Annotated in this window: 59 protein-coding genes and 1 tRNA gene (1 of these 60 only partly in view); 43 read left to right on the top strand and 17 right to left on the bottom strand. The window is 65.4% G+C overall.

The features are described 5' to 3' along the window. Positions 1–510: 510 nt before the first annotated feature. Entirely contained in the window at positions 511–888 is a 378-nt protein-coding gene (locus BGP02_RS10100) for a helix-turn-helix domain-containing protein (protein WP_017233235.1), read from the top strand. A 97-nt stretch (positions 889–985) separates the two neighbouring features. On the opposite strand, the gene BGP02_RS10095 is transcribed toward BGP02_RS10100, so the two are convergent. Further along, the gene (locus BGP02_RS10095; protein WP_017233236.1) at positions 986–1,822 is read right to left on the bottom strand and encodes an alpha/beta fold hydrolase; all 837 of its coding nucleotides are present in this window, start codon (positions 1,820–1,822) and stop codon (positions 986–988) included. Between the two features lie 141 nt (positions 1,823–1,963). On the opposite strand from BGP02_RS10095, the gene BGP02_RS10090 reads away from it, so the two are divergent. The 9 genes from BGP02_RS10090 to BGP02_RS10050 all read left to right on the top strand — a co-directional run bounded on the left by BGP02_RS10090 (position 1,964) and on the right by BGP02_RS10050 (position 8,703). Continuing rightward, positions 1,964–2,515, top strand: coding sequence for a YaeQ family protein (locus BGP02_RS10090; RefSeq protein ID WP_017233237.1), 552 nt, complete (start codon positions 1,964–1,966; stop codon positions 2,513–2,515). A 343-nt stretch (positions 2,516–2,858) separates the two neighbouring features. Then, positions 2,859–3,803 (top strand): 2-hydroxyacid dehydrogenase, encoded by a 945-nt coding sequence (locus BGP02_RS10085; protein WP_017233238.1) that lies wholly within the window; start codon positions 2,859–2,861, stop codon positions 3,801–3,803. A 49-nt stretch (positions 3,804–3,852) separates the two neighbouring features. Further along, positions 3,853–4,794: a hydroxymethylglutaryl-CoA lyase gene (locus BGP02_RS10080; protein ID WP_017233239.1), complete on the top strand. Its 942-nt coding sequence runs from the start codon at positions 3,853–3,855 to the stop codon at positions 4,792–4,794. 58 nt (positions 4,795–4,852) lie between these two features. Further along, on the top strand, positions 4,853–5,371 hold the full coding sequence (locus BGP02_RS10075; RefSeq protein ID WP_261939342.1) for a YbaK/EbsC family protein: 519 nt from the start codon (positions 4,853–4,855) through the stop codon (positions 5,369–5,371). A 33-nt stretch (positions 5,372–5,404) separates the two neighbouring features. Beyond that, on the top strand, positions 5,405–5,647 hold the full coding sequence (locus BGP02_RS10070; protein WP_083902257.1) for a DUF1289 domain-containing protein: 243 nt from the start codon (positions 5,405–5,407) through the stop codon (positions 5,645–5,647). Positions 5,648–5,681: 34 nt separating this feature from the next. Beyond that, entirely contained in the window at positions 5,682–6,113 is a 432-nt protein-coding gene (locus tag BGP02_RS10065) for a MaoC family dehydratase (protein ID WP_017233243.1), read from the top strand. Between the two features lie 43 nt (positions 6,114–6,156). After that, positions 6,157–7,080, top strand: a complete 924-nt coding sequence (locus BGP02_RS10060; RefSeq protein ID WP_017233244.1) for an MBL fold metallo-hydrolase — start codon at positions 6,157–6,159, stop codon at positions 7,078–7,080. Between the two features lie 370 nt (positions 7,081–7,450). Further along, entirely contained in the window at positions 7,451–8,398 is a 948-nt protein-coding gene (locus BGP02_RS10055) for an NAD(P)H-dependent flavin oxidoreductase (protein WP_017233245.1), read from the top strand. Positions 8,399–8,580: 182 nt separating this feature from the next. Further along, on the top strand, positions 8,581–8,703 hold the full coding sequence (locus BGP02_RS10050) for a hypothetical protein (RefSeq protein WP_261939344.1): 123 nt from the start codon (positions 8,581–8,583) through the stop codon (positions 8,701–8,703). A 33-nt stretch (positions 8,704–8,736) separates the two neighbouring features. On the opposite strand, the gene BGP02_RS10045 is transcribed toward BGP02_RS10050, so the two are convergent. The 4 genes from BGP02_RS10045 to BGP02_RS10030 form a co-directional block, all read right to left on the bottom strand. Beyond that, positions 8,737–9,585, bottom strand: a complete 849-nt coding sequence (locus BGP02_RS10045; protein WP_261939345.1) for a 3-hydroxybutyryl-CoA dehydrogenase — start codon at positions 9,583–9,585, stop codon at positions 8,737–8,739. Positions 9,586–9,871: 286 nt separating this feature from the next. Further along, a complete protein-coding gene (locus tag BGP02_RS10040; protein ID WP_017233247.1) occupies positions 9,872–10,912 on the bottom strand; it encodes a porin in 1,041 nt (346 codons plus the stop codon). A 463-nt stretch (positions 10,913–11,375) separates the two neighbouring features. After that, the gene (locus BGP02_RS10035) at positions 11,376–11,651 is read right to left on the bottom strand and encodes a hypothetical protein (RefSeq protein WP_017233248.1); all 276 of its coding nucleotides are present in this window, start codon (positions 11,649–11,651) and stop codon (positions 11,376–11,378) included. Positions 11,652–11,939: 288 nt separating this feature from the next. Continuing rightward, positions 11,940–12,449 (bottom strand): hypothetical protein, encoded by a 510-nt coding sequence (locus BGP02_RS10030; protein ID WP_150562185.1) that lies wholly within the window; start codon positions 12,447–12,449, stop codon positions 11,940–11,942. A 661-nt stretch (positions 12,450–13,110) separates the two neighbouring features. On the opposite strand from BGP02_RS10030, the gene BGP02_RS10025 reads away from it, so the two are divergent. Both BGP02_RS10025 and BGP02_RS10020 read left to right on the top strand, forming a co-directional pair. Further along, positions 13,111–13,572 carry a hypothetical protein gene (locus BGP02_RS10025; protein WP_150562184.1) on the top strand — a complete coding sequence of 154 codons (462 nt, stop codon included), beginning with the start codon at positions 13,111–13,113 and terminating at the stop codon, positions 13,570–13,572. 168 nt (positions 13,573–13,740) lie between these two features. Continuing rightward, complete coding sequence (locus BGP02_RS10020) at positions 13,741–14,145, top strand: hypothetical protein (protein WP_017233251.1); 405 nt, start codon at positions 13,741–13,743, stop codon at positions 14,143–14,145. 76 nt (positions 14,146–14,221) lie between these two features. On the opposite strand, the gene BGP02_RS10015 is transcribed toward BGP02_RS10020, so the two are convergent. Both BGP02_RS10015 and BGP02_RS10010 read right to left on the bottom strand, forming a co-directional pair. Then, a complete protein-coding gene (locus tag BGP02_RS10015; protein WP_286798428.1) occupies positions 14,222–14,803 on the bottom strand; it encodes an IMPACT family protein in 582 nt (193 codons plus the stop codon). Positions 14,804–14,825: 22 nt separating this feature from the next. Then, positions 14,826–15,695: a PhzF family phenazine biosynthesis protein gene (locus BGP02_RS10010; protein WP_017233253.1), complete on the bottom strand. Its 870-nt coding sequence runs from the start codon at positions 15,693–15,695 to the stop codon at positions 14,826–14,828. A gap of 376 nt (positions 15,696–16,071) precedes the next feature. Here BGP02_RS10010 and BGP02_RS10005 point away from each other — a divergent pair, with 376 nt between their 5' ends. The 10 genes from BGP02_RS10005 to BGP02_RS09960 all read left to right on the top strand — a co-directional run bounded on the left by BGP02_RS10005 (position 16,072) and on the right by BGP02_RS09960 (position 23,597). Beyond that, positions 16,072–16,791, top strand: coding sequence for a pirin family protein (locus tag BGP02_RS10005; protein ID WP_017233254.1), 720 nt, complete (start codon positions 16,072–16,074; stop codon positions 16,789–16,791). 223 nt (positions 16,792–17,014) lie between these two features. Beyond that, on the top strand, positions 17,015–18,427 hold the full coding sequence (gene atpD, locus BGP02_RS10000; protein ID WP_083902258.1) for a F0F1 ATP synthase subunit beta: 1,413 nt from the start codon (positions 17,015–17,017) through the stop codon (positions 18,425–18,427). Positions 18,428–18,441: 14 nt separating this feature from the next. Next, positions 18,442–18,873 (top strand): F0F1 ATP synthase subunit epsilon, encoded by a 432-nt coding sequence (locus BGP02_RS09995; protein ID WP_017233256.1) that lies wholly within the window; start codon positions 18,442–18,444, stop codon positions 18,871–18,873. Continuing rightward, positions 18,870–19,193, top strand: coding sequence for an AtpZ/AtpI family protein (locus BGP02_RS09990; protein WP_017233257.1), 324 nt, complete (start codon positions 18,870–18,872; stop codon positions 19,191–19,193). Before BGP02_RS09995 ends, BGP02_RS09990 begins: the two co-directional genes overlap by 4 nt. After that, on the top strand, positions 19,186–19,479 hold the full coding sequence (locus BGP02_RS09985; protein WP_150562181.1) for an ATP synthase subunit I: 294 nt from the start codon (positions 19,186–19,188) through the stop codon (positions 19,477–19,479). Before BGP02_RS09990 ends, BGP02_RS09985 begins: the two co-directional genes overlap by 8 nt. Further along, positions 19,476–20,174, top strand: a complete 699-nt coding sequence (locus BGP02_RS09980; protein WP_150562180.1) for a F0F1 ATP synthase subunit A — start codon at positions 19,476–19,478, stop codon at positions 20,172–20,174. The genes BGP02_RS09985 and BGP02_RS09980 overlap by 4 nt, the downstream gene beginning before the upstream one ends. Then, the gene (locus BGP02_RS09975) at positions 20,171–20,416 is read left to right on the top strand and encodes a F0F1 ATP synthase subunit C (protein WP_150562179.1); all 246 of its coding nucleotides are present in this window, start codon (positions 20,171–20,173) and stop codon (positions 20,414–20,416) included. The genes BGP02_RS09980 and BGP02_RS09975 overlap by 4 nt, the downstream gene beginning before the upstream one ends. An 8-nt stretch (positions 20,417–20,424) precedes the next feature. Continuing rightward, complete coding sequence (locus BGP02_RS09970) at positions 20,425–21,171, top strand: F0F1 ATP synthase subunit B family protein (protein ID WP_150562178.1); 747 nt, start codon at positions 20,425–20,427, stop codon at positions 21,169–21,171. Beyond that, positions 21,134–22,711 (top strand): F0F1 ATP synthase subunit alpha, encoded by a 1,578-nt coding sequence (locus tag BGP02_RS09965; RefSeq protein ID WP_502688475.1) that lies wholly within the window; start codon positions 21,134–21,136, stop codon positions 22,709–22,711. The genes BGP02_RS09970 and BGP02_RS09965 overlap by 38 nt, the downstream gene beginning before the upstream one ends. Positions 22,712–22,718: 7 nt before the next feature. Then, positions 22,719–23,597 (top strand): F0F1 ATP synthase subunit gamma, encoded by an 879-nt coding sequence (locus tag BGP02_RS09960; RefSeq protein WP_286798427.1) that lies wholly within the window; start codon positions 22,719–22,721, stop codon positions 23,595–23,597. A 117-nt stretch (positions 23,598–23,714) separates the two neighbouring features. Here the strand turns inward: BGP02_RS09960 and BGP02_RS09955 are convergent, their stop codons facing one another. Next, positions 23,715–24,965 carry a GTP-binding protein gene (locus tag BGP02_RS09955; RefSeq protein ID WP_286798426.1) on the bottom strand — a complete coding sequence of 417 codons (1,251 nt, stop codon included), beginning with the start codon at positions 24,963–24,965 and terminating at the stop codon, positions 23,715–23,717. Positions 24,966–25,398: 433 nt separating this feature from the next. On the opposite strand from BGP02_RS09955, the gene BGP02_RS09950 reads away from it, so the two are divergent. The 5 genes from BGP02_RS09950 to alkB all read left to right on the top strand — a co-directional run bounded on the left by BGP02_RS09950 (position 25,399) and on the right by alkB (position 29,476). Beyond that, positions 25,399–25,809, top strand: a complete 411-nt coding sequence (locus BGP02_RS09950) for a copper resistance protein CopC (RefSeq protein ID WP_286798425.1) — start codon at positions 25,399–25,401, stop codon at positions 25,807–25,809. Then, complete coding sequence (locus BGP02_RS09945; RefSeq protein ID WP_286798424.1) at positions 25,809–26,798, top strand: CopD family protein; 990 nt, start codon at positions 25,809–25,811, stop codon at positions 26,796–26,798. The genes BGP02_RS09950 and BGP02_RS09945 overlap by 1 nt, the downstream gene beginning before the upstream one ends. An 88-nt stretch (positions 26,799–26,886) precedes the next feature. Next, positions 26,887–28,092 carry a bifunctional DNA-binding transcriptional regulator/O6-methylguanine-DNA methyltransferase Ada gene (ada, locus tag BGP02_RS09940; RefSeq protein WP_286798423.1) on the top strand — a complete coding sequence of 402 codons (1,206 nt, stop codon included), beginning with the start codon at positions 26,887–26,889 and terminating at the stop codon, positions 28,090–28,092. Beyond that, the gene (locus BGP02_RS09935) at positions 28,089–28,820 is read left to right on the top strand and encodes a 2OG-Fe(II) oxygenase (RefSeq protein ID WP_286798422.1); all 732 of its coding nucleotides are present in this window, start codon (positions 28,089–28,091) and stop codon (positions 28,818–28,820) included. The genes ada and BGP02_RS09935 overlap by 4 nt, the downstream gene beginning before the upstream one ends. After that, positions 28,817–29,476 (top strand): DNA oxidative demethylase AlkB, encoded by a 660-nt coding sequence (gene alkB, locus BGP02_RS09930; RefSeq protein ID WP_286798421.1) that lies wholly within the window; start codon positions 28,817–28,819, stop codon positions 29,474–29,476. The genes BGP02_RS09935 and alkB overlap by 4 nt, the downstream gene beginning before the upstream one ends. Positions 29,477–29,515: 39 nt before the next feature. Here alkB and BGP02_RS09925 read toward each other — a convergent pair whose 3' ends face one another. Both BGP02_RS09925 and BGP02_RS09920 read right to left on the bottom strand, forming a co-directional pair. Further along, positions 29,516–30,136, bottom strand: a complete 621-nt coding sequence (locus BGP02_RS09925) for an NAD(P)-dependent oxidoreductase (RefSeq protein ID WP_286798420.1) — start codon at positions 30,134–30,136, stop codon at positions 29,516–29,518. Between the two features lie 49 nt (positions 30,137–30,185). Continuing rightward, entirely contained in the window at positions 30,186–30,902 is a 717-nt protein-coding gene (locus BGP02_RS09920) for a DsbA family protein (RefSeq protein WP_286798419.1), read from the bottom strand. Positions 30,903–31,027: 125 nt separating this feature from the next. On the opposite strand from BGP02_RS09920, the gene BGP02_RS09915 reads away from it, so the two are divergent. Together BGP02_RS09915 and BGP02_RS09910 are read left to right on the top strand one after the other, a co-directional pair. Next, a complete protein-coding gene (locus BGP02_RS09915; protein ID WP_286798418.1) occupies positions 31,028–31,957 on the top strand; it encodes a LysR family transcriptional regulator in 930 nt (309 codons plus the stop codon). Positions 31,958–32,195: 238 nt separating this feature from the next. Further along, on the top strand, positions 32,196–33,914 hold the full coding sequence (locus BGP02_RS09910; protein WP_286798417.1) for an acid phosphatase: 1,719 nt from the start codon (positions 32,196–32,198) through the stop codon (positions 33,912–33,914). Positions 33,915–34,107: 193 nt separating this feature from the next. On the opposite strand, the gene BGP02_RS09905 is transcribed toward BGP02_RS09910, so the two are convergent. Then, a complete protein-coding gene (locus BGP02_RS09905; protein ID WP_017235705.1) occupies positions 34,108–34,563 on the bottom strand; it encodes a MarR family winged helix-turn-helix transcriptional regulator in 456 nt (151 codons plus the stop codon). 191 nt (positions 34,564–34,754) lie between these two features. Here BGP02_RS09905 and BGP02_RS09900 point away from each other — a divergent pair, with 191 nt between their 5' ends. The 6 genes from BGP02_RS09900 (at position 34,755) to BGP02_RS09875 (ending at position 39,803) form a co-directional block, all read left to right on the top strand. Next, complete coding sequence (locus BGP02_RS09900) at positions 34,755–36,443, top strand: FAD-dependent monooxygenase (protein WP_286798416.1); 1,689 nt, start codon at positions 34,755–34,757, stop codon at positions 36,441–36,443. Between the two features lie 29 nt (positions 36,444–36,472). Beyond that, the gene (locus tag BGP02_RS09895; protein ID WP_150562167.1) at positions 36,473–36,667 is read left to right on the top strand and encodes a DUF2783 domain-containing protein; all 195 of its coding nucleotides are present in this window, start codon (positions 36,473–36,475) and stop codon (positions 36,665–36,667) included. Positions 36,668–36,765: 98 nt separating this feature from the next. Continuing rightward, on the top strand, positions 36,766–38,175 hold the full coding sequence (locus BGP02_RS09890) for an MFS transporter (protein WP_017235709.1): 1,410 nt from the start codon (positions 36,766–36,768) through the stop codon (positions 38,173–38,175). Positions 38,176–38,247: 72 nt separating this feature from the next. Beyond that, positions 38,248–39,036: an NYN domain-containing protein gene (locus BGP02_RS09885; RefSeq protein ID WP_051060351.1), complete on the top strand. Its 789-nt coding sequence runs from the start codon at positions 38,248–38,250 to the stop codon at positions 39,034–39,036. An 81-nt stretch (positions 39,037–39,117) separates the two neighbouring features. Beyond that, positions 39,118–39,194, top strand: a tRNA-Val gene (locus BGP02_RS09880). Positions 39,195–39,500: 306 nt separating this feature from the next. Then, on the top strand, positions 39,501–39,803 hold the full coding sequence (locus BGP02_RS09875) for a hypothetical protein (RefSeq protein ID WP_017235711.1): 303 nt from the start codon (positions 39,501–39,503) through the stop codon (positions 39,801–39,803). 87 nt (positions 39,804–39,890) lie between these two features. Here the strand turns inward: BGP02_RS09875 and BGP02_RS09870 are convergent, their stop codons facing one another. After that, positions 39,891–40,784, bottom strand: coding sequence for a LysR family transcriptional regulator (locus tag BGP02_RS09870; protein ID WP_017235712.1), 894 nt, complete (start codon positions 40,782–40,784; stop codon positions 39,891–39,893). A gap of 146 nt (positions 40,785–40,930) precedes the next feature. Between BGP02_RS09870 and BGP02_RS09865 the strand changes: the two genes are divergently transcribed. The 7 genes from BGP02_RS09865 (at position 40,931) to BGP02_RS09835 (ending at position 49,389) form a co-directional block, all read left to right on the top strand. After that, the gene (locus BGP02_RS09865) at positions 40,931–41,620 is read left to right on the top strand and encodes a glutathione S-transferase family protein (RefSeq protein WP_017235713.1); all 690 of its coding nucleotides are present in this window, start codon (positions 40,931–40,933) and stop codon (positions 41,618–41,620) included. 16 nt (positions 41,621–41,636) lie between these two features. Continuing rightward, on the top strand, positions 41,637–42,611 hold the full coding sequence (locus BGP02_RS09860) for a pyridoxamine 5'-phosphate oxidase family protein (RefSeq protein ID WP_261939356.1): 975 nt from the start codon (positions 41,637–41,639) through the stop codon (positions 42,609–42,611). A 539-nt stretch (positions 42,612–43,150) separates the two neighbouring features. Next, a complete protein-coding gene (locus tag BGP02_RS09855) occupies positions 43,151–43,999 on the top strand; it encodes a DMT family transporter (RefSeq protein ID WP_261939357.1) in 849 nt (282 codons plus the stop codon). Between the two features lie 105 nt (positions 44,000–44,104). Continuing rightward, on the top strand, positions 44,105–45,001 hold the full coding sequence (locus BGP02_RS09850; protein ID WP_017235716.1) for a LysR family transcriptional regulator: 897 nt from the start codon (positions 44,105–44,107) through the stop codon (positions 44,999–45,001). A 112-nt stretch (positions 45,002–45,113) separates the two neighbouring features. Next, a complete protein-coding gene (argG, locus tag BGP02_RS09845) occupies positions 45,114–46,448 on the top strand; it encodes an argininosuccinate synthase (protein WP_017235717.1) in 1,335 nt (444 codons plus the stop codon). A gap of 216 nt (positions 46,449–46,664) precedes the next feature. Beyond that, complete coding sequence (locus tag BGP02_RS09840; protein WP_286798415.1) at positions 46,665–48,059, top strand: HdeD family acid-resistance protein; 1,395 nt, start codon at positions 46,665–46,667, stop codon at positions 48,057–48,059. A 157-nt stretch (positions 48,060–48,216) separates the two neighbouring features. Further along, positions 48,217–49,389, top strand: coding sequence for an alpha/beta fold hydrolase (locus tag BGP02_RS09835; protein ID WP_017235719.1), 1,173 nt, complete (start codon positions 48,217–48,219; stop codon positions 49,387–49,389). 280 nt (positions 49,390–49,669) lie between these two features. Here the strand turns inward: BGP02_RS09835 and BGP02_RS22410 are convergent, their stop codons facing one another. From BGP02_RS22410 to BGP02_RS09815, 4 genes are all read right to left on the bottom strand, one after another. Then, on the bottom strand, positions 49,670–49,840 hold the full coding sequence (locus tag BGP02_RS22410) for a DUF6726 family protein (protein ID WP_315973487.1): 171 nt from the start codon (positions 49,838–49,840) through the stop codon (positions 49,670–49,672). 218 nt (positions 49,841–50,058) lie between these two features. Beyond that, complete coding sequence (locus BGP02_RS09825; RefSeq protein WP_017235721.1) at positions 50,059–50,340, bottom strand: DUF1653 domain-containing protein; 282 nt, start codon at positions 50,338–50,340, stop codon at positions 50,059–50,061. Positions 50,341–50,406: 66 nt separating this feature from the next. Continuing rightward, positions 50,407–51,177: a bestrophin-like domain gene (locus tag BGP02_RS09820; protein WP_157211562.1), complete on the bottom strand. Its 771-nt coding sequence runs from the start codon at positions 51,175–51,177 to the stop codon at positions 50,407–50,409. A gap of 230 nt (positions 51,178–51,407) precedes the next feature. Next, positions 51,408–53,492, bottom strand: a complete 2,085-nt coding sequence (locus tag BGP02_RS09815; RefSeq protein ID WP_286798414.1) for an ATP-dependent helicase — start codon at positions 53,490–53,492, stop codon at positions 51,408–51,410. 166 nt (positions 53,493–53,658) lie between these two features. Here BGP02_RS09815 and BGP02_RS09810 point away from each other — a divergent pair, with 166 nt between their 5' ends. After that, positions 53,659–54,609: a DUF72 domain-containing protein gene (locus BGP02_RS09810; protein WP_017235723.1), complete on the top strand. Its 951-nt coding sequence runs from the start codon at positions 53,659–53,661 to the stop codon at positions 54,607–54,609. Here BGP02_RS09810 and BGP02_RS09805 read toward each other — a convergent pair. Continuing rightward, positions 54,606–55,263, bottom strand: partial view of a voltage-gated chloride channel family protein gene (locus BGP02_RS09805; RefSeq protein WP_286798412.1) — the final stretch only. 680 nt of this gene lie beyond the right edge of the window; 658 of the gene's 1,338 nt are visible here — the last part of the coding sequence; its start codon lies off the right edge, out of view — the gene reads right to left on this strand; the stop codon is at positions 54,606–54,608. The genes BGP02_RS09810 and BGP02_RS09805 overlap by 4 nt on opposite strands.

The raw sequence follows: 55,263 nt of genomic DNA, 5'->3' as shown, positions 1-55,263 counted from the left end.
GAGCGTTCGTCTTGTAAGCGTGACCTGGCCTTCCGTAAAAACGCTCGCTTCGTCGAGCGTCTTACATCCCCGCAATGGACGTATCACTGCGCCGTGCCTATTTCATGCACGCCAAGCCTATCAAGCATGACAGCCGGCCGATGACTGCCGACCATTCGCGCCGCTCGACACAACGTCCGGTTCGCCCCGTCAACATCGAGTGACATCCCAAGACGGAAACTTTCAGAATCGCGTGATGGCTTGCGCCGGCATGTCCGGTGTCACACTGCGCGGCTCCGGTTCACGGGAGTGCGACAAAGCGTATCGAAATGCCTGCAGAGCGGTACGCAAACTGGCGCCACCACTACCGTCTGAAAGCACGCACTCCTTGTGCCTTCTCCGAAAGTCCGCAAAAAATCCGCGTTGCGGACCCGGTAGTTCGTGCCTCGCAAACGGGGGATACCCGAGGCACCGTCCCCAATGCCGGCTTTTTGTTTCAATCTTCTTGTCCCTAACAAGGAAAACATTCTTATGGACACCAATTTATTCAGATTCGGCCGACACCTGGCCGGTTTGCGCAAGAAGTACAACTGGGCGCAAGACAAGCTTGCCCTGGAAAGCGGTCTGGCGCGCTCATACCTGAGCGGTGTCGAGCGAGGCAAGCGCAATATCTCGCTGCGCAACATTTGCATTCTCGCCGACACGTTGGGACTGCCACCGCATGAGTTGCTGGCGTTCGATTCGTCGAACGGCATGCTGGCTGACGCGGGGGTGGCGGTGCCCTGCGATCCGTATCCCTCGCTCAACCGGGCAATGCAGAAATTGTCGGACCGCGATCAGGCGTGGATGGCCGATCTGGTCCGCACGCTGAGCTTGCGTCTGGGCCACGGCGTGTTGCGCGACGAATGAGAACGGGGCGATTGATCGCGGGACGCGACGTCCGCGCAACGCGCGCGTGTCCGGCGCCGGGCGACGCCGGCTCGCGCGCCGGCGTCGCTCCTCGGGTTCAGTCGTTCCCGAGGAAGGCGTCCACCGCGCGGTGAAACGCAATCGGATTGGCCAGATTCATGCCGTGCGATGCGTCCTGGATCACCATGCGACGGGCTTCCGGCATGGCGCACGCGAGCGCGTTCAGCACATCGGGATAGGGTGCGGGACTTTGCGCGCCGCCCATTAGAAGCACCGGCGCATGCAACGCGCCAAGGGCGTCGATCGGCAACGGCGTACGCGGCTCGGCCACCTGACCGATCAGGGTGTGAGCGTTGTCGCGCACCATCTGCTTGAACCACGGCACCATGCGCCGCCACGTATCCGGGCCGCTCACGGTGTCGATAAAGATCGCCAGTCCGCCGTCGATATCCCCGGACTCGATGGCAGCAAGCGCCTGTTCGCGGAAGCTGCCCCGCTCGCGGTCGAGTGGCGTCTGCGCCGGGCCGCCGCTGATTTCCACGCCCGGGTCCGCCAGTATCAGCGAGCGTACGGTGTCGGGCGCGAGCAGTGCCGTGCGCAACGCGACATAGCCGCCGCGCGAATGGCCGAGCATATGGACCGGGCCGACGCCCAACGCCGTGACGAATGCGGCCAGGTCCTCGGCGTGCTGCTCCCCCGAGAACGTACCGTCATGGCCGCCCCAGGCTTCGGGCCAGTAGTGACGCAGACTCACCGAGATGACCCGCCGCCGCTGCCCCAACGGCGCCATGTTCGGCTTGAAGTAACGGCAATCGCAAAGCGAACCGTGAACCAGCAAGAGCGGCGCGCCACTGGCGTCGGCGGGGGCAGGGGTCTCGACGTACGCCATCGGATAACCGTTGACGTCGATCGTTTGCGGTACAGGAACCGGCATGGGAGACACATCAGGTAAGGCGGGGCCGCCAGTATACCGAGCTTGCCGCGGTGCGCCATCGGCATGCCATGGCGCCTTGGAGAGCGGGAACAACGCGCTAGTGTATGCTTGCGACTCCCTTCATTCCTGCGGTTTCCCGGTATGGCACTCAAAGCCACCATATACAAGGCCGAGGTGCAGATCACCAACCTCGACCGCCACTACTACGCCGCCCATAGCCTGACGCTCGCCCGACATCCGTCGGAAACCGACGAACGCATGATGGTGCGCCTGCTGGCCTTCATGCTGTATGCCGATGAACGGCTCGCGTTCGGCAAGGGCCTCTCCAACGCCGACGAGCCCGACCTGTGGGAACACGACTTCGGGGGCGACATCGTCCGCTGGATCGACGTCGGGCAACCCGACGCGCGGCGCCTTGTCAAAGCCGCGGGCCGTGCGACGCATGTCGACGTCGTGGCGTACGGTGGCAAACCCGCCGCCGTCTGGTGGCAGGCGACCGAGTCGCAGATCACCCGCTTGTCGAACCTCACGGTGCGCATGCTCGATGAGGCGTCCGCCGAGGCGCTCACGGCACTCGCCGCGCGCACGATGCGCCTCCAGTGCACGATTCAGGACGGTGAAGTCTGGATCGCCGACGACAGCCACAATTTCGCCGTCAACCTCGTGACGTTGCGCGCGGCCGCCAACGACTGACCGGCTTCGGTCATTCCCCGACGGCGGAGCGGCGCGCTGTGCCGCTGCGCCGCGTCACAACGTCACCGCCCCGCCCTCGCCTTCCTCGCCCACCGCACCCTCCTCGCGGCTCGTCGCCCTCCGCGACTCCGGCCTCGCCGCAGTACGCGCGACACCACAAGCTGCGTTACACTTGACGTTAACGTCAATCGAGTGAACGCGGCTGCGCCGTCGACGCCTGCCGGAAGGACCGGACATGTGTGCCATGCGCCCGCGCCGTTACCGTCAGTGCGGTAGGTGCGTGCCGCCTCCTCGCTGGCCCTATCGCCATGACTCATTCCTATACGCGTCTGCCCCGCAACTCATGGACATCCTGATCTTTTCTCCGGACGGCAAGACCGCCGCCTACGAAGCCGGCCTCGCCGAGCATCTGCCGCAGGCCGGCATTCGCGGCTGGCAGCCTGGCGATGCAGCACCCGCCGACTACCTGGTGCTCTGGAAGCCGAATGCCGAAGTGTTGCAACCGCGCGAGCGCCTGAAAGCGATTTTCAACCTGGGCGCCGGGGTGGACGGTGTGCTCGGCACGCACGGCGAAGACGCGCATCGCCTGCCGGCGGGCGTGCCGCTGGTCCGTCTCGAAGACGCCGGCATGGCCGACCAGATGGCGCAGTACGTGAGCGCCGCCGCATTGCGCTACTTCCGCCGTCTCGACGAATTCGATGCGCAGCAAACCCGAGGTCAGTGGAAGTTCCAGAAGCCGAACCGTCTCGCGGATTTCCCCGTCGCGGTGCTCGGTTACGGCACGCTCGGCGCGCACGTCGCCCAGGCACTGAAGGCGTTCGGCTTTCCGGTACGTGCATGGACCCGCAGCCAGCGCAGCGACGATAGCGGCATCGAATTGCACCACGGCGACGCCGGCTTCGATGCCTGCGTGTCCGGCGCCCGCATACTCGTCAACCTGCTGCCGCTCACGCCGCAAACGGTCGATGTGCTCAACGCCAAGCTGTTTGCGAAGTTGGCGCAAGGAGCGTTCCTGATCAACGTCGCGCGCGGCGCGCACCTGGTGGAAGACGACCTCCTTGCCGCGCTGGACAGCGGCCAGATCGCCGCAGCCACGCTCGACGTGTTTCGCACCGAGCCGTTGCCGGCAGACCATCCGTTCTGGCACGCACCTCGCCTGACGCTCACACCGCACATTTCCGCCCTGACGTTGCGCGACGAAACGGTCGCGCAGATCGCCGGGAAGATCGCCGCGCTCGAACGCGGTGAAGCCATCACCGGCATCGTCGACCCGGCGCGCGGCTACTGAGCCGTCGCCCACGCGCGTCATTGCCCGAACCCCTCCAAGGAGACACCGCATGTCCTTGTCCACGCCTAATCTGCCGAAGCACGTGAAAGTGGTCGAAGTCGGCCCGCGCGACGGTCTGCAAAACGAAAAACAGCCGGTACCGACCGATATCAAGATTGCGCTGATCGACCGACTGTCGGCCGCCGGCTTCGCCAATATCGAAGCCACCTCGTTCGTCTCGCCCAAATGGGTGCCGCAGATGGCCGACGGCGCCGAGGTGATGGCGGGCATTACGCGTCGTCCCGGCACGATCTACTCGGTGCTCACGCCGAACCTGCGCGGCTTCGAGGGCGCGGTGGCGGCCAAGGCCGACGAAGTGGTGATCTTCGGCGCCGCGAGCGAAGCGTTCTCGCAACGCAATATCAACTGCTCCATCGTGGAAAGCATCGCGCGCTTCGAACCCGTCGCGCGCGCGGCGAAGGACGCCGGCCTGCGCCTGCGCGGCAGCATCTCGTGCGCGCTCGGCTGCCCGTACCAAGGGGAAGTGTCCGTCGCGAGCGTGGTCGACGTCGTGCAACGACTCGCGGCGCTCGGCTGCGACGAAATCGACATTGCCGACACCATCGGCGTGGGCACGCCCTCGCGCACCCGCGAAGTCATGGAAGCCTGCGCGAAGGTGTTCCCGATCGAGCGTCTGTCCGGCCACTTCCACGACACCTATGGCCAGGCGACGGCCAACGTCTACGCCGCGCTGCTCTCGGGCATTTCGATTTTCCACTCGTCCGTCGCCGGCCTCGGCGGCTGCCCGTACGCCAAGGGCGCGACGGGGAACGTGGCGACGGAAGACGTGGTGTATCTGCTGCATGGTCTCGGCATCGAGACCGGCATCGATCTGGACGCCGTCGTACGCACGGGCGACTTCATTTCGCGCGCCATCGACCGGCCGAACGCGTCACGCGTCGGCCGCGCCATGCTCGCGAAACTGCAGGACGGCGCGCCCACCTGCGTGTGATACCGCGCGGGCCAATGTGCCCGCGTCGACCCTGTGATTCGAAGACACTGACACGACCATGAGCGAGACACCCCGGACTCCCGAACCCGCCCAACAGGACGCTCTTCCCGAAGGCGCACGTCACGTTGCACGGCTGCTTGCCGGCCTGGGCCACGACCAGCCGATCGTGCTGTTGCCGAGCACCGGCAAGACCTCGGCCGAGGCCGCTGCCGGCCTGGGGTGCGATGTGGCCCAGATCGCCAAGTCGATCCTCTTTCGCCGCGCCGCCGACGACACCCCGGTGCTGGTCATCGCGAGCGGCATCAATCGCGTCGACGAGAAGAAGGTGGCGGCACAGGTCGGCGACCTTGCCCGCGCCGATGCGCGTTTCGTCAAGGAGAAGACAGGCTATTCAATTGGTGGCGTCAGCCCGATCGGGCACGTCGTGTCGCCGCTCACGCTGATCGACGAAGACCTGCTCAAGCTCACCAGTCTGTGGGCCGCCGCCGGGCACCCGCATGCCGTGTTCAACCTCACGCCGATGCAGCTCGTGGCGATGACGGGCGCGCCCGTCGTCGACGTGGCGCTGCGCGACTGAGCGAACGCTTCCCTACGTCACCCCAAGGCCATCATGACCCTGCCCGCGTCCCCTGTGCCATCGCCCTGCACCAACATCTGCCGCATGAATCCAGCGACGGGGTGGTGCTCTGGCTGCTGGCGCACGCTCGACGAAATTGCCGCATGGTCGACGATGGCCGAGGACGACAAGCGCCACATCTGGTCGCTGTTGCCCGCACGACGTGTCGAACACGAACCGCCGCCGGTGCAGTATCGCCGCGTGATCGCCAACGACCCCGGCTCGGGCAACGCATGACGCGCCCCGACGCATAACGCTTTCAATACCGCATATGGGAAAAATCGTTGCCATTGGCGAGACCTTCGCCGCCACCCACCATTTTTCGCCTGACTCGATCCGCGAATTTTCCGCGCTCGCACACGACTTCAATCCACTGCACCACGACGCGGATTACGCGGCCGCGGACCTGCGCTTCGGCGGACTGATCTCGTCGGGCACGCAGCAGATGTCGTATCTGGCCGCCCTGCTCGCCACGCACTATTCGAAAACGGCCCAACCGCTCGGGCTTGAATTCGACATGAAGTTGCGCCGCGCCGTGCACGCGGGCGACGACATCACCGTGCGCTGGACCGTGACCGACAGCCTGTGGAAAGACAAACTCGCGGGCGACATCGTGTCGCTCGACGGCGAGGCCGTCAATCAACGCGGCGAGACAGTGATCGCCGCCACGGCCAAGATCCTCGTGAGCGCCAAGCCGGCGTGACACGCCGCCAGCGCCCTGTGTTCCCTCTTATGCCCCTACGTCCATGACCTCGCATGCCCTGCCCGCCGGGCTTCGCGTGTTCGAGCGCGGCTGGCTCTCCTCGAACAATGTCCTGTTCCTCGGCGACGCGCCAACACTCGTCGACAGCGGCTACGTCACGCATGCCGAGCAGACGCTCGCGCTCGTCGCGCACGCGCTGCCGCATGGCCAGTCGCTCGAACGGCTCGTCAACACGCATCTGCACTCCGATCATTGCGGCGGCAACGCGGCACTTCAAGCGCGCTACGGTTGCCGTACATGGGTCCCCGCCGCCGATGCCGACCCCGTGCGCCACTGGGATGCACGGCGTCTGTCGTTCGAAGCAACGGGCCAGCAGTGCGCGCGCTTCACCTTCGACGACACCCTCTCGCCCGGCGACGCGATGACGCTCGGCGAGCGCGAATGGCTCGTTCTCGGTGCCCCGGGCCACGATCCGCACGCGCTGATGCTCTACAACGCCACCGACGGCATCCTGATTTCCGGCGATGCGCTGTGGGAACGCGGCTTCGGCGTGATCTTTCCGGAGCTCGACGGCGAGTCCGGGTTCGCCGAACAGGCCGCCGTGCTCAATCTCATCGAGCAACTCGATGTGGCGCAGGTCATTCCCGGACACGGCAAACCGTTCGGCGATATCGACGGCGCACTCGCCACCGCGCGCGCACGCCTCGACTATCTGCAAAGCGATCCGGCACGCAATGCGCGCAACGCCCTCAAGGTGCTGATCGTCTTCCGTCTCATGGCCGAGACGGAGATGACGGGCACGGTGCTCAAGGCCACCCTCGACACCGCGCGAGCCTGGCGCAGTGCGGCCGCGATGCTTGCGCCGCCGTCGGCCTGGCCCGACCTGCTCGACCGCCTCGTCGCGGAACTCGCCAAAGCAGGCGCCGTGCGCTACGAGCGTGAGACGGATACGTTGTACGCCGTCTAGGCGCACCGGGCTTTCGAGATCTTTGAAAAAACAACGCCGCTTGCCAGTCACGGCAAGCGGCGTTTGAGGACGTGACGTGCCGGACGAACGTTGCGGTCGCTAACGCGGCGCCCGTCCTGTGGCGTCTTGATGCTGACGCCGCTTGGCACGCGCTTTCATCCTAGTCGCGACGCCCTAGTCCCCCAAGGGGACTTTCCCTGATACGCGCGCGAATTCCCTCCACGGAACCGAAGCTTTCTTCGAGTGCCCGCTCACCGGACGACGAACGATTCCCCCTATAATCGAACGATCGTTCGCGAAATTAACCCGCTGCGAATTGAGCGCCGACGCAATGATGTCGTTCGCCGAACGTCCTGCCCGAGGAGACTTCATGGCCCTTCCCAAGATTCTGCAAAACCTGGCGCTGCCTGTCGTGGCGTCGCCGATGTTCATCGTGAGCTACCCGGAACTGGTGCTCGCACAGTGCAAGGCCGGGATCGTCGGCTCGTTCCCCGCGCTGAACGCGCGTGAGCCGCAAATTCTCGAAGACTGGCTCTCTCGCATCACCGAAGAACTCGCCGCGTATCAGGCGGCGAATCCGGACGCCATCGTGGGCCCACTCGCCGTCAATCAGATCGTGCATCAGTCGAACCAGCGCCTCGAACACGACGTGCGGGTATGCGTGGAGCATCGCGTGCCGATCTTCATCACGAGCTTGCGCGCGCCGCCCAAGGAGGTGCTCGACGCAGTACACAGCTACGGCGGCATCGTACTGCACGACGTGATCAATCTGCGCCATGCGAACAAGGCGCTCGAAGCCGGTGTGGATGGGCTGATCCTCGTCGCCGCTGGGGCGGGCGGGCACGCGGGCATGCTCTCGCCGTTCGCTCTGGTGGGCGAGGTGCGCAAGATCTTCGACGGCCCGATCGTGCTCTCCGGCGCGATTGCCAACGGCGGCTCGGTCCTGGCTGCCCAGGCCATGGGCGCCGATCTCGCCTATATCGGCACGCGGTTCATCGCCTCGTCGGAAGCCAACGCCAGCGACACGTACAAGCAGGCGATCGTCGAGGCGAGTGCCAACGACATCATCTACACGAACCTGTTCACCGGTGTGTCCGGCAACTACATTCGACAGAGCATACTGAATGCCGGCCTCGATCCCGATGACTTGCCCACGGCCGACAAGAGCGCCATGAACTTCTCCAAGGCGAAGGCATGGAAGGACATATGGGGTGCGGGTCAAGGGGTGGGATTGATGGACGATATTCGTCCGACGGCCGAAATCATCGCGCGTCTGAAGCAGGAATACGAGGACACGCGCAAACGACTGGCCTGCTGAGAGCGCAGGCTCGCGCCAAGCGCCAAGCGCCTTATGGTCTCGGCGCGCCGCGGTCCGACGAGCCGGCTGAGCAACGCCTGAAGATCGACGATGCGCAGGCCGTCGACGCGGAATGGCTTGCCGCCGCTCACGGATTTCGCATCGAAGGCGAGCGCGCATATCTTCAGGGATACGAACAATCATTGCCGCCAGAGTCGATTCAGGGCGGACAGCAGCATCAGTGGATGACGGCCAACGGTCGCCAGTACCTCGGCGGTGAATCCGGCGATTACCACGTGACGCCCGGGCAACGCGCCGGCGCGTAACTCGCGCCGGCCTGCCGTCCGCTCGGCCGGCGGTCAATACGTATATACGCCGCGCCCGGTCTTGCGTCCGAGATACCCGGCGGCGACCATTTCCTTGAGCAACGGGCACGGACGGTACTTCGAGTCCGCAAATGATTCGTAGTAGACGTTCATCACGGACAGGCAAACATCGAGACCGATCATGTCGGCGAGCGCCAACGGTCCGATCGGATGATTGCAGCCGAGCTTCATGCCTTCGTCGATCTCTTCGGGCGACGCCAGATGCTCGGCCAGCACGAAGAAGGCCTCGTTGATCATCGGCACCAGGATCCGGTTGACGACGAAGCCCGGCGCGTTCTTCACCGTGATCGGCGACTTGCCGAGTCGGCGCGCGAGGGCATCGACACGCGCATGCGTCTCGTCGGTCGTCTGCAAGCCGCGAATGATCTCCACGAGCGCCATCAGCGGCACCGGGTTGAAGAAGTGCATGCCGATGAATTGGGCCGGCTTGGCGACCACGGCGGCAAGCTGAGTGATCGAGATCGACGACGTGTTGGACGCGAGAATCGCACTGTCCTTCGTCGCGCCCTCGAGCTGTTTGAGGATCTTGACCTTCAGATCGAAGTTCTCTGTGGCCGCCTCGATCACGATGTCGGCGTCGGCCAGCGAGGCATAGTCGGTTGAGGTTGTGATGCGCGCCAGTGCGGCTTGCTTGTCGGCGGCCGTGAGCTTGTCTTTTTTGATCAGGCGATCGAGGCTGCCGGCAATCGTCGCCACGCCTTTCTGTACGGCGGCATCGCTGATATCGACCATCGTCACCGGCAGCCCGGCCACCGCACAGGCCTGTGCAATGCCGTTGCCCATGGTGCCTGCGCCAATGATGCCTACGTGTTGAATCGTCATGTCGTCTCTACTCCGTTTGTGCTCGGGGGATGGCGGGAATACCGTCTTGCGCGGTGCACAAATCATAGCGCGGACCCGTGGATTCGGTGACACATGAAACCGCTCTGCGAAACGACGCTGACGCGGGCGTGTGATCTGCCGGGCGTGTCGGTGTCGGCATCCACATCCGCAAACAATGACATCGCGATCGACCTGACGAACGAAGGGGGCAGACGCGCCCAATCGGCGTCTGCCCCCTTCGATGATTCCTTCGGCACGCGCATAAAGTCCGCGTGCGCGGGGAATGTCAGAACTTCATGCGAACGCCGCCGCCGAAGGTATCGCCACCCGAGAGCGTGCTCACCTTGTCGTTCATGTACGCGGCGTAGACATCCGTGCGCTTCGAGAGTGGGTAGTCATAGCCGAGCGCCCACGTCTTGCGGTTGACGTTGCTCGCGCCAGAACTCTTCGTATAGGCATACGACGCGAGCACGCTGCCGTTGCCCAGCGGCACCGACACGCCGAGCTGGCCACCGTTCTCCGACACACCGCCGCCGGCGATGTTGTTGCGGATGTACTGATACTGACCGAACAACTTCACCACGTGCAGATCGTACGTCGCCCCCAGTTGCACGGCCTGCTGGCTGCGAAAGCCCGTCATGCCGGCGAGGTCGTCCGGTTGCGAATCGAACTTCACCTGCTGGTAAGCGACGGTCGCCGCAAACGGACCGTTGAAGTACAACGCCGACGCGCTCCACTTGTTCTGCCCCGTCTCACCGGCCTTGTTGCCGAACGCATACGAGACGCTGCCCGACAGCCCCTTGAAGTTCGGCGTCGTGTACATCACCGCGTTGTTCCAGCCGGAGTCGCCCACGATGCCCTGACCGGCCACGCCGATGTACGTGTGGAACACCATCGGACTGAAGGTGTACGAATCGACGAACGGGTTGAACAGGATGGTCGAGACGAAGTACGACGTGGTGAGACGGCCGAGAGTGACCGTGCCGGCGGTGTCCGACGACAGACCGACGTATGCGTTGCGCGAGAACATCGAGTCGCCCTGGAAGCGGCCGTATTGACCGTTCTGCGGACGGAAGAAGTCTTCCAACACGAACACGGCCTTCAGGCCGCCACCGAGATCTTCATTGCCCTTCATGCCCCAGTACGACGTCGACATGCCGCCGCCGCCCTGCGTCCAGGCGCGATCGCTTCCCGGGTTCTTGACTGCGCCCATCCAGGCGTCGACCTGACCGTACAGCGTGACGTTCGATTGTGCGAACGCCGGCGCGCTCATGCATGCGCCCAACACGAGTGCCCCGCCAATGCCCTTGGCCATGCTCCGCTTCATTCACTTCTCCTTGGTTTATGTCTTTTGTGTGCCCGTTCCCGGTGTGCACGGGAGCGGCCGGCGCCCGCTGGCGAAGCGCCTCCCTGATAAACGGCCGTGATTCTCGCACAGGCTCGCCATGCGCAGATAGGCCGAAACGTCGAGAAAAAACGCACCACACGAAGTGGCCGGGAAATGGTGGGGAGACAAAATTCAGCCGACCATCCGCGCCAAAGTTAGTCTCGGTATAACGAAATCGATATGTCCCTTACATCAGCAAGTTAGCGATTGCTCACATTCGCCGTAATGTCGGGAAATAATGGAGGCGTGGGACGCGTGATTGGCAGACGTTGCTGGGAATGGGCGAGCGTATCCGATGTTGCACATGTGCAACGCCTGGTTCGTCCGAGGACATCGGAGGGGAGGGGAAAAACGGGAAACGGGGACAGCAACGCCGGCGCGGAACCGCGCGCGGCAACAAGCGTCAGCGACCGCGACGGCCGCCACCGCCACCGCCACCGCCGCGCGACCCGCGTGGCTCGCCTTGCGGCGAGTATTGGCGCTCACGCGGCTCCGCCGGGGCCGCCCAGTTCGGATAGGCCGCCTGACCGCGACCGCGATCGGCGCTGAAGCGGCTGATGTCTTCCCGCAGCGATGCCTTGTTCAAATCCAGCATGTCGCGCCCGCGCCCGCCCCCTGCCCAGGCAGGATAGGCACACACAAGCAGCAACAGGAAACAGTAACGAAGTCGGGCACTCATTTGGGTTCAGCCATCGCACCCGGCCCTAAGGTGGGGCCGGTTGGCACGAGACGCGGACGGCACCGGTGGGTTGCCTGTGCGCCATACGCCTCAAGAATGACTGTACCGGGTCGGTCGAATGAGCGTCGACCGAAAAGATGTTAACGCGTGGCGCGGTCTGCAACCGTTTGTAACGGCAGCATCACGGTGGCGCCAGACGCATCGCCAGCCCCGTTCGGCGGGACTGGGCGCGCGGCCCAGCCGCCGATGGCGAGACGGTGTTCAACCTCGGCAACGGTAACGTACCGCTTACTTCTCGATCTGCTTTTCGACGGACAGCGAGATTTCTCGCAGGCGCTCGCCGCGCGACGTGATCAAGTCCTGTGCCGTGACGGTGAAGTTGACCGGATGCGCATACTTCCGGCTCGCGCTCTGCCATTCGGCGGGCAAACCGGCAGCGTTTGTCGTGGTCGTGCGCAGCGTGGTCACGCCCCGGGTGCAGCGCGAGACCTGCGTGGCGAATCCCTGCGCCTCGCGGCGCAGATCCGCCGGCGTGATCTTCTGGTAATCCCAGACACATTCGTAAGTCGGTGCGAGACCCTTTGCCCGGAATACCTTGCAGTCGCCGCCCGGTACCGAGTAGGTCGCCTGATAGCTTTCGCCGCGGTCGTTCTTGGCCGCAAGCGGGCCGGAGATGTTGTCAAAGCCGGTCTGCGCGCTCTTGGCCAGCATGAGGATACCCTCGCACTGGTCGGCGGCGATCGCCGACTGCGCCGCACAGAGGCAGGCAAGCAGGGTCCATCGTTGTAGAGAATTCATTGCCATCGTTGGAATGTTCGACTGGGGCCCGGCGTCGTATCGCGCGATGACGATGCGGAAAGCCGCATGCCTTGCGATTACGTCGTGAATGGTGACATTAGACCCCAAAGTCGGCGCGGACGAAACCGGGGGCATGAGGGAAATCCTGTGTCAATTCGGGCGCTTGCCTACCGAACGGTTCGCCCTTGGCGCCCCCCTCATCCGAAAAGTCGATTCGCTTACCCGCGCGCGACCTATACTCAAGGGGCAGTCAAACTGCATGGGCGCGGCCGGGAACTGGAAACGGTTCAGTGCATGACGGCAATGCCTTTCGGTGCCAAGTCTACTTGGCCCATACCATGCCGCGCCGGTACACGCGGCTGGCGACGCCCCGATGGGGCATCAACCGGCGGCTCAGTCCGCCGGTTTTCATTGGGTCGTCGCGCGCCACCTATTCCCTGCCGCCGTCCGGCGCGGGATCGTCGGCGCCTCATGCCGACGGATTAGGCGAAAGTGCGGATTTCGCCCGTTGCAGTCGTCTGCAACTATCAAATCACTAGACCAATATTCGCCGGGCACGCAACTTCGGGAAGTCAACGGAGTGTTTGTGGATACCTGTACGTTATCGGCAATACTTGGCTTGCCGCGCGCACGCATGGTCGTGCGTTACGCGGGGTGAACCATGGGACACCCGACCCTTCCCGGCCGTCTTCGCCCCGGCACGCCAGACCCTGACATTGCGCTGGCGCATGACCCGTCGTGCCTGATGGAGTGCGTTCGCGGTCACGGCGGCACGCTGGCCCACGTGCTCGGCGCCCTCGGCACGTTCCGCTCCCGGCACGGTCATTGGCCCCGCCGCCTCTATCTCTATCCCGAGACCCTCGCCGCGCTGGTGCAGGATCTCACGCCACTGGGCTTCTACCGATGTCAGCAACGGCTCGACATCCTGGCGGACCTGGAGCGCGACCTCTTCTGTGCCGACGAAAGTGGCAACGTGTCGATCTACCGCATACAAGCCACGGTGGACCCGGTAGGCATTGACGCGGCCGCCGTCTGGCTGGGCCTGGCGCCACCGATGGCCGGCAACGCGCACGGCCCGGACGACACGCCACGTTCGTTGGCCACACCGAAACCACCCCGCTGACGACGACTTCCAAACCGCGGACAGCTGTCACGGCGCTATCGCATTGCGTGGCTAGTCTGGCCTGCCGCCAAGTACCGGCACCTTCATCTGACTGTTGAACCGCAACCGGACCCCGTCGCCTTGCGCGGGGCGATCTCACCTCCGCACCTTTTTCGTCGGAGAGATGTCATGAACCGAACCGCGATTGTTCTGGATGGTTTGATGCTGCTTTATCTCGCTGCGGCAACGGTCGTCGGCGTGCAATCGAGCGCCGCCGACGGGCATGCACTGCTCGCCAGCGTGCTTGGCGTGCTCCTCGCGCTTTGCGTGCTGGCGCTGATCGCCGCACCGTTCTATGTCTCGCTGGTCGTGCTCGTGGCGCAATCCGAGCGGCATCTGCGGCTGGCGACGTGGCTGCATCGTGCGATGCTGGCGATCATGGTGGCGTTGACACTCGTCTCGCTGCTCGCGCGCGACACCATCGAAGTCTCCGCGCCCCTCTTCGCGCTGGTTGCGCTCGTGTGCATCGTCAATCTCGTGGCGCTCTCGCGACGGCGAAACCATTTCGAGGCCTTCCACCTCTTCGAGCATTGACGCCGCGCCTCGCCGCCCCGGCCCCCTGTCCTGCCACGGCGCGCCGTCTCACGCGACGACCGGCCGTCTCATCGCCTCAATCGCTCCGCTTGAGGCCGCCGCTGAGGGCTTGCGTCGCGTCGGCTTCGAACGCCGCCACGTCACGCACCTTCAGGCGTAACCGCAGCGTGACGGCGTCATCGTAGCCAGCGTCGAGCACCTCGGCGCCATGACGCTCCGCCAACCGGCGCAGCGTCGCTTCGTGGGCAAAGGTGCAGCGGTAGCGCGGCTCGGTCGTCGGCTCGACCGCCGTGAGCGTGGCGAGCTTGAGCGCTTCGCTCACCGCCTGCCCGTAGGCACGGGTCAGGCCGCCCGCGCCCAGTTTGATACCGCCGTAATAGCGCACGACGACCGCCAGCACATTCGTCAGGCTCTTGTGCATGAGCACGTTGTACATGGGCTTGGCCGCCGTGCCGCCCGGCTCGCCATCGTCGTCGAAACCCGACGCGCCCTCGCACAACAACACCCAGCAATAATGCGTGGCGTTGGGATAACGCACGCGCAGCGCGCCGAGTTCGCGCATGGCCGCCTCGCGCGACGTTACCGGCATGACGATGCCAATGAACCGGCTCTTTTTGATGTCCAGCTCGGTCTCGACCGGCGCTGCCAATGCATACATACGGCTATGGTCCCCGGGCGCCTTACAGGCGCACCTCGCCGCGCGCGAGTTCGATGACGTTGCCGCCCACCAGGATCCGACGATCCGCCGTGACTTCGAGCGTCAACCGGCACGGTCGCTCGATGGCGTCGCCCTGCGACACGCGCGCGCGCACCGGCAGCGGATACCCTTGTCCGATCAGCCAGCCGCCAAGGTTGGCGCAAGCGGATCCCGTGCCCGGGTCCTCGCTCACACCGCCGCCCTGCGTCGTGAAGAAGTAGCGGGCCGTGACCTGCAACTCGCCGCCCGTCTCCTCGTCGATGGAAAACACGTAACCCGTTTTACGCTCCAGACTCGAGAGCGGCCAGCGCTCCAGACGCGCGCTGTCGGGTTGCGCCCGCGCGACCGCGTCGGCGTCGCGCAGCGGAATCAGTAGTTGATCGGCCCCGGTGTCGACCCATTGGGGCGACTGTGCGAGATCGTCGCGCCCCAGCCGCACCAGCGCCGCGATGTCGGCGTCGGCCTCGCTCGCAGGCTTGATCTTCGGCTCGCCCGACGACGGGGCCGTGAGCGTCCAGTGATCGCCGCTCGCCTGAACCGGCACCAGGCCGGCGGCAAATTGCAGCGTCACGCGGTCACCCAGGGCGCGCATGGCACGCAGCACGTGCGCCGTCCCCAGCGTGGGATGCCCGGCAAAACGCATCTCGTAACCGGGCGTGAAAATTCGCACGTGCGCATCGGCCGTCTCGGAGGGCAGAATGAACGTCGTCTCGGACAGATTGAACTGTCGCGCCAACGCGCCCATCTCGTCGTCGCTCAGCCCGCGCGCGTCTTCGAAAACGCACAGCGGATTGCCTCCGAAGGTCGTCTCGGCGAAAACGTTGACGATACGAAATGCATAGGTGCGGCTCATGACGAATCTCCAGTGGGGGCGGGTCGGACGACTGCACGGCCCTCAAGCCATGCGCGCACAAGTGTCCGATAACAGCCTGCCGTGCCTGCTCGCGCATTGGCCGGCCAGCTTTGGGAAAGAAGGTCCGTAGTCTCGCACATCGCGCACCGGCACGCGCGCCAACGCCCGCGCTTTCGGTCGTTTGAACCCCACGCATTAAGAATCGTCCACCTCGCGCCCGGAAGATCGGCGATTGTCATCGGCCTCAATTGTCACCTATAACGCGACAATTATTCCACAATCAAGCGGATTGTGGTTTCTCGCCAGGACTCTAAAATGACATTCATCGAGGCCAACCCAGCCTCTCAATGAAACGACGAAGACACAGGAGCCCATCATGCTGGACATCAGAAAAGCTGCAGACCGAGGCGTTGCCAACCATGGCTGGCTCAACTCGCGCCACACGTTCTCGTTCGCGAATTTTTACGATCCCAAGCAAGTCGGCTTTTCCGACCTGCTGGTGATCAACGACGACCGCGTGGCGCCGGCGCAAGGCTTCGGCAAGCATCCGCACCGTGACATGGAGATCTTTTCGTACGTGCTCGAGGGCGCGCTCGAACACAAGGACACCATGGGCACGGGGTCGGTGATCGAGCCGGGCGACGTGCAGTTGATGAGCGCGGGACGCGGCGTGGCACACAGCGAGTTCAACCACTCGCCCACCTCGCCGGTGCACTTCCTGCAGATCTGGATCGTGCCGAATCAGGCAGGCATTGCGCCCGAGTATCAGCAACAGCGCTTCACGCCGGAAGAAAAGCGCGGCCGACTGCGCCTGATCATCTCGCCGGATGGCAGCGACAACTCGCTGCACATCCATCAGGATGCGCGTGTGTACGCCGGTCTGTTCGACGGCGACGAGTCAGCCACGCTCACGCTTGCGCCGAACCGCTACGCCTATGTGCATGTTGCACGCGGTGGCGTGAGCTTGAACGGCGTGGCGCTGGCGGAAGGCGATGGAGTGCGCGTGCGCAACGAAACCGCCCTCACGCTCTCGCACGGCAACGACGCGGAAGTGCTCGTGTTCGACCTGCGCCCGGTGGAAACGCCTGACTTCTAACGCGCGGCAGCGCAGACGCACCGTACGGCGGCTTTCTCGCCTTGCGGTGCGTCACGCGTTCAAGATGGGCAACGATGCCCGCAACGTTTGATCAGGATCAGCCCCCTTCTTCGGCGTGCCACTATTGTGAAGAGATTGCAGATCCGATCTTGGGGAACGCGCCGTGTCGATTCTCGCCAGTACCGCCAGTCAGGACACGACCACTCGCCCAACAACGGCGCAGATGTGTGGACGAGTGTGCGCGGTGCGTGGCGCGGTCGTTGACGTTGCGTTCGAGACGAGCGACCTCCCCGCGGTCGATAGTGCGCTATGGATCACCCTGCGAGGCGGCTCGCCGATCCTCGCGGAAGTCCAGTCACACACCGGCGAGCGCACGATACGCGCGCTTGCGTTGCACGCGAGCGCAGGTCTCGCGCGTGGCGCGGCGGTGCGGGCCACCGGAAAGCCCATCGACGTGCCCGTAGGAGACGCCGTGCTGGGCAGGTTGCTCGACGTCGCCGGCACGACGCGCGACGGCGGTGAGCCTTTGTCCGAAGCCATCGAGCGCCGACCCATCCATCGCGCGCCGCCGCCCCTGTCATCACAGCGCGGCACGACGCGCCTGTTCGAGACGGGAATCAAGATCGTCGATTTGCTGGCCCCGCTCGCGCATGGCGGCAAGGCGGCCATGTTCGGGGGCGCCGGCGTCGGCAAGACCGTGCTCGTGATGGAACTGATTCACGTGATGGCCGCGCAGTATGGCGGAATGTCCGTGTTCGCCGGCGTCGGAGAGCGCTCGCGCGAAGGGCACGAAATGCTGGCGGACATGCGCGGCTCCGGCGTGTTGCCGCGCGCGGTCCTCGTCTATGGGCAGATGAACGAGCCCCCCGGTGCCCGCTGGCGTGTGCCGCTCACCGCGGTCACGATCGCCGAGTATTTTCGTGACGATCGCGGCCAGAACGTACTGCTGCTGATGGACAACATCTTTCGCTTCGTGCAGGCGGGCGCCGAGGTCTCGGGGCTGCTCGGACGCATGCCTTCGAGAGTCGGCTATCAGCCGACCCTCGCGAGCGAAGTTGCGGCCTTACAGGAGCGGATTGTGTCGGTGGGCAATGCGGCAGTCACGGCGATTGAAGCGGTCTACGTCCCCGCCGACGACTTCACCGACCCTGCCGTGACGACGCTCGCATCGCACGTCGACAGCATGATCGTCTTGTCGCGCTCGCTCGCCGCCGAGGGCATGTACCCCGCGATCGATCCGATCGCGTCGTCGTCGATCCTGCTCGATCCGCTCGTCGTGGGTGAGACGCACGCGGCGGTCGCCAACGAGGTTCGGCGTGTGATCGAACATCAGCGCGAACTGCAGGACGTCGTGGCGTTGCTCGGCATCGAGGAACTCGGCATCGACGATCGTCGTGCCGTGCAACGCGCGCGCCGATTGCAACGATTTCTTACGCAGCCGTTCACGGTCACCGAAGCCTTCTCGGGCCAGCCCGGCCGATCGGTCGCGCTCGCGGACACGATCGCCGGCAGCAAGGCGATTCTGGCGGGCGAGTGTGACGACTGGCAGGAGAGTTCCTTATATATGGTCGGAACGCTGGACGAGGCACGCGCGAAGGAAGCGCGCAGCAAAACGGCGACGGCCGGCGCTACGTGAGAGGAGGCCTCGCCATGACAGCGCGTTGCTTCACGCTGACGATCACCACGCCATCGCAAATCGTCGTCGACCGACTGGCGGTCTCGTCCATACGTGCCGAGGACGACAGTGGGGCCTTTGGCGTCCACGCCGGACACGCGGATCTTGTCACGCTGTTGAGTGCCTCCGTCGTGCGCTGGCGTGGGGAAGATGGCAGCGAGCATTACTGCGCGATCGACGGCGGTGTGCTGGTCGTGTCGGGCGGCACCGACGTTTCGCTTGCGTGCCGTGAAGCCATTTCGGGGACTTCGCTCGATCAGCTCGAAGCGGAAGTGCGCCGCGCGCGCGCCGCGCAACTCGACGCGATGCGGCGCGCGCGCGTCGAGCAGACACGGCTGCATGCGCAGGCAGTACGTCAGATGCTGCGCTATCTCCGGCCTCCGCCCAAGCAGGGAGCCGCGCAATGACATCCTGGCCACCTACGGGAGACACCGAGGGGAAAGACGGCGATCGCGTCGCGCAAGCGGCGAAGCGCGCTGCGAGCCACGAGCAGATCGCGCGCGCAAACCCGGAGCCGTCGCTTGGCGTGCGGCTCGGACAGATTGGGATTCTCGGCTGGACGATCGTTCTACCGATACTGCTCTGCCTTGCGCTCGGGCATTGGCTGGACCGCATTGCCGGCACGCGGGTACTTTTTGCGGCACCTCTGGTGATGATCGGCGCGGCCATCGGCCTATGGTCCGCATGGCGCTGGATGCATCGGCAGCAGAGGAGAGATCATGATTGACCTGAACCTATGGCCGTGGGGCAACACCATCATGCTCGCGACCGCCGGGGTCGCGGTGGGGCGGCTGGCTGGCGCGCTGCATTTCACGTCGCTGCACTGGGCCGTGGAGGGCTTCGCGCGAGGCCGCGTGACGCATGCGCTGGGGATACAGTTGGCGCGCCTCGCACTCACCGGCGCGGTGTTCGTAGGGCTGTCGAGAATGGGAGCGCTCGCCCTGTTAGGCGGGACCGGCGGCTTTCTCTGGGCGCGTGGCGTCGCGCTGCGAAGCCGGGGGGTGGCACCGTGATTCACGCGCCATTCATCGCGGAGCCGCTGCTACGAGCGGGCCCTCTGATCGTCACGGCGCCCGTGGTGGTGACGTGGGCGATCATGGCCGCGATGGCGGGCGCCTCGCTGCTGCTGACCCGCAAGCTGTCCGTCATGCCGTCGCGCGTGCAAACCGCGCTCGAACTGCTGGTCGGCACGCTCGACACTGAGATTCGCGCGACGATGCAGACCGACCCCGCGCTGTACCGTTCGCTCATCGGCACCTTGTTCCTGTTCGTCTTGATCGCAAACTGGTCGTCGCTCATTCCGGGGGTTGAACCGCCGACCGCGCATCTGGAAACCGACGCCGCGCTCGCGCTGCTCGTGCTTGCCGCGACGCTCGTGTCCGGCGTGCGCACGCGTGGCATTCGCGGCTACCTTGCCACCTTCGCCGAACCGGCGTGGGTGATGATTCCGTTGAACGTCGTCGAGCAAGTCACCCGAACGTTCTCGCTCGTGGTTCGCCTGTTTGGCAACGTGATGAGCGGCGTTTTCGTGGTCGGCATCGTGCTGTCGCTCGCCGGGCTGCTCGTGCCCATTCCGCTCATGGCGCTCGACCTGCTGACCGGCGCGGTTCAGGCTTACATTTTCGCGGTGCTCGCGATGGTCTTCATCGGCGCGGCCGTCGGCAAGTCAGGCGTTTCCGTTCACGACAAGCCTAAAGGACAGACATGAGCCTCATTGAAATCTTCAGCATCGCCGCGGCGGCACTGGCCGTGTCGTTCGGCGCGATCGGTCCTGCGCTTGCCGAGGGCCGTGCGGTCGCAGCCGCAATGGATGCCATCGCCCGCCAGCCTGATGCGGCGGGCACGTTATCGCGCACACTGTTCGTCGGGCTTGCCATGATCGAGACCATGGCGATTTATTGCCTTGTCGTCGCCTTGCTGCTGTTGTTTGCGAACCCATTCGTGAAATAGAGCGCGCGATGAAACTCGACTGGTCGACGCTGGCACTGCAAACGATCAACGCGCTCATTCTGGTGTGGCTGCTCGCGCGCTTTTTGTTCCGTCCGGTCGCGAAGATCATGGCCGAGCGTCAGGCCAGTGCCAATGCATTGATGAGCGACGCGACGGCCGCAAAGCTCGCGGCGCAGGCCGAGCGCGATGCAGCGCAGGCCGAACGCGAGCAACTTGCCGCACAGCGAGCACAGACGCTCGCGCACGTCGAGAGCGAAGCGCAAGCGCAGCGCGCGGCGCTGCTCGCCGCGGCGCAGGAAGACGCGTCTCGGCTTCGCGCCCAGGCTGCGGCGGAAATCGCGCGCGAGCGGGCGTCGCAGGCCGACGCGGCGGCGTCGGAAAAGCTGCAGCTCGCCGTCGACATTGCCGCGAAGTTGCTTGATCAACTGCCCGATGGCATGCGCGTGACGGCGTTCATCGCCGGACTGGCGAATGGCGTTCACCTGCTGTCGCCGGCCGCGCGCGCAGAAATGGCCGAGGACGCGTCACTGCGGCTCATAGCGCCGCGCGCATTGACGATGGATGAACGTGCGGCGTGCGCCGCAGCGCTCGCCACCGCGCTAGGGCGCCGCGTCGAATTCACTACCGAGGTCGATCGAGCGCTGATCGCAGGACTTGAGTTGTCGGGCACGCACGGCGTAGTCCGCAATAGTTGGCGAGATCGGTTGGCACAGATTCATGACGGGTTGCTTCGCGATGACGGCCGCCAACGCTGATGTCAACGACGACCCGGCGGCCGACGGGTGGCTCGCCCGCCAGCGTGCCGCGCTCGAGCGCCTCACTCCCGAACCGAGTGCGGCCAGCATCGGGCGCATCGAGCTGATCGCCGACGGCATTGCGTTTCTCTCGGGCCTGCCCGACGCGGCGCTTGACGAGGTTGTCGAGATCGAGTGCGGCGCACGCGGATTCATTCATTCGCTCGACGACACCACCGCCAGCATTGTGCTACTCGACGGCGACACGCCAGTGCGGGCCGGGATGCATGTCGTTCGTACCGGACGCGTGCTTGACGTACCCGTTGGCGATGCGCTGCTCGGACGCGTCGTCGATCCGCTTGGCAGACCGCTGGACGCAGGCGAGCCGCCCAAATGCGAAGCGCGCCTGCCCGTGGAACGCCCGGCGCCCGCAATCATCGAGCGCGACGTCGTGCATGAGCCGCTCGAGACAGGTGTACTGGTCGTCGATGCGCTCTTTGCCATCGGACGCGGCCAACGTGAGCTGATCATCGGAGACCGCGCAACTGGCAAGACCTCCCTTGCCATCGATGCAATCGTCAATCAGAAGCATGGCGACGTAATTTGCGTGTATGTCGCGGTCGGGCAACGCTCCACGGCGGTGCAGCGCGCCATCGATGCCGTGCGCGAGCACGGCGCGCCCGAGCGCTGTATTTTCGTCGTGGCATCTGCGGCAACGCCGCCCGGGCTGCAATGGATCGCGCCGTTTGCGGGCTTTTCGATTGCCGAGTTCTTTCGCGATCGCGGCCAGGACGCGTTGATCGTGATCGACGATTTGACAAAGCACGCGGCAACGCATCGCGAGCTTGCGTTGCTCACGCGCGAGCCGCCCGGGCGCGAGGCGTATCCCGGCGATATTTTCTACCTGCACGCGCGCCTGCTCGAACGCGCGGCCAGGTTGTCGGCAGCGCTCGGCGGCGGCTCGCTGACCGCGCTGCCGATCGCCGAGACGCACGCTGGCAATCTGTCGGCGTATATCCCGACGAACCTGATTTCGATCACGGATGGACAAATCGTGCTTGACGCTGCGCTTTTCGCCGCGAATCAACGGCCCGCAGTGGATGTCGGATTGAGCGTGAGCCGCGTCGGTGGCAAGGCGCAGCGCGCGGCACTGCGCGATGTCGCGGGCCGTTTGCGGCTCGACTACGCGCAGTTTCTCGAACTCGAAATGTTCAGCCATTTCGGCGGTCTTGCTGACGCGCGCGTCAACGCGAAAATCGAGCGGGGCAGGCGGATCCGTGCGCTGATCACACAACCGCGCTTCAGCGCATTGCGCGTGACCGATCAGATTGCGTTGCTCGCGGCCCTGGATGAGGGTGTCTTCGACGGCATCTCGCGCGACGTCACCGCCTGGGTTCGCGACAAACTGAAGCGCGCGGACGAGGCGGCTCGCGATGCGGCCGCTGAGGCGTGGCCGTTGTCCGCGCTCGACGACGCACAGCGCAAGCATCAGGTCGAGCGGATCCGCACGCTTGTCGAACGGTCCGTGCATGAGCACGTCAATGGGAGTACCGGGCGGTGATATCGCGATGACCAGCAAGCTCAGTGAAATTGAGAGCCGCGCCGCGTCAGCGACGCAACTCGACGCGGTGATTGGTGCGATGCGTGGCATTGCGGCAGCGCGCGAGCGTGAGGCGCAGGCTCGGCTTGCCGGTATTCGCTCGAGCGCAGCCATCGTCGGCGATGCCATCGGCAGGGTGCTGGCGGCCGTGCCTTCAGACGACGCGACCGATCCCGGAACGGCGGAAACCGGCACCCGCATTCTGATCGTCGTGTGCACAGAGCAGGGTTTCGTTGGCGGCTTCAATGAGCATCTGCTCGCGAAGGTCGAGTGCCTGAAGGGGAACGCGCCAGCCGACCTCTTCGTGGTTGGTACGCGAGGCGCGATGCTGGCTCGAGAGCGTGCATTGCCGTACGCGCTGTCTGTGCCGATGGCGTCGCATGCGGACGACGCGATGCGGGTGGCCGGACAGATCGCCGATGCGGTGTTCTCGCGTTTTCGCCATCATGCATCGTCGGCGCTTTGGCTCGTCCATGCGACGCCCGGCCCTGCCCTCGACGAACGCATCGTGACTCGCCAGCTCGTGCCGTTCGAGTTCGCGCGATTCCGACTGTCATCGCACAGGCAGCCGCCGCTCGTCAATCTTCCACTCGACGTATTGCTGACTGGGCTCACCGAACGCTATGTGTACCTCGAGCTATGCGAAGGCCTGATGCAATCGTTCGCGTCGGAAAATGCAGCGCGCCTGGCGGCGATGCTCTCGGCGAGTCATCACGTGAGGGACCAGCTTTCGGCGCTCACGCGCGAGTCTCGTATCGTCCGGCAAGACGCGATTACCACTGAAATCGCCGAGTTGTCGGCGGCCAGGGCCTATGCGCAACCCTCGCCCCCCATGCAGCGTCGATAGCGCGGGATGGGGACACGCTGGATTCGGTGCCAATCCAGCAACTCGGCGATCTCGGCAAGCACTCCATTCGTGAACACCAGGAGCGCCCAACCGCGCGTCGGTGCCCGGCTCACCGGTTCACGCGTCCCCGTCCTCGATGGACAGCGGCAGCGCGTGCGCGTCCTCGCGCCAGGCGCCATCGCCGAGCGAGCGTTCCACCACGCTCAGACAGCACGCATCGAACGCCTTTTCAATAGCATCACGATCCATGCCGCGTCCGATGAACACCACTTCGTTGATGCGGTCACCCCAGGGCGCCTCCCAATTCGTCTCGATGGCGGCGCGCTGCGGATCGCCCTCGGGCGGCCATACGGCCTGATCCACGGCCGCCCACCACTGCCCCATCGGCTCCAGCGTCGCCGTATTGCCCGCGCGCGAGTACGCGAGCGCCCACGCCGGGTGACTTGCGGCCCAGACATAGCCCTTCGCACGGATCAGACCGTCGAATGGCTGCGACATGAACGATGCAAAGCGCGCCGGATGCAACGGCTCACGCCGACGCAGCACAAAGCTCGTCACCCCGTAGGTGTCGGCCTCTGACACAGGCTCGCCCTCGAGCGCCTGCGCCCAGCCGGCCATTCGCTCTGCCCGCTCGGGATCGAAAAGTCCCGTGCCCAGCACGTCGGCGAGCGGCACCTGCCCGTGCTCGCCCAGCACGATGCGGGCCGACGGATTGAGACCGGCGATCAGCGCCTTGACGGCGTCGAGCCGCGCCGCGTCCACGCGATCCCCCTTGCTCACGACCACCACATCCGCAAACTCGATCTGCTCGGTCAGCAGTTCGGCCAGACGTCGCTCATCCTCCTCACCGGCCACCTCGCCGCGCTGCGAGAGCGTGTCGACACTGTGGAAGTCTTCCAGCACATGGAGGGCGTCGACGACCGTTACCATCGTGTCGAGACGAGCGATGTCGGCGAGCGATTTGCCCGCCTCATCGCGAAATTCAAACGTCGCGGCCACCGGCATCGGCTCGGCAATACCCGTCGACTCGATGAGCAGGTAATCGAAGCGCCCCTCCTGCGCCAGATCGCGCACCGCGATGAGCAAATCCTCGCGCAACGTACAACAGATGCAGCCGTTGCTCATCTCGACGAGACGCTCCTGCGTTCGCGAGAGCGCCGCGCCCGCCTTGGCCGCACCGCGCTCCACGAACGACGCATCGATGTTCACCTCGCTCATGTCGTTGACGAGCACCGCCACACGCAGCCCGTCGCGATTGCGCAGCACATGGTTGAGTAGCGTGGTCTTGCCGGCGCCGAGAAAGCCGGACAGCACGGTGACGGGCAGGCGACGGTCGGCGTCGCCGAATGCCTCGGAAGGAAGCGTCATGGCAGCAAAGTCCTGTGATCTTGTGGGTTCGGCACGGCGCGCATGGCGCACACAGCACGCGTCACGTTCGCCCGTCCCCAACGCCGCACGATTTGCGGCTCGATTAATGCAACCAAGTTGCAATATGACGCGATGATACTGAGGCCGAGGGAATTTTGCAACTCAGTTGCAAATAACGAACATGCGTCGATGGCATCGGCACGACACATTGCCGCGCGAGACGCGGCCCCCTGGGAACCCGCAGATGGCTGCGTCGGTCTGCAAGGTCTGCGATACTGCGCGAGCGGCGTTGAGCGCGTCTGCGCGCAGGACAACGCGAGCGCCTCGGCGGCGTGTCCGAGCGCGTTCGGCCTACCGCTCGCCTGCGAACACCGCCACCCGAATGTCTTCGCGGCTTATTCAAATCATTACCCAACGCGTTAGCCCACTCGATATGCGCATTTCCAAGAACGCTTCCCATGCTCCTCGTGCCACCGGCTTCCTGCGTCGCGCGACGCACGGACTCACACTGGCGACCGTGGTCGGCTTGACCGGGTTCGCGCAGGGGGCATGGGCCCATGCGCACGTCGTCTCGAGCGATCCGGCCGCGCAGGCGAGTGTCGCGGCGCCGAAGGCCGTGCGCGTAACGTTCGACTCGACGCTCGAAGGCGCGCTCTCGAAACTTGGCGTCGTCGACGCCCAGGGCAGGCCGGTCACGCAGGCCAAGGCCGAACTCGACGCCTCGCGCAAAACGCTCACCCTGTCGCTTCCCGCGCTTGCCGCGGGTCGCTATCAAGCGAACTGGGTCGCCGTCGCGAGTGACGGCCATCGTACGCAGGGCAACATCAAGTTCTCCGTGAAGTGATGTCGGCCGATCTGGCCGCCGGCACCTGGCAGCCTGCCACCGCGGGGCTGCTAAACCTCGCGCTGGCACTGGCCCTCGGCGTGCTGCTGCTGCGCAGTCCGCACGCAGTGCGGCGCGGTCTCACCCTGCGCGTGCTGCCGGCCTTTGCGGCGGGCCTCGCCGTACTCGCGTGGATCGCCTACGTGTTCGCCAGCACCGATGCGATGACAGGCGGCGATTGGGAAAGCACGGCCGCCATGATGGGCGACGTATGGGTGGTGCTCACCCAAACCCACTTCGGCCGGATGCAATGGATCGCCGCGCTCGGCGTCGCACTGCTGTGCGCGGGCGTCTGGGCCTGGTACGACGCGCGACGCCGCCTGCGCGCGGCGCTGCCGATCGCCGACGATCCTCGCGACCGGCATCATCGTCGCGAGCATCGTCAGGAGCGCTATGCGCGCATGGTCTACGCCGCCGGCGCCGTGACGCTGGCGCTCGCCCGCGCCGGGACGGGGCACGCGGCCGATGCGGCCGTGCCGTGGCTCGCCGTTGGCATTCACACGCTGCATGTCGCCGCCGCAGCCTCATGGACCGGCGCGCTGCTCGTGGCCGGATGCGCGATCCCGGGCTGGCGTCATTGGCCAGTGGGCGCGCGGGCAGCGTATGGCGAACGGCTTTCCTCGGTCGCCGCGCTGGCCATGGTCGTCGCGCTGGTGACGGGGGCGTTCAACGCATGGCGCACCCTCGGTGAGACGCCCTCGCTGTGGTTCGCCCCCCAGAACGCGCCGTACTTCGCCTGGCTCGTCACGAAGCTCGTGCTCGTCGGCATTGCCGCATTGCTGGGTGCGTGGAACCGTTGGCATTTCTTGCCGCGTCTTGCGCTGGACACGGGCGAGACGCCGCTGGATACGACGACCTTCGCGCGCGTGGTCGCCATCGAGGCGCTCGTGCTCGTGATGGTGATGAGCCTTGCGGCCAAGCTTGGCACGACGATGCCGCCGGGCGGCTGACCGAATTCGACAGCAAGAAACGGAGCGCGGCATCGCGACCCGTTCCCTACACTGAAGGCAAGTCCTCAGTCGTCCGGAGCCCCCTGCGATGCCCACCTATCCAATGACCGCCAAACGTCCCCTTCAGCCCGGCGCCCCGACCGGCAGCCCGAGTCGTTCGCAGACCCGGACGCCGACTGTCCCGGCGAGCCAGCTTTCGGCCAAATCGCGCTACGCGACCGACGACGCCAAGTGGGCCGCGGTCGCGGCGCGCGACAAACAGGCGGATGGCGAATTCTTCTATGCCGTGCGTACGACCGGCGTGTATTGCCGCCCCTCGTGTGGCGCGCGGCTCGCGCGGCGCGAAAACGTGACGTTCCATGCCGATAGCGCCGCAGCCGAGCGCGCGGGCTTTCGTGCCTGCAAGCGTTGCCAGCCTGCGCTTGGCGCGTCCGGCGCGCGCCAAGCCCGTCACGCCGCGCTGGTGAGCGCCGCTTGCCGGCAGATCGAGGCGGCCGAGGTGCCACTGCGACTGGACGCACTCGCGGCCGAGGCCGGCCTAAGCCCGCACTATTTCCACCGACTCTTTCGCGCGATCACGGGCGTGACCCCACGCGCTTATGCCAACGCGCGTCGCGCCGAGCGTGTGCGCGACATACTGTCCGCCGCCGAGAGCGTCACGTCGGCGTACTACGACGCCGGCTTCAATTCCAACGGCCGCTTCTACGCGAGTGCCGACACCCTGCTCGGCATGAAGCCCGCGGCGTACCGCGCGGGCGGCAAGGCCGAATCGATCCGCTTCGCCGTGGCGCAGTGCTCGCTCGGCGCATTGCTGGTCGCCGCCACGCCGCGCGGACTCTGTGCCGTGTCGTTGGGCGACGACCCCGATACGCTGGTGAAGGCGTTGCAAGACCGCTTTCCGCACGCGGAACTGGTCGGGGCCGACCCCGAGTTCGAGCGATGGGTGGCCCAGGTGGTGGGGTTCGTGGAGTCGCCGCGCGTCGGTCTGTCGTTGCCGCTCGATGTGCGCGGCACGGCGTTCCAGCAACGCGTGTGGCAAGCGCTGCGCGAGGTGCCTGCCGGTGCGACCGCCAGCTACACGCAGATCGCCGAGCGCATTGGGGCCCCTCGTGCGGTGCGTGCGGTAGCACAGGCATGCGCATCGAACCCGTTGGCCGTCGTGATTCCGTGCCACCGCGTCGTGCGCCACGACGGCGCGCTGTCGGGCTATCGCTGGGGCGTCGAGCGCAAACGCGCCTTGCTCGCCCATGAAGGCGAGGAAAGTGGCGACGCGACGACCCAGGTGACGCAGTGAGCGCGCGCGTGCTGTCGCTCGATTGGGCCGCCCTCGAAGACGAACTCAATGGCTATGGTGCGGCGCGCATTCCACAACTGCTGAACGCGAGCGAGTGCGCCGCGCTTTGCGCGATGTACGGCGAGACCGGCGCGCCACTGAGCACTACGCCCACGTCGCCGCGTTTCCGCAGCCGTATCGTGATGGCGCGTCACGGGTTCGGGCAGGGCGAATATCAGTACTTCGCTTACCCGCTGCCGCCGCAGGTCGCCGCGTTGCGCGAAGCGTTCTACGCGCCGTTGCGCGATATCGCGCACCGCTGGCACGCGGCGATGGGCATCGACACGCAATATCCGCCCACACACCGCGACTATCTCGCGCAATGTCACCGCGCAGGTCAGCGCCGCCCCACGCCATTGCTGCTGCGCTATGCGGCCGGCGACTACAATTGCCTGCATCAAGACCTCTACGGAGAACACGTCTTCCCGTTGCAGGTGGCCATTCTCCTGTCTCAGCCCGGCGAGGATTTCACGGGCGGCGAGTTCGTCGTCACCGAACAGCGCCCGCGCATGCAGTCGCGCGCCGAGGTGGTGCCGCTCATGCGCGGCGATGCGGTCGTGTTCGCCGTGCATCACCGTCCGGTGAACGGTACGCGCGGGGTGTATCGCGTCAATCTGCGACACGGGGTGAGCCGGGTGCGCAGCGGCCATCGACACACGCTCGGCGTGATCCTGCACGACGCCACATGACACTCGACCTTTTCGGCTCAGCGCACGACGACACCGACCACGGCACGCCGCCATTCGACGCACTCGGTCCGGGAGCATTCGTGTTGCGAGGGTTCGCGCAATCACAACTGACGGCCTTGCAGGCCGATATCGACGCGGTGATCGCGCAAGCGCCGCTGCGTCACTGGCTGACGCCGGGCGGCAAGCGCATGTCAGTCGCCATGACGAATTGCGGGGACGTGGGATGGATCAGCGACCGACAGGGATACCGCTACGGCACGCACGATCCTCTCTCGCAACAACCGTGGCCGTCGATGCCGGCATCGTTTGTCGCGCTCGCGCGCCGCGCCGCCGGCGCTGCGGGGTATCGCGACTTCGCGCCAGACGCCTGTCTCGTCAATCGTTACTCGCTGGATGCGCGGCTCACGTTGCATCAGGATCACGATGAGCGCGATCTGGGCGCGCCCATCGTGTCGGTGTCGCTCGGACTTCCCGCAACGTTTCTGTGGGGCGGAGTACACCGTGGCGATCGCACCCGCCGCATTCGTCTGGCCCCGGGCGACGTGGTCGTCTGGGGTGGGCCGTCGCGACTCGTCTATCACGGCATTGCGGGCGTCGAAGGCAGTTTCGACGCGCAAGCCGTGCGTTACAACCTCACGTTCCGGCAGGCACGCTGATCGCGCCAACGATCGACACGCACCGCCGTCATCTCACGCTCAGTAGCCGACGGTAAAGCGCGCGCGCGGATGCGCGTTGCGCTCGAGTTCGTCGACCAGGGCGATGGCATAGTCTTCCATCGAGATCCAGCTCTTGCCGTTCGCATCGACGAGCAGACCTTCGCCACCGAGACGGAACTGGCCCGTGCGCTCGCCCGGCTCGAACAATGCCGACGGCGACAGGAACGTCCAGTTCAGCGGTGACGCCTTCGGCTCGGCGCGCAGCACTTGCAGGAACGCGCGGCCTGCGCTGGCTTCCGGCTTGTATGCCTCCGGGAATTCCGGCGTATCGATCAGCGCCTTGCCCGGCGCGACGTCCAGACTGCCCGCGCCGCCCACCACGAGCAGACGCGGCACCCCGGCCCGCTTGACGGCGTCGATCAGCTTGGCGGCGTCCATGGATGCGAAGCGACCCGCGCTGATCACGGCATCGTGTCCGGCGAGCAGCGGCGCGAGCGACGCCGGGTCAGCGGCGTCGCCCTTGGCGACGGTGAGTCCCTGTTCGGCTTCGACGCGTTCGGGATTGCGGGCGATCCCCGTCACAGTGTGATTGCGTTGCAGCAGTTCGGCGGCAACGCGCGTACCCACGCGGCCGGTAATACCAATCAAGGCGACTTTCATCGGGATTCTCCTGGAAGTGACGAGTGAATTCGGGATAGGTGGCAGACGCTCAGAGCGCGCAGCCGTCGGGACCGCACTGGGGCAACGTACTGGCGTCGCCGTCCGGGGAGGACGCCGCCTGCGCAGACAACAGACGCTCGCGCAACGCGTCGCGCCACACGTCGGGCTGCCCCAGATAATGTCCCACTTCGAGGCGCTCGATGTGACCGCCGATCGCCAGCGCGAACGTCGGGAAGCCGCTGCCGCCGACGCGGGCAAGCCACGCGCGGCTATCGCGGAAGTGCCGCATGAGGGCGTCGGCCGCCTGCGCATCGAGCGCTTGCGCGAAGGCCCCCCGGTCGAGACCGAGATTCGCCGCGACATCGATGAGCACATGGCGATCGGCAATGCGTTTGCCATCGGCATAATGGGCGTGCTGCAGCGCCGCGAACATGTCGAGCCCGCGGCCGGCCAACGCTTCGGCCGCCAGCGCGGCGGCCGTGGGCGGCGCGGAGTCGAACACGGCGGTGCCATCGCGCAGCAGACCGTCGAAATAGGCGTCGCCGAACGGCTGGCCGGTCAACGCCGCAATGCGACGGTCATGCGGCATGACGTAATCGCGCAGCTGCGGCGTAACCGGTTGCGCGTTCGGCCCGGCCATCATGCCGCCACCGTGAAACACGACATCGAGGCCGACCACGTCGCGCGCAGCGCGCACGAGCGGCGCCGCCGCGTAGCACCATCCGCACAGCGGGTCGGCGATGTAATGCAGAGTTGCCTGGGTCATCTCGATCTGTCCTTTGTCTTGCGACGCCGCCCTTCGACGCCTCTCATGTTTGCCATCGTAGTCGCGTCAGTCGCGCAAAAAAAGCCCATAATGGCGATCACTTTGTTGCATCGATCGAGCAAATCATGGATCGTCTGACGGCAATGCGGGTCTTTACCGAAGTGGCCGAACGCGGTTCGCTGACGGCGGCCGCGCAGCGGTTGGATATGTCGCGGGCGATGGTCTCGCGCTATCTGGCCGAACTCGAGGCGTGGCTCGGCACGCGGCTGCTGCATCGGACGACCCGTGCGGTCAGCCTCACCGACGCCGGGAGCGACGCGTTGCCGCGTTGTCGCGAGATGCTGGGTATCGCCGACGATCTGGCGTGTGCCTCGCACGCCGACAGTGCGCCGCGCGGCCTGTTGCGAGTGGCTTGCAGCACGTCGCTCGCTCAGGCATTCCTGGCGGCGGCGGTCACGCGGTTCATCCTGCGGTATCCCGGTGTCGCCATCGATCTCGTGGTGGCGGACCGCACCGTCGACCTGGTGGACGAGCGCATCGACCTGGCGATTCGCGTAACGTCCGAGCCGTCGCCCGGACTGATTGCCCGTCGTCTCGCCACGTGCCATTCGGTGGTCTGCGCGGCACCGTCATATCTCCGGCGCCATGGCACGCCGGAGCGCGCCGAAGACCTCGCCCTGCACAACTGCCTGACCTACACGTACTTCGGCAAAAGCCTCTGGCAATTCACGCACAACGGCACACCGCTGGGCGTGCCCGTCGGCGGCAATCTATCGGCCAATGAAGTCAATGTAGTCTTCGCCGCTACGCTCGCGGGCGCGGGTATCTCGATGCAACCGGTGTATTCGGCGCTGCCGCATCTGCGCGATGGCACCTTGCGTGCGCTGCTGCCCAATTACGTGCCACGCGAGATGACCGTCTACGGCGTCTACATGTCGCGCAAACAGATGCCCAGCGCATTGCGCGCCCTGCTCGACGATCTGGTCGAACAGTTCCGCACCGAGCTGTTCGAGGACACGGGCTACGCCGTGCCTCCCGTGACGCCCGCCGCTTGAGCCACCCGCGCCACACGCGTCGATTGCGTCGCGTGCGCCGCCCCACCGCGTTTTGTCTGTCGCGACGTCGCGACGGCGTCACCGAATTGTCACACTGCCCGCGTAAAAACGTCGTCTGCCCAGCCTGCCCCGGCAGGCCGACGACGCGGCTCCCGCTCGTCAGCCGTTGCCGACCGGACGCGGGTGTGCACGCCTGCCTCGCCGAACGCCTCTGCCCGACTCGCCCATCAAGGACATCATGACGCACGACGCCAAGCCCCAACCTCACGATCCCGCGCTCGACGCCGCCCCAGCGCACGACGACAACCCGGCCGATCCGTCGCGCCGCCGTCTGCTTCAAGGCCTGGCCGCCATCGGTGCGGCCAGCGCGGCGGGCGCCACGACGGCACTGAGCGGCTGCGCCGCCGAAGGCGGTGCCGGCGCACCCACGGCCGTCGCCGCAGGCGGCACGTTCGATGCCCAGCTCAAGGCCAACATCAAGACGGTGGTCGTGATCTATCTCGAGAACCGCAGCTTCAACAATCTGTTCGCCGATTTCCCCGGGTTGGAAAAGCCGCTCGCGAAAGTGCCGGCGTCGGTCTGCACCCAACTCGACCGCGACGGCAAAACGCCGATGCCGCTGCTGCCGCCGATCTTCGAGGGTCTCGTGCCGCGCGCTCAGACGATCGGCGGAAAGAAGTATCACATCGCCGAGAAGGACATCGCGCGGCAGCCGAACGCCCCATTCATGCTCAAGGACGCCGAGGGCCAGTTGCTGCCGACGTCGGTCATCACGCGCGATCTATGGCACCTGTTCTGGCAGAACCAGATGCAGATCAACGGCGGCACGAACAACCAGTTCGCCGCATGGGCCAACTCGGGCGGTCTGACGATGGGTTACTACGGCGAGACGGCCAAGACGCTCGACATGTACAAGATCGCGCAGCAGTACACAATGTGCGACAACTTCTTCATGGCGGCTTTCGGCGGTTCGTTCCTGAACCACCAGTTCCTGATCTCCGGACGCCCGCCGGTGTATCCGAACGCCGCGCAAAGTCCGGCCAAGGACAAGATCGCCGTGCTGGCCGACGGGCCGCAAGGTGTACGTCTGGCGGTGTCGCCGGCGTCGCCCGCGTCGGCGGCTGACGGTCCGCCGAAGTTCGTGCGCGACGGTGCCATCACGCCCGACAACTTTGCGGTGAATACGATGATGCCGGCTTATCAGCCGTCGCCGATCAAGCCCGCGGCCTCCGGCGACAAGCGTCTGGCCGATCCGTCGAACCCCGCCACGCTGCCCCCGCAAACGTTCCCCACCATTGGCGATGTGCTCTCGACGAAGGGCGTGTCGTGGGCGTGGTACGCGGGCGCGTGGCAGTCGGCGCTCGATCACAAGGGCGGTGCGGACAAACCGAACTTCCAGTATCACCATCAACCGTTCAACTACTTCGCCCAGTACGCGCCCGGCACGGCCGCACGCGAGATGCATCTGCGCGATGGTGGTGAAGGCGACAGCCCGATCGCGAACAAATTCATCGCCGACGCCATCGCCGGCAAGCTGCCCGCCGTCACGTTCTACAAGCCGCAGGGCAACCTGAACCAACACGCGGGGTATTCGGATGTGGAGTCCGGCGACCAACACGTGGCGAACGTGCTGGCCCATCTGATGAAGTCGCCGCAGTGGCAAAACATGATGGTCGTGATTACGTACGACGAGAATGGCGGCTGGTGGGATCACGTCGCGCCGCCGCAGGGCGACCGCTGGGGACCGGGCTCACGCGTTCCGGCGTTAGTGGTCTCGCCGTTCGCCAAACGCGGCAATGTCGATCACACGTTCTACGACACCACGTCGATCCTGCGCTTTATCACGCGCCTGTACGATCTGCCGACGCTCGAAGGCATCGCCCATCGCAACGCCGCCTTCGCGGCGCGCGGGGCCATGCCGCCGGGCGATCTGACGAAGACGCTGTCGTTCGCTTGAGGAAGGTGAAGGCCCGCGTCACGTGTGCAAAGCGAAGGCGTTGATGACGTCGACGTGCGCGTGGCGCAACTGAGCAAAAGGGCATCTGCGTGTCCGCACTCCGATCTTTGGGGAGCTGTTTCACGCGGGTGCGCTTTCCGTTTCCGTGGCACCGCGTAAGTGGCACGCGGCGCATGCCCCCGGGTGAGACCGATCAGCCTTGCCCGTCGAGTTCGTCCGAGCGCAGCAGCAGTTTGTCGAGCAGTTGCTCGTACACGCGCATCTCGTCGTCAGTCAGCGTGTCGAACAATCGGTCGTAGTGGGCGCGCGCCGCATCGATCACCACGCGCCATACGCGCTCGCCCTCCGGCGTGAGCGTGACCTTGACCGCTCGGCCGTCGTGTTCGTCCGGCGCACGACGCACCAGTCCGCGCGATACCAGCCCGTCTGCCCCCCGGCTCGCCTGACTCTTGTCGAGATTCGCGCGACGCGCCAGCTCCGAGTTCGACAACGCCCCCGCCGTGCCCACCGCCGCCAACACGCGCGACTCGGCCAGACTCAATTGCGCCGCGTCGGCATACGACTGCGCGATACGTTTGTCGTGCTGCTTCATCAGGCGGTGCATCTTGTACGTCAAGAACTGGTCGAGCGATGGGTGGACAGGCCGCATCTCAGTGTTTTTCCCTAGTCGAAAACGGTCGATATTTTGTTGCGAGCGCAACCTTAGCACACTAGAATGGTTGCGTTAGCAACTATATGCTCGTTGGCGCTTTTGCCATTCGCGCGCTGCGCTTGCGCCGTCTCCCCGCTGACACGAGACTCGCTGCGTACGTGCCGAGCCGAACTTTTGGGTGTCGCATCATGCATCGACCAGAGACCACCCCGCGCGCATCGCTTTATCACGCGTACCGCGTCCATCCGCACTTTGCGCCGCAGGGCGGGACAACCCCGGACGTCCCTGTCACCGTCGTGGGCGGCGGCCCCATCGGTATGGTCACCGCACTCGCGCTGGCACGCCATGGGGTGCGCTGTGTCGTGCTCCAGGCCGAACAGCAAGTCTCGGAAGGCAGCCGCGCCATCGTCTTCACGCGTCGCTCGCAGGAGATTCTGCAAGCCGTGGGCGTGGCCGACGCGGTGCTCGCCAAGGGCCTGCCATGGACCAGCGGGAATTCCTACTATCGCGGCCAGCGCGTCTTCCGCATGGAGTCGCCGGTGGACGAAGACGACCGATTCGCGCCGCTGATCAACTTGCAACAGAACGTGCTCGAGAGTTATCTGGTGGACGCCGTCGAGCGCCAGCCGCTCATCGAGATGCGATGGGGCAACAAGCTCGTTGCGCTGACGCAGGATGACCACGGCGTGGCACTGCAGATCGATACGCCCGAGGGCGAGTACACGCAACGCACGCGCTGGCTCGTCGCCGCCGACGGCGCGCGCTCGACGGTGCGCACCGCGCTGGGCCTGCGTTTCGAAGGGGCGAGCTACGAAGGCCGCTTCGTCATCGCCGACATCCGCATCGATCTCGATCTGCCCACCGAGCGCCTGGCGTACTTCGCCCCCGACTGGAATCCCGGCAACACGGTGCTCATGCATCGCGAGCCGGATGGCATCTGGCGCGTGGATTATCAATTGCCGGCGTCGGAGACGTCCGAGCACGCGCTGCAACCCGAGACGATTCGCGAGCGCATCGACGCGCAGCTCGACATGATGGGTCTCGGCGGCACGCCGTGGGAACTCGACTGGTGTTCGGTCTATTCGGCGCGCGCGCTTACGCTGCCCGACTACGTGCACGGACGCATTCTCTTCGCGGGCGACGCCGCTCACCTGCTGCCGATCTTCGGCGTGCGTGGGGCCAACACTGGCTTCCAGGACGCCATCGATCTGTCGTGGAAACTTGCCGCAGTTGCCAAGGGTGCGGCACCGGCGTCGTTGCTCGCGTCGTACACAAACGACCGCGTGGGCGCGGCGCGCGAGATCATCGCGGAGGCCGGCAAGAGCACACGCTTCATGACGCCGCCCTCACATGGCTTCCGTGTGTTGCGCGACGCCGTGCTCGATCTCTCGCTCGATCACGAATTCGTGCGGCCGCTGTTCCACTGGCGCACCTCGCGCGCGCACGACTATCGCGACTCGCCGCTCAACAGCCCCAGCGACGACAACGCGCGGATGACGGCGGGACCCGGCGTCGGTGCGCCGGCGCCGAACGTCAAGCTCGGCGACAACGACTATCTGTACGACCACCTCGGCGCCGCGTTCCATCTGGTGACGTTTGGCGATGCTCCGCTCGACGATGCCGTGCGTCATGCGCTGGTGACGTGGCGCGAGCGCGGTGTGCCGGTGAAGGTGATCGCGTTCGCGCCGTCGGAAGACGACGTGACGGGCGCGGACCTCACGCTGCCCGATCCGACGGGCCATGCCGCGACGAAGTACGGTGCCGCCAGCGGCACGGCGTACCTCGTGCGTCCCGATCATCATGTCTGCGCCCGCTGGCAGCAGCTCGACGCCACGCGTCTTGCCAGCGCGCTCGCACAGGCGACGGCCCACGCCTGAGCCGTCACCTCACACAAGGAAGCTCTGCCATGACCGCCCAACCAACCGCCATCGCCGGACTCGAGGAGATTTACGACACCCTCGCGCTGGCCATCGACGCCGCACCGGACGACAAGCGCGAGCTGCTGCTCGCCAAAGTCGTTCTGCTGTTGGCACACGAGATCGACGATCCACAGCGCGTGATCGACTGCATTCAGCAAGCCGCCCGCAGCGCGCAGGATTAAACACGGTTCCCTTCGGCGTCCGCCCTCGATGGCGGACCCGTTTTCATCACACCGCCACACAATATCCGAGGCGGGGAGCGTTGGAGAAGACACCCATCATGAGTCGTATCACGTCTGCCGCCGGTATCGCCGGCGGAATCGCTGCACCCGCATCGCCCGCCGCTGTCGCCCTCGATGGCACGCCGGCGTCGCAGTGTCTTCCGAACGAGGCCCTGGAGCGCGAAGTCGTACGCAAGGTCTCGCGCCGCCTGCTCGGCTTCCTGTTCGTGCTGTTCCTGTTCTCGTTTCTCGATCGCATCAACGTCGGCTTCGCCGCGCTCACGATGAGCCAGGATCTGAAGCTCACGAGCACGATGTTCGGCATGGCCTCGACCGTGTTCTACCTCACGTATGTGCTGTGCGGTGTGCCGAGCAATCTGATGCTCGTGAAGGTCGGCGCGCGTCGCTGGATCGGCACGATTCTGATCGCGTGGGGCTTCGCTTCGAGCGCCACGATGTTCGCGCACGACGCCACCAGCCTCTATCTGATTCGCGCCATCGTCGGCATTACCGAGGCAGGCTTCCTGCCGGGCATGCTGCTCTATATGGGCGACTGGTTCCCTTCGGCCGCGCGCGCACGCGCCAATGCCTGGTTCATGATCGCCATGCCGGTGACGTCCGCACTCGGCGCCGCCGCATCGGGCTATTTGCTGCGGCTCGACGGCGTAGGCGGACTCGCCGGGTGGCAGTGGCTCTTCGTGCTCGAAGGACTGCCGACGGTCTTGCTCGGCGTCGTCACCTGGTGGTATCTGGACGACAAACCCGCCGACGCGCGCTGGTTGAGCGTCGCCGAAAAGCGCGCGCTCGACACGATGATCGCCCGCGACCGTGCCGCCGCGCTCACGCAACAGACGGGCGGTGCGGCGCACGCCGGCAACAGTATGTGGCGCGCCATTCTCACACCGAGCGTGGCGAAGTTTGCGCTGGGGTATTTCTGCCTCGTCAACACGCTCTCGCTGGCGTCGCTGTGGATTCCGCAGATCGTGAAGAGCTTCGGCACGACGAGCAGCAACGTGACCATCGGCCTGCTCGCGGCGATTCCGTCGGTCTGCACGATTGCCGGCATGATCTGGTGGGGACGCCGCTCCGACCGGTTGCAGGAACGCCGCTGGCATCTGGTGCTGCCCATGCTCTTCTCTGCGGCGGGCTGGGTCGTCACGTGCTTCGCGCCAGAGCCGTCGCTGCGCCTCGCCGGGGTAGCGATGGCCTCGACCGGCGCCTACACCGCCATGGCGATCTTCTGGACGGTGCCCGACCGCAGTCTCGCCCCGCATACGCGCGCGCTCGGACTGGCGGTCATCAACGCCGTCGGCAATCTCGGCTCGGCGCTCAGTCCGATTGTCGTGGGCGCACTCAAGGACTGGACGCACTCGTTCACCTCGGGCCTGATGTTCGCTGCCGTGAGCTTGCTCGTCGGCATTGCGGTGCTGTGGTTCGCCCCGCTGGGGCAGCGTCGCGGCAACCGCTGATTCCGGTCACGGCATGACGGACACCGTTCCGGGCCATAATGCGAAACGTCTTCGCGTTCAAGGAACCCCGTCATGCCAGTGACACCCCCTGTGGCCGCCCAAGGCCCCACGCTCGTCGTTCTGATCGACGCCGATAACGCCGCGCCCGCCATCGTCGAAGGACTGCTCACCGAAGTGGCCAAGTACGGCGTGGCGAGCGTGAAGCGCATCTACGGCGACTGGACCAAACCCAATCTCGACGGCTGGAAGAAGTGCCTGCTCGAATACTCGATCCAGCCGATTCAGCAGTTCCGCTACACCGTCGGCAAGAACGCCACCGACAGCGCCATGATCATCGACGCGATGGATCTGCTCTACACGGGACGCTTCGACGGCTTCTGCCTCGTCTCCAGCGACAGCGATTTCACGCGGCTCGCCTCGCGCATTCGTGAGCAGGGACTGATCGTGTACGGCTTCGGCGAGCGCAAGACGCCGCAGCCGTTCGTCACGGCCTGCGACAAGTTCATCTACACGGAATTGCTGCGTCAGGACGACGAGCCGGACGGCGACGAAGCCCCGGCGCCGCGCAAGCGCCGCAGCGCGTCGGACCTGAAGCGCGACACGCGCCTCGTGCGGCTGCTGCGTAACGCGGTGACCGGCGTGTCGGACGAGGACGGCTGGGCGAGTCTTGGCCCCATCGGCAGCCATATCGCCAAACAGGCGCCGGACTTCGACTCGCGCAATTATGGCTTCGGCAAGCTGAGCGACCTCGTGGCGACCATCGGCCTGTTCGACGTCGAGCAGCGCACGGGCAGCGGTGGGAACAAGAGCCTCTGGGTACGGATCAAGCCCAGGCGCGGCACGGCGAAACGCGGCGAATGAGCGCGCTCGAAACTTTTTTCGACGATATCGCGCGAAACACTTGTCAGGTTCCGGAATTCCCCCTATACTCGCGGTCTTTCTAGGCTCGTAGCTCAGCTGGTTAGAGCACCACCTTGACATGGTGGGGGTCGTTGGTTCGAGTCCAATCGAGCCTACCAACGAATCAAAAGCACAAGGCGTTGCGCGTTTTTCGCGTAACGCCTTTTGTTTTTTCCGCGACCGCGCGAAGACCATCGCCCGCGTTACAAAACGACACATCCCCGACAAACTGGTAGCACCTGCCGCGCGGGGTCATCGATACACTGGCTTCAACGGTTCGACGAAAGGCATCAGGATGGGAATGCTTCCCGGCTTGCACCGCCTTCGCGAATCGATCCGACTCACTGGCTTCATTGCCCACGCGCACGCAGTCGCACCATGTCATCAAATGATGCATCGACCTGCGAGCGCCTCCGGAGGACATTATGAAACGCATTCTTATCGTCGCTGCCCTCGGCGCTGTCGCCGCTGTCGCGTCGAGCGCCGCGTCGGCCCATGTGGATGTTGGTGTCTATCTGGGGTTGCCCGCCCCTGTGATTGAAGCGCCGCCGGTCTATGTGGCACCGCAGCCTGTCTATGTGCAGCCGCGCCCCATGTACGAAGCCCCGCGTCCGGTTGTCTACTACGGTCGCGACCGCTGGGACGACTGGCGTGATCGCCGCTGGGAAGACCGTCACGATCGCGGCCACCACCGCGGCTGGGGCTGGCGTCACGGCGACGACGACTGATCCTAGAACGAACGAAGCGGTCCGCCGATTGGCGTCGGTGGGCTTTTTACGCGGGAAGCGGCACTGTCGCTTTCCGCGTTCTTTTGTTCATCGCATCGACACGTCGCGCAACTCCCGCTTCATCCATTCCACGAACACGCGCGTGCGCGATGGCAACAGTCGCGCGTGGGGATACACGATATTGACCGGCCGTGCCGGTCCTTCGTAGTCCTTGAGCACGCGTACCAGACGGCCGTCGGCCATCGGCGCGGCGACCTGATACGAGAGGAAGCAGCCGTAGCCCATTCCGCCCAGGCACGCGTCAATGGCCGTGAGGCCATGGCTGACCTCGAGATTGCCGTCGACCGGTACGACGAATTCGCGTCCGCCCTCCCAGAACCGCCACTGTCCGAAGCCGCCACCATGCGAGCGGATGCAATTTTTGCCCGCCAGGTCGCGCGGGTGCTTCACTTCCCCCTGCTCGGCCAGACACGCCGGACTCGCCACCACCACGCGACGAATGGCCCCGAGGCTTTGCGCAACGAGTGTGGAGTCGTCCAGCGGCGAGATGCGAATCCCGACGTCGATGCCTTCCTCCCAGAGATTCACCACGCGATCGTTGAGCAACAGACGGCATTTGACGGCCGGATACGCGCGCAGGAAGCGATATAGCGCGGGCGCGACGTGCAACTGTCCAAACAGCACCGGCGCCGTGACCACGAGTGTGCCGCTCGGCGCCTCGTGCCGCGCCGCCAGTCGCGCTTCCGCCTCCTGGAGTTCGCTCAGGATCTGACGGCACGTGTCGAGATACGTCCGCCCCTCTTCAGTGAGCGCGATACGGCGCGTGGTGCGATTGAGCAGCCGGACATCGAGCGATGTCTCGAGCGCCGCCAGCGTGCGCACGACCGCCGGGAGGGAGGAGTCGAGCGCGCGCGCCGCCGCACTCAGGCTGCCCTGATCGACGATGGCGACGAACGTCTGCATGGCACGAAGTTTATCCATACCGCACATCATTACTCCGAATATTGGAGCAGTCAAATCAGCTCTGCGGCATTTATCCGGAAATCGGCTTGATGGAAAATCGGTGCATCGCGTGACACGCCTGAGCGCAGGACTCACGCGGCCTCGCTCACCACCGGAGACATCTCATGGCCCACCCCGCCGAAACGCATGCCCCCTCACCCGAGCCGTCCTTGCGCCCAACGCGTCCGATTCGCCTGTATCGGCATGCGCTGTCAGGCCATTGCCATCGTGTCGAACTGATGCTGCACCTGTTGGATCTGCCATACGAGACCATCGACATCGACCTGATGACGGGGGAGCAAAAGCAACCGGCGTTTCTTGCGCTCAACCCGTTCGGGCAAGTACCCGTGATCGACGATGACGGGCAGGTGATCGCCGATTCGAATGCGATTCTCGTCTACCTCGCAAGTCGCTACGATGCGCACGGGACCTGGTTGCCCCGTGCCCCCCTGACGGCCGCCGCGGTGCAGCGCTGGCTGTCGGTGGCCGCCGGCGATCTGGCCTTCGGACCGGCGGCCGCGCGCGTGGTTGTCGTGTTCAAGCGTCCCATCGACGCCACGGCGATGATCGAGCGCGCCACACTCCTCCTGTCGCGCATGCAAGCCCATCTGTCGGCACCGCAGGCGACGCCGTTTCTCGCCGGCGACACGCCAACGATTGCCGACGTGGCGTGCTATACGTATCTCGCGCATGCGCCCGAGGGCAACGTCCCGCTCGAACCGTATCCGGCCGTGCTTGCGTGGTTGGCCCGTGTCGCCGCGTTGCCGCGCTTCGTGCCGATGGTGTCGAGCGCTTGCGGCCTGAACGCCGCCTGAGCCTCGGGAGGACATCATGAATACGTCCGAATCCCCTTCGGTCCCCACGTCACCGTTCCATACAGGCGAACTCGCCGTGCAGACACTGGCCGGTTCGCGTGAAGCGATAGCGGATATCGGGGCGCGGGTGATCCGCAGCGCGATGCCCGATCAGCATCGTCAGTTCTTCGCCCAGTTGCCGTTTCTGGTCGTGGGTGCGCTCGACGCGCGGGGGCAACCCTGGGCAACGCTGTTAAGCGGCACGCCCGGCTTCGCCCAGGCGCCGGAGCCGACGTTGCTGCGGGTGAATGCCTTGCCGCCCGCCACCGATCCTTTGTACGGCGCCGTGACGCCAGGCGCGCCGGTGGGCGTGTTGGGGCTCGAGCCGTCGACACGCCGCCGGAATCGTGTGAACGGACAGGTCGTCGACGCAGATGCGCAGGGCTTTGCGATTCGCGTTGCGCAGAGCTTCGGCAACTGCCCGCAGTACATCCACAAACGCGACATCACGCCGCAAGCGCACGCGGGACGGGCACTGGCCGAGCCGCCGCGGACATCGCTCGACGACGATGCGCAATGGCAGATCGCGAGCGCCGACACGTTCTTCATCGCCACGCATTACGCGGGCGACGGCGCGACCGAGCGCAGCGCCGGTACGGACGTCTCGCATCGCGGCGGCAAGCCGGGCTTCGTGCGTGTCGACGATGCCAACACGCTGACGTGGCCCGACTTCCGTGGCAACGCCTACTACAACACGCTGGGCAATCTGCACGCCAATCCGAGGGCGGGACTGGTGTTCGTCGACTTTGCGTCGGGCGACTTTCTGCACGTGGCAGGCGACGCGGAAATTCTTTGGCAGGACGAAACGACGAGCGGCTTCGCCGGCGCACAGCGGCTTGTGCGCATGCGGGTGCGCGAGGTTCGGCGCGTGCATGGCGCGCTGCCGGCCGCGTGGCGCGATGGCGAGACGTCACCGAGCGTCGAACGCACGGGCGCATGGCCAACCGCTTGATACTGCGCGCTCACACCCCATTCGCCTCGGGCTCACCTCGGGCTCACTTCAGGCTCACCTCGGGTTCGCCTCGCGCTTGCCGCAAGGGTTCGCTGCGTGTAAAGTGTGCCCACGCCCGTCGAGTGACGGGCGCCTCTCTTCTCCTCATCGATCCATGACTGTTCACACGTCCCTTCGACTTGCCGTAGCACCGCCGCAACGCGCGGTGGGTGCACGTCTGCGCGGACGTTTTGCAGCAGTCGCGCCTCCCCCGCCGGCCGGCGTGGCACCGCCCGCTGGGGTGGTCGCTGCCGCAGTCGCCGATACCGGCATCGTGGCCTGACGCCACGGTTGGCGCGCCGGGCGTTCGTCGCCCGGCACAACACCTTTTCATTCGAATTTCAGTTTCGATCCGCCTGTCAGCGCATCGTGCGTCGAACGCCGTGACGTTGTGTCATGCCGTGTCGGCGACGGCGTCGCGTCACGGGGAGCGGCGTTCTTGAGCCGTTTTCATTGACGTCGCGCCCGGCAGGCTGGACATCCTGTTCAGGGGAAGATCGATGCAATCAGAAGGTCTCGCGTGGCGCCGGCACGGCGCGACGCTCTTGTTTGTCCTGCTTTGGAGCGGCGGCGCACTGGCTGCCAAATGGGGGCTGGCGCATGCGTCGGCGTTTGCGTTTCTCGTCATTCGACTGGGGGTGGCGCTGGCTGCGCTCACACTCATCGCACTGACGCGCCGTCAATGGTGGCCGGCCGCGAACACCCGGTGGCAGGTGGCGGGCACCGGTGTGCTGCTCATTGGCGGCTATCAGGCGGCGTACCTGCTGGCGCTCTCGCACGGCGTCACGCCCGGCGCACTCGCCACGGTGCTGGGCGTGCAGCCGATTCTCACGCTGGTGGCGCTGGAGCGGGCGCATAGCGCGCGACGTCTCACCGGACTTGCGCTCGCTCTCGCCGGTCTCGCACTGGTCGTCGCGCAAAGCCTGATGTCGGCGCGGTTGTCGGCGGCGGGCTCGCTGTGGGCGCTGGCCGCGCTGGCGTGCATGACGCTGGGTACCCTCGCGCAGAAAGGCTCGCGACAAACGCCGCTCGACGTACTGCCGCTGCAATACGCGGTCGGGTTCGCGCTGGCGTTGCTCGTCGTGCCCACGCAACCGTGGCACGTCGACGCGTCGCTCGGTTTCTGGCTGCCGCTGCTCTATATGGCGCTCGTGATTTCGGTCGGCGCGACGCTGCTGCTCTACCGCATGATCGCGACGGGCAATCTCGTCACCGTCACCAGCCTGTTCTATCTGGTGCCCGTAGTGACGGCGCTGCTCGACTGGGGCATCTTCGGCCATCGTCCCACGGCGCTCGCCGTCGCAGGCACGGCCGCGATCCTGCTGGGACTGCGATTGGCGCTTCGATAGGTCAGTCGCGCGTCATCTCGGCTAAGATTGTCGGCTACCGGGTGACAATGCTGGGGCGAATCCCCTCGTTGTCACCTGGATCTTCTTATGACTGGGAGCTTGCGGATGGATTTACTCGACGACATGCGGATCTTCGTCACTGCGGTCGATGCCATGAGCTTCACGGGCGCGGCGGCGAAGCTCAGCCTATCGAAACAGTTCGTGAGCCGCCGTATCTCGTCGCTGGAGCAGGCGCTTGGCGTGCGTTTGTTGTTGCGGACGACGCGGCGACTCGCGGTCACGGACCTCGGCCGCGTCTATTACGAGCGCGCGCGGCGCATTCTCGACGACGTGGAGGCGGCCAACCTCGCCGTGAGCAGTCAAGGGGAGCGCCCGCGTGGCAATCTGCGGGTCTCCGCCCCCATGTCATTCGGCACGATGTTTCTCGGGTCGGTCATTCCGTCGTTTCTCACGACCTATCCGGACGTCACCATCGAGCTGGAACTCAACGACCGCACCGTCGACATCATCGGCGAAGGCTACGACGTGGCGGTGCGCATCGGTGCACTGGCCGATTCGTCGCTGATCGGCCGGGCGGTCGCGCCCATGCGCATGGTGACCTGCGCCAGCCCGCGGTATCTGGAGGCGCACGATGCGCCGCAAACGCCGGAAGCGCTGCGCGAGCACGCCCTGCTGCCCTATGGGCATAGCCAGCGCGTGAGCTGGACGTACACGCGAGACGGTCATCCGGTCGAAATTCCGGTGACCGGTCGCCTGCGCGTGAACAATGGCGAACTGGCACGTGACGCCGCCGTGGCCGGGCTCGGCATCACGTGGCTGCCGGTGTTCATCGTGGCGCCCGCCTTGCTGAGTGGGCGGCTGGTCACGGTCCTCGACGCGTTCGCGCCCGCCCCGTCGGCGATCCACGTGGTCTATCCGCAGCATCGACAGGCATCGCTCGTGATTCGCGCGTTTTCCGATTTCCTGTCGTCCGCATGTAGCGTGGCCGGTACTCAATGGTGACCTTTTGCGCAATGTTTGGCGTCCCGACGCACGGGAATCGGCCGTCAGACTTGACCATCCATAGCCCGGACGGGGATACTTGACAGGTTAAAAACCCAGCTTTTCCACGCCGATGACCACGATTCTGCAACACATTCCCACGGGACAACGGGTCGGCATCGCCTTTTCGGGCGGTCTCGACACCAGCGCTGCGCTGCTTTGGATGCGCCAAAAGGGCGCGATTCCGTACGCTTACACGGCCAATCTGGGTCAGCCGGACGAACCCGACTATGACGAAATCCCGCGCCGCGCCATGGGTTACGGCGCCGAGAACGCCCGTCTGATCGACTGCCGTGCGCAACTCGTGGCCGAGGGCATCGCCGCTCTGCAATCGGGCGCGTTCCACATCTCGACCGCCGGCGTCACGTACTTCAACACCACGCCGATCGGCCGCGCCGTCACGGGCACGATGCTCGTCGCGGCAATGAAGGAAGATGACGTCAATATCTGGGGCGATGGCAGCACGTACAAGGGCAATGACATCGAGCGCTTCTACCGCTACGGTCTCTTGACCAACCCGGGCCTGCAAATCTACAAGCCGTGGCTCGACCAGACGTTCATCGACGAACTGGGCGGCCGCAAGGAAATGTCGGAATTCCTGATCGCCAACGGCTTCGATTACAAGATGTCGGTCGAGAAGGCCTATTCGACGGACTCGAACATGCTGGGGGCGACGCACGAAGCCAAGGACCTCGAGCACCTGAATTCGGGCATCAAGATCGTGCAGCCGATCATGGGCGTGCCGTTCTGGCGCGACGACTGCGCGATCAAGGCCGAAGAAGTCACCGTGCGCTTCGAAGAAGGCCAGCCGGTGGCGCTCAATGGCAAGACGTTCGCGAGCGCCGTCGAGTTGTTCGAGGAAGCCAATCGCATCGGCGGCCGTCACGGCCTGGGCATGAGCGATCAGATCGAGAACCGCATCATCGAAGCCAAGAGCCGTGGCATCTATGAAGCCCCGGGCCTCGCGCTGCTGTTCATCGCGTACGAGCGTCTGGTCACCGGCATCCACAACGAAGACACCATCGAGCAATATCGCGAGAATGGCCGCCGCCTCGGCCGTCTGCTGTATCAGGGCCGCTGGTTCGACCCGCAAGCCATCATGCTGCGCGAGTCGGCACAGCGCTGGGTGGCACGTGCCGTGACCGGCGAAGTGACCGTCGAGCTGCGTCGCGGCAACGATTACTCGCTGCTCAACACGACGTCGCCGAACCTGACGTACAAGCCCGAGCGTCTGACGATGGAAAAGGGGGACTCGGTGTTCACGCCGCTCGACCGTATCGGCCAGCTCACGATGCGCACGCTCGACATCGTCGACACGCGCGAGAAGCTCATGACCTATGCCAAGGCCGGTCTGCTCACCGCATCGAGCGGCGACGCCCTGCCGCAGCTCGAAAGCAAGAAGGACTGAGTCGGCCAACACTCGCCGTGCCTCTCGGGGCGCTGCGAGTATCGCCCGCCACAACAGGCGGCGCGCCCTGAAAGGAGCGCGCCGCCTTTGTTTTTGGTCTGTCACGGTTCACACGCTAAGATAGCGTCAAAATCAGCCACATCCCCAATCGTTACGCATTCGGGCTGCGCGCCGTGTCACGTTTCGCGGACAGGCGCATGCGATGGAGACCCTGCGTTGGTACGCTTGATATTGCTGTTGCTCGGCGTCGATTACTTGCGCCGCCGCGCCCTCGCCCTGATTTGGATCGGGGCAATTTTCTTCGCTTTCGGGCTGGCGCTGATCGTCGATGCCCTCGACGGGGTGGTGCACTTCCCGCTCAACGTGTTCGCCTGGCTGTTGCTGCTCGAAGGCCTGGCGACGCTGGCCATCGTCAGCATCGGCGTTGGCGGCCAGCGCATCGTGCGCGGACTCAAGGGCGGCACCTTTACCCTCGCCGCGTTGCTGGTGCTCTTCTTTCATCAACAGCACGGTAACTTCTGGCTGTCGATGTTGTTCGGTACGCTATTCCTCGCCGATGGGCTGCTGCAATGCGTGGCGGCCTATGTCGTGCGGTATCCGCGCTGGATGTGGGCCACGGCGGGCGGATTGGTCGAGATTGCCGTGGCGATCTTCTTCTATCAGCCGTATCCGACGCACTACAAGGGCACCTTGCCCTACGCCATCGGGCTGGGGCTCGCGTTCACCGGGTGGAACTTACTGGTCCTCGCCATGCGCGCGCGGCGCCTGCGCCGCGACTTCCGCGTCGAGCAGGTTCTCGGCAGCCCCAGCGACAAACGCGGCTTGTGGAGGAATCGTCCCCGCGCACCGCGCTGGGAGGGCCCACCCGCCGACGGCGAACCCGCGTTGACGGTGCACGTCTGGACGCCATCGGGCTCGTCCAAGGCCCCGGCGCGCCGTCACCCGGTCATCGATCGTTATATCGCCGCCGTCGACGGGAATGGTGTGATCTCGACGGGTCACGCCGCGCTGGAGAGTCACGAAGGCGTGTATGTGAGTCTGTATCCCGCCAAGGAAATCGACCGTTCTCCGGATCAATTCGGGCAACTGCTGCGCGCCACGCGCGAGAATGACGTCCCCGGCGTGTTCCAGCCGGACTATGCAACGGAATCGAAGGCCTGGTGCGCGTCCACCGTCAAGGTGCGTATTCGCAATTACAGCCCGCGTCAGCTAGGCACGTTCTGGCAGGCTTACCGTCAGGACGCCACCTATAACCTCACGCACCGCAACTGCTCGAGCAGTGTGGCCAAGGCGCTCGAGGCCGCAATCGAAGGCCGCGTGGGTCAACTGCCCGGCGGGGCGGATGCCGGCTGGTGGACGTTCGTACGTCTGTGGCTCACGCCCGAGTTGTGGGTCGCCGCGCAACTGCGCAAGCGGGCCGAGACGATGGCGTGGACGCCGGGCCTGGTGCTCGATTACGCGCGTGCCGTGAGCATGCTTGTCGACCCGCGTCCGTTCGGCTGGATCACGATGTCGTCGCTCGCGCTGCGTCGCATGCGCCGGGCGCGTCGCGCGTGGCAGGACGCCGCCGATCAGGCGAGCGTCGCACAATCGCAGGAAAATCGGCCCTAGCACGGCCGACGGAACACCGAAACGCCCGAGACATCTGAATGGCGACGGCGTAACGTCATGGATACGACGCAAGGCAATGGCAGCAGGTCCGCGGGCGACGCGTGAGCTTCACTCACGCATGCTTCAGAAGCACAACTCAATACGAGGACAGTTCAGTATGTTCCATCGCCTGTGGCGCTTTATCAGCGCCGCCCTGTTTGCCAGTCTGGTCATCGGCCGCGCGGCCCACGCGATCACGCCCGAAACCGCGCCCGCCACACTTCCACACGGGGCTATCGTCGACCGGCAGCCGCTCGATGCCGACCACGGCTTGCCCGAAGCCGGCGAGCAATTCCGCATTCGTTACAGCTCCATCGATGGCGTGGGTGGCACTGAAGCGCGAGAAGACACGGGTGCCGTCTTCCTTCCCAAAGGACCGACACCGCCCGGTGGCTGGCCGGTCGTTGTGTGGGCGCACGGTACGGTGGGCGTCGCCAGCGCGTGCGCGCCGTCGCTCAATGTGCGCAGCCAGCGCGACATGCAATATCTGGGCACATGGCTCTCGCTCGGCTTCGCGATCGTGGCCCCCGATTACGCGGGTCTGGGCTCGCCCGGGCTGCACCACTATCTGAATTCGCGTGCGCAAGCCTACAGCGTGCTCGACAGCCTGCTGGCTGCACGCAGCGTCTTCCCGTTGCAGAACCGCGTCGTCCTCGTCGGGCAATCGCAGGGCGCGCACGCGGCGTTCTCGGCCGCCGGTTATCAGCCGCAATACGCGCCTGACGTCAAAGTGATCGCAACCGTGCTCACGGGCACGCCGTATTTCAACGCGCAGACGTCGGCCGCCATGCTGTTCGCGAGCCAACCCGATCCGGGCGCGCCGGATCCGAAGATTCCGTACGCGATGTACCTGTTCCTGTCGGCAGCCGACCGCGATCCGACGATGCAGGCGTCGCGCTACTTCTCACCGCAGGCGTTGCCTGTACTGAACGAAGCCCGCACGCTTTGCATCGACGAACTGACCGATCACTCCACGGCCGCCGGCCTGAATGCGGGCAACAGCATGCAGCCGGATATCCAGAAGCTGCTCGACAACCAGACGCCGTCACTGCGCTACCCGACGCTGCATATCAAGCATCCCGTGTTCATCGGCATGGGCATGAACGACATCGACGTGCCGGTCATCATGCAACAAGCGTTTGCGCGCGATGTGGCCCAAGCGGGAACCACCACCCTGGTGCGTACGTACGAAGGGCTCGATCACGATGCGACCGTCAATCCGTCGCTCCGCGATTCGGTGCCATTCGTCCTCGACCTCATGTCGACGAGAAAGCGTGCGCACGCACAATAATTAGAAGGATGCCTCGAAATTTTGGGTCGAAAAAGCAGAGAGATTGATGGATGGCAGCGATAAGTAGCTGATTTTATTGTTGTTATTTTGTGTTGCATATGTGCAACATGCGGGTAACTACGTAAAATTACATATGGTGCGTCGCAACACAGCGTCCTATACTGAATTCGTCTCCTCCATGTCTCCTCCTGATATGGATTAAGCCCGCCATTCGCGGGCTTTCTTTTTTTGCGCGGCCGGAATTCGCTCGACCGTCCGGCGCGGTCATGACCCAGCGCGCTCAGTCGATAGCGGCCGCACACGCGTCCGTCGGCGTGGCCAGCACGCCCCCAACCCCCGGAATGATCTTCAGCCCCGCCGACGCCACCCGGCAGGGGGCAGCCATCAATCCGCACCCTGACACCGACGTCACGAACGGGAGAATGGCGAACAAGGCCCACCACCGGCGCAGATTGCGCGGGGCGGGTTTCGACGCCAATGTCGCGTCCCCCACGTCGGGGATGCGGAGCGCTTGCCTGTCGACCGTTGCCGGGCGGGAGCGCGAAGCGTCAATGGTGTGATGGGACATCGGGGGGCGCAGCGTCATGAGGGGGTGTCCTGATAAGGGCGAAATGCCAGTCGTTCATGTGATTTGCCGCGGGCGTCGCAAAGCGAGCGAGGCGCCGTGGCTCAGGCAGCAGGCGTCGTGTGGCCGATGTACGTGAAGCGCGGCACCGAACCGCTGTCCGTCTCCACCGGTTCATTCCAGATGCGCAACAGACGGGTGCTCATGGGTAGCCCTTCGCGCGGGTACAGCCGCGTATAGACGACCACCGGCTCATCGGTCTCATCGGCGCGGGCGACACCTAGCGCGAGATAACAATTGCCTTTGTAATGACGGTAGACGCCCGGGCGGAACGCCTCGATTTCCGGCGTGGATTCGGCCGACGGCGCGGACATATTCGATACCATCGTTCTCTTCTCCTGCTGACCACAACCGGATACGGTCGGGCAAAAAATGCTCGTTGAAGTTCCGCGTCAGCGCGGCACCGCGATCCCAACCGATTTCGCGAGCGGCGCGGGCGAGATGCCTGAAGCGCCACGGAACGGCTCATCGAGGTTGACGATCAACGCGATCACCATCCCGATCGCGCCCATGTGGATCGCGATGATGAAATTACTTTTCCACGAGCCCGGATACCGGCCGTTCATCGCCATCGCCGCCAGCATGAAGAGCGCGATGACCCACCAGAACACGTCGGGCACGGTTTTCGTCGAGTTTTCGAAACGTCCTTGGCGGGCCTCCTCCAACCGATCGAGCAAGGTCCGGATCGAACTGGCGCTGTCCTCGTGTTTCGCGACCACCCGACGCGTAGCCCCGACAAACGCCGTCAATGCCGCTTCGGTCACGGGCGACAGATCCGGGTCGGCGGTGCTCAACGTCTTCCATTCGTCGGTGACGGCGGACGTCACGTAGCTGCGCAGCAACACACGCGCCGCCTGCGCGTCGCTGTCGCCAACCGCCTTGAGTTCTCGATCGAGACGTCGGACCACCGACGCCTCGCGCAGCGCCTGATCGTCCGCATGGCCGAGGTTGGCGCGCACGTCGGTCAACACATGGGCGAGCACGAAAACGATGAATGCGAGCAGGCTACCGTGGACGACATCGGATACCGTGCCGCGCACCTCGGACGGATCGGCTAATCGATCGAACAGCCAGACACGCGCCAGCCACGCGACGGCCACGGCGAGCAGCGCTGTGCCGATGGCCATGCTGACAAGCAACAGCCCCGTCGGCATCAACGTCATTTGGTTCACCAGCCATTGCATTCGCGTTCCCCCGCATCCGTCTCGACAAAGCTTTGCGAAACTTACATGGCGGCAGTAAGCGCTGCACCGCCGCCGATGCGGCGACTATACCTGATGCGCGCCCGGCGACAAGCTGGCGACGACCTGACGATGCGTGGCCGCCGGGGCGCACGCGAACAGCGCCGCCCGCTCGAAAAGCCATCTGGGTGCCTGGTTCGCGAACCTTGTGCTCAAGACCACGCGTTGCGAAGCTTGCGAGCGACGTCGATGTGCACCGCCACGTCGCCCACCGGCCCCCGCAGCACCTCGCCCTCGCGCGGCTTCGGGAGAATTTCGTACAGCGGCAACATCGTGTCGGAGACGAAACGGCTGCGCGTGCCGTACACGTGGCGATCGCCCATTCCCGTTTGCTGATGCACGTAAAACCGCTGAGGCACGACCAATTGCAGCGATTCCTTCGCGCGCGTCATCGCCACATACAAGAGGCGACGCTCTTCCTCGATGTCCTCGTCGTCGCCCGTGCTCATGTCCGACGGAATGCAGCCGTCGACGACGTTGAGCACATAGACCGAACGCCACTCCTGCCCTTTCGCACTGTGGATCGTCGACAGAATCAGGTAGTCCTCGTCAAGCAACGGCGGGCCGGATTGCGCACTCGTGGCGTCGGGAGGATCGAGCGTCAATTCGGTCAGAAACTGCTCACGCGACCCATACGTACCCGCAATGCGGGCGAGCTGTTCGAGGTCCGCCTGGCGCACGGCCGCGTCGTCGAAGCGTTGTGTCAGCAGCGGCGCATACCAGCGCAGCGCCAGATCGACATCGGCCGGCCATGACAGCCGCGTGTCGTGCAACGCGATGAAGACGTCGACGAACGCGCGCCAATCGGCAGCGGCCGCCGACGGTGGCTTGAAGTCCGCGAGCACCTGCGCGGGCATGGCGGAGGCCGACATGGCGTCGAGCAATCGGGTGGCGCTCACGGGCCCGATTCCGGGGATCAACTGGGCCACACGAAACCCCGACAAGCGGCTGGCCGGGTTGTGCGCCCAACGCAGGATCGACAACATATCCTTGACGTGCGCCGCTTCGAGAAACTTCAAGCCGCCGAATTTCACGAACGGGATATTGCGGCGTGTGAGTTCCAGCTCCAGCGCCGCGCTATGGCTACCGGTGCGGAACAGCACCGCCTGCTGCATCAATCGGGTGCCGGTCTCACGTTGCGCCAGCACCTGATCCGCCACCCAGCGGGCCTGCCCCGACTCGTCGCTCACATTGACGAGTTGCGGCAGATGCGTCGATTGCCGATCGGTCCACAATGCCTTCGCGTAGCGCTCGTTCGACTCGGCGATCACGGCATTGGACGCATCGAGAATCGGTTGTGTCGAACGGTAATTCCGCTCGAGCGTGACCACATGGGCGGGCTCGGCAAATTGCCCGGGAAAGTCGAGGATGTTTCGGATGGTGGCCGCGCGGAACGCATAAATCGACTGCGCATCATCCCCCACGACGGTGAGGCCGCGTCCGTCGGGCTTCATCGCGAGCAGGATCTGCGCCTGCAGCCGATTGGTGTCCTGGTATTCGTCGACGAGCACGTGGTCGAAGCGCTCGCCCAGTTCGCGCGCGAGTTCCGGCGCGCTCATCGTCTCGGCCCAGTACAGCAGCAGATCGTCGTAATCGAGAACGTGTTGCGCTTGCTTCGCGTCGACGTAGGCACCGAAGAGCGTCTTGAGCTGCGCCTCCCATTGCGCGCACCACGGGAAATGCTTCGCGAGCACTTCCGCAAGCGGTGCCTGACTGTTCACCACGCGCGAATAGATCGAGAGGCATGTGCCCTTGAGCGGGAAGCGCGACTGCGTGGCGGAAAAGCCGAGGTCATGGCGCGCAAGGCCCAGCAGATCTTCGGCATCGCTGCGGTCGTGAATGGTGAACGCTTCCGACAGGCCGATGCGCGTTGCCACATCGCGCAGAATGCGAGCGCCAATGGCGTGAAACGTGCCGGCCCACGGCAGCGACGGCGGTTGCGACGACGCCAGCCCCAGCACCTTTTGCAGCACCGCGCCCACGCGTCGCTCCATTTCGCCGGCGGCGCGACGCGAGAAAGTGAGCAACAAGATACGGTTGGGGTCGGCCCCGCGAACGATGAGGTTGGCGACGCGATGCGCAAGCGTGCTGGTCTTGCCCGAGCCCGCGCCGGCGATGACGAGCAATGGCCCGCCGGGCGCGCCATCGTCACCGACACCATAGTCGACGGCTTCGCGCTGGCGGTCGTTGAGTTCGGCCCACGGATCGCGGGCGGGGGCGGTCGGCTGTTCGGACATGCGAGATCTGGGAGCGCCACGAAAAGACGGGCCGTGGCCCGCAAGTACGCTCATCGAGTACTGTATATTTATACATTATAACGATGGCTTCGACGCCCATCGAGTCCCTTCGGAAATTGAGACGAATTCCGGCTGTCGCCCGTCTGACGGCCCACTCACCTACCTCATGACGATTCGTACCGGCACATCGTCCTGGACCGATCCGACGCTCATTGCGTGCGGACGCTTCTACCCGCCGGGCGTCGATACGCCCGAGGCGCGGCTGCGCCATTACGCGTCGCAGTTCGATCTGGTCGAGGTCGACAGCAGCTACTACCGGCTACCCGACGCCGCCATGGCATGGCGCTGGACGCAACGCACGCCCCCGTCGTTTCGCTTTCACATCAAGGCATTTCGGGCGTTCACCGGCCATACGACGCCGCGCGCGGCACTGCCGCGCGATATCGCGCAGGCGCTGGGTGCGGGGGACGACGCAAACGCAGGGCCAGAGGGCCCGCTTGCGTCGCTTGGATCGCTCGCGCCGCACGACCTCCCCGCGGAACTTCGCGACGAACTCTGGCGACGCTATCTCGAAGCCATCGAGCCGTTGCGTCAGTGCGGGCAACTGGCGGCCATTCACTTCCAGTTCTCCCCGCGGGTGCAGAACGACCGCGCCGGGCGGGCCCTGGTCTTCGAGACCGCGCGACGGCTCGATGGCGAACGGCACGCCGTGGAATTTCGTCACCGTAGCTGGTTCGACACGCCCTCGCGCGAAGCCGCCACGCTGGCCATGCTGCGCGAGACGGGGGCGGCGCACACCATCGTCGACAGCCCCGACGGATTCGACAACACGGTGCCTGCGGTCTGGGCGACGACGCGCGACGACCTGTGCGTCGTCCGTCTTCATGGCCGCAACGCCGCCGCCTGGAACCGACGAGGCATCGCCGCCTCCTCGGGACGCTTCGTCTACGAGTACAGCGCGAGCGAGTTGATCGACATCTCGGCGCGCGTCCAGCGACTGGCCGCGAACGTCGACGACACGCACGTCCTCTTCAATACGAACCACGAAGATCAGGGGATGAAGAACGCGTCGGCGTTCGCGCGCACGCTCACGACGCTTGCGCACGGCATCGTTTAGGGGCGGTGCGCGTCGTCGGTTGGCCGGGCGCCAGCCTTGAGCGTCTTGCGCCATGCGGGCAGGTCGCCGAGTCGCGCGCCTTCCGGTACGGCTCCGTGCTTGCCAGACCCGACGCGTTGCGCGCGATAGATGCCTGTATGCCCCGAACACAGGTACGCCAGCACGCACGCAATCGCGGCATAGCCCCCGATCTGCGGGCCGAAAATCTCGATGGCCATCAACGTCGAGGCGATGGGCGTGTTGGCCGCACCCGCGAACACGGCGACAAAACCGACGCCTGCGAGCACCGCCGCCGGCAACGTCAACACATGCGATAAGGCGTTGCCCAGCGTCGCGCCGATATAGAACAGCGGCGTGACTTCGCCGCCCTTGAAGCCCGAGCCGAGCGTGACGACGGTGAAGACCGCCTTGCCAAGAAAGTCGTACCACGGCAACGACGTATGAAACGCATCGACGATGGTCGGGATGCCCAACCCGAGGTACTGCGGCGTGCCCAGCACTGTGGCCGCCACTGCGACTACCAGCCCGCCGGCGAATGGACGCAGCGGAGCGTAGGCGATACGCCGCTTCATGAAGGCCGACGTGGCGTGCGTCGCCTGGGCGAACGCCATCCCCGCGAGTCCGCACAACACCCCAGCGGCGGCGGCACTGAGC

Origin of the sequence: Pandoraea sp. 64-18 (genome assembly GCF_001899225.1) — a bacterium.
In the GTDB taxonomy this organism is placed as follows: Bacteria; Pseudomonadota; Gammaproteobacteria; order Burkholderiales; family Burkholderiaceae; genus Pandoraea; species Pandoraea cepalis.
Note: the sequence above shows the minus strand (reverse complement) of the source record. Positions and strands in the feature narration are given on the sequence as shown.

Excerpts from the sequence above, each read along its gene's own strand:
- BGP02_RS10065 (WP_017233243.1), top strand. The coding sequence starts at position 5,682 with ATGGGAAAAATCGTTGCCATTGGCGAGACCTTCGCCGCCACCCACCAT.
- BGP02_RS10040 (WP_017233247.1), bottom strand. The coding sequence starts at position 10,912 with ATGAAGCGGAGCATGGCCAAGGGCATTGGCGGGGCACTCGTGTTGGGC.
- BGP02_RS10030 (WP_150562185.1), bottom strand. The coding sequence starts at position 12,449 with ATGAATTCTCTACAACGATGGACCCTGCTTGCCTGCCTCTGTGCGGCG.
- BGP02_RS10035 (WP_017233248.1), bottom strand. The coding sequence starts at position 11,651 with ATGAGTGCCCGACTTCGTTACTGTTTCCTGTTGCTGCTTGTGTGTGCC.
- BGP02_RS09895 (WP_150562167.1), top strand. The coding sequence starts at position 36,473 with ATGACCGCCCAACCAACCGCCATCGCCGGACTCGAGGAGATTTACGAC.
- BGP02_RS10020 (WP_017233251.1), top strand. The coding sequence starts at position 13,741 with ATGAACCGAACCGCGATTGTTCTGGATGGTTTGATGCTGCTTTATCTC.
- ada (WP_286798423.1), top strand. The coding sequence starts at position 26,887 with ATGCCCACCTATCCAATGACCGCCAAACGTCCCCTTCAGCCCGGCGCC.
- BGP02_RS09900 (WP_286798416.1), top strand. The coding sequence starts at position 34,755 with ATGCATCGACCAGAGACCACCCCGCGCGCATCGCTTTATCACGCGTAC.
- BGP02_RS10095 (WP_017233236.1), bottom strand. The coding sequence starts at position 1,822 with ATGCCGGTTCCTGTACCGCAAACGATCGACGTCAACGGTTATCCGATG.
- BGP02_RS09955 (WP_286798426.1), bottom strand. The coding sequence starts at position 24,965 with ATGACGCTTCCTTCCGAGGCATTCGGCGACGCCGACCGTCGCCTGCCC.
- BGP02_RS09810 (WP_017235723.1), top strand. The coding sequence starts at position 53,659 with ATGACGATTCGTACCGGCACATCGTCCTGGACCGATCCGACGCTCATT.
- BGP02_RS10085 (WP_017233238.1), top strand. The coding sequence starts at position 2,859 with ATGGACATCCTGATCTTTTCTCCGGACGGCAAGACCGCCGCCTACGAA.
- BGP02_RS09985 (WP_150562181.1), top strand. The coding sequence starts at position 19,186 with ATGATTGACCTGAACCTATGGCCGTGGGGCAACACCATCATGCTCGCG.
- BGP02_RS09820 (WP_157211562.1), bottom strand. The coding sequence starts at position 51,177 with ATGACGTTGATGCCGACGGGGCTGTTGCTTGTCAGCATGGCCATCGGC.
- BGP02_RS09965 (WP_502688475.1), top strand. The coding sequence starts at position 21,134 with ATGACGGGTTGCTTCGCGATGACGGCCGCCAACGCTGATGTCAACGAC.
- BGP02_RS09915 (WP_286798418.1), top strand. The coding sequence starts at position 31,028 with ATGGATCGTCTGACGGCAATGCGGGTCTTTACCGAAGTGGCCGAACGC.
- BGP02_RS09855 (WP_261939357.1), top strand. The coding sequence starts at position 43,151 with ATGCAATCAGAAGGTCTCGCGTGGCGCCGGCACGGCGCGACGCTCTTG.
- BGP02_RS09905 (WP_017235705.1), bottom strand. The coding sequence starts at position 34,563 with ATGCGGCCTGTCCACCCATCGCTCGACCAGTTCTTGACGTACAAGATG.
- BGP02_RS09825 (WP_017235721.1), bottom strand. The coding sequence starts at position 50,340 with ATGGTATCGAATATGTCCGCGCCGTCGGCCGAATCCACGCCGGAAATC.
- BGP02_RS09950 (WP_286798425.1), top strand. The coding sequence starts at position 25,399 with ATGCGCATTTCCAAGAACGCTTCCCATGCTCCTCGTGCCACCGGCTTC.
- BGP02_RS09835 (WP_017235719.1), top strand. The coding sequence starts at position 48,217 with ATGTTCCATCGCCTGTGGCGCTTTATCAGCGCCGCCCTGTTTGCCAGT.
- BGP02_RS09960 (WP_286798427.1), top strand. The coding sequence starts at position 22,719 with ATGACCAGCAAGCTCAGTGAAATTGAGAGCCGCGCCGCGTCAGCGACG.
- BGP02_RS09970 (WP_150562178.1), top strand. The coding sequence starts at position 20,425 with ATGAAACTCGACTGGTCGACGCTGGCACTGCAAACGATCAACGCGCTC.
- BGP02_RS10055 (WP_017233245.1), top strand. The coding sequence starts at position 7,451 with ATGGCCCTTCCCAAGATTCTGCAAAACCTGGCGCTGCCTGTCGTGGCG.
- BGP02_RS09995 (WP_017233256.1), top strand. The coding sequence starts at position 18,442 with ATGACAGCGCGTTGCTTCACGCTGACGATCACCACGCCATCGCAAATC.
- argG (WP_017235717.1), top strand. The coding sequence starts at position 45,114 with ATGACCACGATTCTGCAACACATTCCCACGGGACAACGGGTCGGCATC.
- BGP02_RS10010 (WP_017233253.1), bottom strand. The coding sequence starts at position 15,695 with ATGAGCCGCACCTATGCATTTCGTATCGTCAACGTTTTCGCCGAGACG.
- BGP02_RS09815 (WP_286798414.1), bottom strand. The coding sequence starts at position 53,492 with ATGTCCGAACAGCCGACCGCCCCCGCCCGCGATCCGTGGGCCGAACTC.
- BGP02_RS10005 (WP_017233254.1), top strand. The coding sequence starts at position 16,072 with ATGCTGGACATCAGAAAAGCTGCAGACCGAGGCGTTGCCAACCATGGC.
- BGP02_RS09975 (WP_150562179.1), top strand. The coding sequence starts at position 20,171 with ATGAGCCTCATTGAAATCTTCAGCATCGCCGCGGCGGCACTGGCCGTG.
- BGP02_RS09890 (WP_017235709.1), top strand. The coding sequence starts at position 36,766 with ATGAGTCGTATCACGTCTGCCGCCGGTATCGCCGGCGGAATCGCTGCA.
- BGP02_RS10100 (WP_017233235.1), top strand. The coding sequence starts at position 511 with ATGGACACCAATTTATTCAGATTCGGCCGACACCTGGCCGGTTTGCGC.
- BGP02_RS09885 (WP_051060351.1), top strand. The coding sequence starts at position 38,248 with ATGCCAGTGACACCCCCTGTGGCCGCCCAAGGCCCCACGCTCGTCGTT.
- atpD (WP_083902258.1), top strand. The coding sequence starts at position 17,015 with ATGTGTGGACGAGTGTGCGCGGTGCGTGGCGCGGTCGTTGACGTTGCG.
- BGP02_RS09925 (WP_286798420.1), bottom strand. The coding sequence starts at position 30,136 with ATGAAAGTCGCCTTGATTGGTATTACCGGCCGCGTGGGTACGCGCGTT.
- BGP02_RS09910 (WP_286798417.1), top strand. The coding sequence starts at position 32,196 with ATGACGCACGACGCCAAGCCCCAACCTCACGATCCCGCGCTCGACGCC.
- BGP02_RS10045 (WP_261939345.1), bottom strand. The coding sequence starts at position 9,585 with ATGACGATTCAACACGTAGGCATCATTGGCGCAGGCACCATGGGCAAC.
- BGP02_RS09865 (WP_017235713.1), top strand. The coding sequence starts at position 40,931 with ATGGCCCACCCCGCCGAAACGCATGCCCCCTCACCCGAGCCGTCCTTG.
- BGP02_RS09870 (WP_017235712.1), bottom strand. The coding sequence starts at position 40,784 with ATGGATAAACTTCGTGCCATGCAGACGTTCGTCGCCATCGTCGATCAG.
- BGP02_RS10090 (WP_017233237.1), top strand. The coding sequence starts at position 1,964 with ATGGCACTCAAAGCCACCATATACAAGGCCGAGGTGCAGATCACCAAC.
- BGP02_RS10015 (WP_286798428.1), bottom strand. The coding sequence starts at position 14,803 with ATGTATGCATTGGCAGCGCCGGTCGAGACCGAGCTGGACATCAAAAAG.
- BGP02_RS10025 (WP_150562184.1), top strand. The coding sequence starts at position 13,111 with ATGGGACACCCGACCCTTCCCGGCCGTCTTCGCCCCGGCACGCCAGAC.
- BGP02_RS10080 (WP_017233239.1), top strand. The coding sequence starts at position 3,853 with ATGTCCTTGTCCACGCCTAATCTGCCGAAGCACGTGAAAGTGGTCGAA.
- BGP02_RS09945 (WP_286798424.1), top strand. The coding sequence starts at position 25,809 with ATGTCGGCCGATCTGGCCGCCGGCACCTGGCAGCCTGCCACCGCGGGG.
- BGP02_RS10070 (WP_083902257.1), top strand. The coding sequence starts at position 5,405 with ATGACCCTGCCCGCGTCCCCTGTGCCATCGCCCTGCACCAACATCTGC.
- BGP02_RS09990 (WP_017233257.1), top strand. The coding sequence starts at position 18,870 with ATGACATCCTGGCCACCTACGGGAGACACCGAGGGGAAAGACGGCGAT.
- BGP02_RS09860 (WP_261939356.1), top strand. The coding sequence starts at position 41,637 with ATGAATACGTCCGAATCCCCTTCGGTCCCCACGTCACCGTTCCATACA.
- BGP02_RS10060 (WP_017233244.1), top strand. The coding sequence starts at position 6,157 with ATGACCTCGCATGCCCTGCCCGCCGGGCTTCGCGTGTTCGAGCGCGGC.
- alkB (WP_286798421.1), top strand. The coding sequence starts at position 28,817 with ATGACACTCGACCTTTTCGGCTCAGCGCACGACGACACCGACCACGGC.
- BGP02_RS09875 (WP_017235711.1), top strand. The coding sequence starts at position 39,501 with ATGAAACGCATTCTTATCGTCGCTGCCCTCGGCGCTGTCGCCGCTGTC.
- BGP02_RS09920 (WP_286798419.1), bottom strand. The coding sequence starts at position 30,902 with ATGACCCAGGCAACTCTGCATTACATCGCCGACCCGCTGTGCGGATGG.
- BGP02_RS10075 (WP_261939342.1), top strand. The coding sequence starts at position 4,853 with ATGAGCGAGACACCCCGGACTCCCGAACCCGCCCAACAGGACGCTCTT.
- BGP02_RS09850 (WP_017235716.1), top strand. The coding sequence starts at position 44,105 with ATGGATTTACTCGACGACATGCGGATCTTCGTCACTGCGGTCGATGCC.